Origin of the sequence: Ralstonia sp. Ralssp135 (assembly GCF_047304345.1) — a bacterium.
GTDB classification, from domain to species: Bacteria; Pseudomonadota; Gammaproteobacteria; order Burkholderiales; family Burkholderiaceae; genus Ralstonia; species Ralstonia chuxiongensis.
This window is the reverse complement of record NZ_JBGLYZ010000034.1, coordinates 1-56,520: the sequence shown is the minus strand read 5'-3', so window position 1 is coordinate 56,520 and position 56,520 is coordinate 1. Positions and strand designations below refer to the sequence as shown.

Genomic DNA, 56,520 nt, shown 5'->3' with positions numbered 1-56,520 from the left:
TCGGGCGCGCCTTTCTTTTGCCTACTTTTCTTTGGCAAGACAAAGAAAAGTAGGTCGGTCCCGGCAGGGAACGAAAGGGGGATGGACCACCAAGACAAAAACAAAACAACAATCACCCACCCAACAATTCCCCCACAGCACACCCCACCACCACAGTCGCGCCCCGCAGATCATTCAACCGCAGGTTTTCATCCGTGTTGTGCCCACGCGCTTCCATCAACGTACGCGGTCCTGCGCCATACAGAACCGTCGGCACGCCATGCGCCGTGTAATGCCGCGCGTCGGTATACAACGGCACGCCATGCACCGGCACATCCCCGCCAAACACGGCCAAGGCATTCCGCCGCAGCGCGCCAATCAGCGCTTCCACACCTGGCAGTTCAGCAAGCGGCTCCGCCAGCAGAATGCGTTCGACTGAAACCTCGATCCCCGGCCGTTCTGCCGCCGCGCGCTCGATCACCGCGCGCAGTTCGCCTTCTGCATCGCGGCCGGCTTCTTCGGGAATCATCCGGCGGTCAACGCGGAACGTCACCAGATCGGGCACCACGTTGGTGTTGATGCCACCCTGGATTAACCCGACGTTGAGCGTTGCGTGGTCAATGCCCGGCACGGCGGATTTACGCGTTGCGAGTTCTGCGCGATATGCATACACGGCCTGCAGGATATGCGTGGCCGCCTCGATGGCGTCGATGCCCGTGTGCGGCATGGCGGCGTGCGCCTGCTTGCCGCGCACCGTCACCTGCACGTGCAGGCAGCCGTTGTGCGCCGAGGTGATGCCATAAGCAAAACCCGCCGAGATCGCGTAATCGGGCTTGCTCAGGCCTTGATCCAGCAGCCACTTCGGGCCGATGTCGCCGCCGGTCTCTTCGTCGTATGTGAAGTGCAGTTCGACCGTGCCGTTGAGCTTCGCGCCACGCTTTTCCGCCTCGATCAGCGCGAGGAGCGCCCACGTGTAGGTGGCAAAGTCTGACTTGGACACCGCCACGCCGCGGCCGAACATGGTCGGGCCGTGTTCGGTCTCAACGATCTCGCCCCGGTACGGGTCGTGCGTCCAGCCCAGGCCCGGCGGGACGACATCGCCGTGTGCGTTCATGGCGACCGTGGGGCCGCCGCTGCCGAACGTGTGACGCACGATCAGGTTGGTGGCGCTTACCATGCCGGCGGCACGTACCTGCGCCTGCGGCACGGCATGTGCCTCGACCGTGAGGCCCAGCGCCTCCAGCAGCGCCTTGGCGCGCGCGGCATGCGGCGCGCAATCGCCGGACGGGTTGTCCGACGGCACCTTCACCAGCTCGCGCAGGAAATCAATCTGCTGCGCGTGCGCTGCCGCGACAAACGCGCGGATGTCCGCATCGATGCCGGGGGTGGCGAGTTGAGCCTGGGTCATGTCGATGTCTCCCTGCTTGTAGTGGGACGGAGATTGAAAGTGACTGAGCCCCCGTTGTGCGGGGGCTCAGGATTGACGCGGATGACGCGATGCTTACTGCGCGGCCTGCATGGCCTCGGCGGTCAACCACACCGATTCGGCCAGGTCTTGCTCGTCGCAGTTGTGGCCTTCGCCACCACGGTCGACGACGAGGAAATCGCTCACCTCGCCCAGGGCCAGCAGCGGGTGATGCCACACGCCGCGCGCGTAGTTCACGCCTTGCCAGCCGCGCGAGACGAACGCGCGCAACTTGGACGGGTCCAGCTCGCCGGCCGGTGCCACGACAATCAGATACGGCTTGTCGTTCTGCGGGATGAACGCCTGGCTGCCACGCGGATGGCGCTCCAGCATCTTGACCTCGAACGGCAGCGTGCGCGGCTGACCACGGAACAGGCTGATCAGCGCGCGGCCGCCCTCGCCCACATCCACGTTGGCGAGGTCATGAAAGCGGATGGTCGTGCCTTGGTTGATGGGGAATTGCTTGGCCCCTTCCAGTTCGATCACGTCGCCGAACGGCGCAAAGGCTTCGCGCGTAAGTGGCTCGATGGTCAGCGCAACGCGTGCGACGGTCTCTTGGCTCATTCGAGCACCCCCCACAGGCGCAGACGCGAGACACCGCCATCGGGGAACATGTTGAAGCGCACGTGCGTCACGATGCCGAGGTCGGCGATTTCCGCTTCGTAGTAGTGCTGAAGATCCATCTGCAGCTTCTGCTCAGGCAGCAGCATTTGCCAGAACATCGCTTGCGTCTTCAGCGAGCTGTCAGTGCCGCCCACCACGCGAGCGGCCTGGATGGAAACGCGGTCAGCGAAGTTGCCCTTGAAGTGCGCGGTGTCGACTTCGATCTTGCGGATGCGGCCCGGGTTGGCCAGGGCGATCACGCACCAGTCGTTGCCCGGTTCGCGGCGGCGGCGCGTTTCCCAGCCGTCGCCCATGTTCACGCCACGGCCCGGCATCAACATGCGCGAGGCCGGCCCGAAGTGTTCGTTGTTGGCTTCGACCACGTAGGCGCCGTTTTCCATGGCGGCCAGGTCGAACAGCTTGGTACGGTCTGCGCCCTTCCAGTCGACTTGCGGCTGGCCGTACACGCGCAGCCGCGCGATACCGCCGTCCGGGAAGATGTTCACGCGCAGGTGCGTGAAGGCTTGCGTGCTCGTCACGGCCACGTAGGCGTGGCTGTTGCCTTGCAGCGTGGTCGACGGAACGATTTCAGTCCACTGCGTGGCTTCGGTCGGCTCGCCATCCGGCAGATAAGCGGCTTCAATGGAAGCGGCCGGCGGGAAGTTGCCGGTGAAGTGGCTGGTGTCGATATCCACACCTTTCACGACGCCCGGGCGGGCCAGGCGGACGATGCAATGGTCATAGCCACCGTTGCGGCGACGGCGCGTTTCCCAACCATCCATCCACTTGCCGTGGTCGTCGTACTTGCCCGGAATGAAGACCGCCGGCTCGGGGTTGAGCATGCGGTCTTTCGGCGCGAAGAATTCGTCGGTCGCGAACGTGGCCTCGGCGCCAAGGCGGGGGTCCGCCAGGTTCGGATATCGGCGCGTGAAATCCGGCGCGTTCGGATCGAGCGTGGGCATCGCCATGTGGAACTCCTTGGTATTTGTCTCTGGATGTTATACGGCCGCCCCATCGAACAAAAACGGCGAGTAAGAACACTCGAAACTGTAGCGATGGGAACGCCGGAAGTGCAGCTTAGATGGCGGAAACACAAGGCTTCGCGGGACTGCATGAGTCGATCCTAGCATGTGAATTCAAAAATTGCATACAAAAATTGGATGGCCTATGATGCCGTCAACGCTCAACAATTCATCGCGACAATTTGTTGCGACGCAGCGAGCGAAACAAGGCCGTGACGACAATCGCAACCAACTGAATTAGACGATTGGGCAAGGCTTGAGACACCAGTAATCCAAAGGAGGATTCACCATGCAACGCTTTACGCGCCCGTTGTTCGGGCAGGTTTTGATTGCTCTTGCGCTGGGCATCGCGCTGGGCGTCTGGGCACCGGACTTCGCGCAGCACCTCAAGCCGCTAGGCGACGGCTTTCTGAAACTGATCCAGATGCTGATTACGCCGATCGTCTTCTCGGTGGTGGTCGTTGGCATTTGCGGCGCCGGTGAGTTGAAGAAGGTCGGGCGCGTGGGCGGCAAGGCCGTCCTCTACTTCGAGGTGGTTACCACCATTGCGCTGGCGCTGGGTATTGCGCTGGCCTATCTGTTCGGACCGGGCCACGGCATGAATGTGGACCCGAAGACGCTGGACCCGGCAGCGCTGTCCACCTACATGGCCAACGCCGAGAAGATGCATTCAGGCGGGTTCGCGACCTTCTTTCTGGGCTTGATTCCGGACACCTTCGTGAGTGCCTTTGCCAAGGGCGACGTGTTGCAGGTATTGGTGCTGTCGATCTTGTTTGGTTGCGCGCTGTCGATGCTGGGTGAGCGCACCAAGCCTGTCGTGGCGTTCATCGATCAGTTCTCGCAAGTGCTGTTCCGCATGATGGCGGTGATCATCCGCTTGGCGCCGCTGGGCGTGTTGGGCGCGGTGGCCTTTACCGTGGGCAAGTACGGTGCGGGCTCGCTCAAGCAACTGGGCTTCCTGGTGCTGCTGTTCTATGCGGCGGTGACAATCTTCGTGGTGGTGGTGTTGGGCACCATCCTGCGCCTGGCCGGCTTCAACATCTTCAAGCTGATCCGTTTCCTGCGCGCCGAACTGGTGGTGGTGGCGGGCACGGCATCGTCCGATGCGGTGCTGCCGTCGATCATGAACAAGCTGGAGAAGATGGGCATCAAGCGCTCGGTGGTGGGTCTGGTCATCCCGACCGGCTACTCGTTCAACCTCGATGCGTTCTCGATCTACCTGACGCTGGCGGCGGTGTTCATCGCGCAGGCGACTAACACGTCGCTGTCGCTGCATGATCTGCTGCTGATCCTGGCTGTGGCACTCATCACCTCCAAGGGCGCGCATGGTATTCCGGGCTCGGCCATCGTGATTCTGGCGGCCACGCTGTCGGTCATTCCGGCCATTCCGGCGATCGGCCTGGTGCTGGTGCTCTCCGTCGACTGGTTCATCGGCATTGCCCGTGCGCTGGGCAACCTGATCGGCAACTGCGTCGCCACGGTCGTCATCGCGGCGTGGGAAAAGGACATCGACCGGGTGCGCGCCAATGCGGTGCTCGACGGCAAGATCGACATCACCGAAGAAGGCGAAGCGATTGCGCACAGCCACGGTGTGGCCGCACAGGCCGCCCACACGCTGCCGCATGCCTGAAGCGGCGCTACTGTCGGACGGCGGTAAAATCGGCGCCATGACCGAAACCACCGCCGCCGACATCTCCTCCGAAGGCATTGCCGATGACATCGCCCAGGCGATCGTCGCGCATCGGCTGCCGCCGGGCACCAAGCTGCGCGAAGAGGCGCTGGCGCGGGTCTACCACGTCAGCCGCACGAAGATTCGCGCGGCGCTCCTGATGCTGGCCAAGGACAAGCTGATCCGCATGGAGCCGGATCGCGGTGCGTTCGTGGCCAAGCCGGATGAGACCGAAGCGCGCGAAGTGTTTGCCGTGCGCCGCGTGCTGGAAGTGGCGCTGGTACGCGAGTTCATCGCCAAAGCGACGCCCGCCGATTACAAGCGGCTGGAGAAGCACCTAGCCGAAGAACACAAGGTGGCGGCAAGCGGCGACTTGTCTGACGTCCCGCGCCGCAACCGCCTGATGGCCGACTTTCACCTTCTGATGGCCGACGTGGTCGGGAACAGCGTGCTCAAGGAAATGCTCTACGAGCTTTCCGCGCGCAGCTCGGTGATTACGATGATGTACCAGTCGACGTACGACGCCGTGCGTTCGTCCGACGAACACACTGCTTTCCTGGACGCCGCCAAGCGCGGTGACGTGGAAGGCGCCATCGCGCTGATGGAAGAGCACATGGCACACACCGAGGCGTCGCTCAAGTTCGAATCGCCGGGCGGCCGGGCGACGGATCTCGTAGCCGCCCTCCTCGCCTGACCGCGCGTGCCGACGTACACGCTGCGCGCGCCGGTTTCTGCCGAGCTGGAAATCAAGAAGAGCCGCTTTATCGGATTGGCAATGCCGGTTGAAGACCGGGCCGCCGCCATGGACGTCATTGCACGCCTGCGCGCCGAACACCCCTCTGCCACACACGTCTGCTGGGCGCTCCTGGCGGGCGGCCAGTCCGGCATGTCCGATGACGGCGAGCCCTCCGGCACGGCAGGCCGCCCCATCCTGGAAGTGCTGCGCCATCATGATCTGGACGGCACGCTGGGCGCCGTGGTGCGTTACTTTGGCGGCGTCAAGCTCGGCGCAGGCGGTCTTGTACGCGCGTACACAGATGCCATCGCTACCGCGCTCATGCAGGCTGAACGCGTGGAGCGCATCGCCAGCACGACGCTCACCCTCGCTACCGATTACGCCGATGAAGCGCGCATCCGCCGCTGGATCGATGATGGCGGGTATGCGCTGCTGGATGCCGCCTACGATGCGGGCGTCACACTCACTGTGCGATTGCCGGTGACGGACGAGGCGGCCGCGCGGGTCACGTTGCGGGATTTGACGCAGGGGCGTGTGGCGATTACCTAGCGCTTATCGCTCGGGAGCGAGCGGAGCGGCGGGCGCGGAGCCCGCGCAACAGGGGTTCTGACAGTCCGGTTGGAAAACTACGTAGGCGGCTGTCGGCATTTTTGGGGCGACACCCTCGCGTTCCACGGCACGTAGATGCGTATCGGCTTCAGACGACTCGACTTTGTCGCCTTCGATTCCGACAGCGTCCAGCACGGCCTGAATGCTTCTGAGGCGCAGCACCGCCAGCTCTGGGTCGGAAGCAGGCTCGGACGCCTCCCGCAAGCGCACCCGGTACTTGCCGCCGCTGTGAAAATCTTCTTTGAGCTGCGAATCCCATTCCGCCAGTTTCAGGATTTCGGTGGTCGGCAGCGCAGACTCGCCGGGCGAGAACACCAGCGGGTGCTCAAGCCCGGTCAGATCGCACGCCAGGGCGGAGGTGCTGAGCATGAGAGCGCCGACAACTGCGGTTCTGTGTAGCATCTTCAGTCTCCGGCATTGAGCGCGCCACCCGCGGCGCATCTGATGACAAGTTTAGGAACCGTCATCCATTTCCGCACGCTCAACTCGTTCGCGACCAATACCCCGCCTGCCCATACACCGTCTTCAGGTGTTCGATAAAGAAGCGGATCTTCGCCGGCACCGGCCGCTGCTGCGGGTACACGGCGAGGATGTCGTAGTCGGGCAGCGCGTAGTCGTCCAGCACGGTCATCAGCGCGCCGGATTCCAGTTCGGGCTGGATCTCCCACGTTGAGCGCCACCCCAGGCCGAGGCCTTCGCCCATCCAGCGGTGCAGCAGTTCACCATCGTTGCAATCGAGGTTGCCGTTCACCTTCACGGTGACGGCCTTGCCGTTCTGCTGGAAATACCAGCCGCGTTGTTGGCCGCCCTGCAGGTTGAAGGCGAGGCAGTTGTGGCGTTCGAGATCATCCAGCGTGCGGGGCACGCCGTGCTTGGCGAAGTACGCGGGCGTGCCGCACACCACGCGCTTGTTCGACGCCAGGCGGATCGCCACGAAGTTCGGATCGATCGCACCGCCAATGCGGATGCCCACGTCGTAGCCTTCACGCACGAGGTCGACCACGCGGTCAGTCAGGTTGAAGGAGATGCGTACGTCGGGGTTGGCGCGCAGGAAGTCCGGCGCATGCGGCGCGACGTGCTTGCGGCCGAAGGCAGCCGGCGCCGAAACGATCAGGTGCCCGGTCGCCTTGTGGCGGCCTTCGGCAACCAGCAGTTCTGCGCGGTCCAGCTCGCCCAGCGCCTTTTTGCACTGTTCCATGAACACCGCGCCCTGCTCCGTCACCGCAATGCGGCGAGTTGACCGGTGCAGCAGCTTCACGCCCAGGCGGGCTTCCAGCGCGTTGATGCGGCGTCCGATCATGACGGGCGTCACGTCTTGCGTGAGCGCGGCGGCGGCCATGCTGCCGTGTTCCACCACGGCGATGAACGCTTCGATCTGCTTGAGCTTGTCCATTCCATCATTCCAGTTCGCAATGTCTGACCATTTTAGTGAGCATTCCGTACCTGGATTGCGACTTTCTGGCGCATATCACTTATGACGAATGGCAAAAATGGTGGACGACGATGTGATCGATGCGAGCGTGTCGCGTCGAATTATTGCGTCGCACAAACGTGCCTAAAAATGGCTTGAATACAAGGCTTTCCGGCATGTTGATTGCCTTGGTATTGGTGCGGCACGCAAATCTATTCGGTATTCTGAGTTAGCAATCAACTGACGAAATCTGCGTTTATCCATATCGGCATGCGGGAATAGGATCAGCTCCAACTGATTCCCACCTTCCCCTTCCTGGAGACACCCCATGCCGAAGATGAGAGCGATTGATGCCGCAGTTGCGGTGATGGAAAAAGAAGGCATCACCACCGCCTTCGGCGTGCCTGGTGCCGCCATCAACCCGTTGTACTCGGCGCTGCGCCGCGCCGGCAACATTGACCACGTGCTGGCCCGCCACGTTGAAGGCGCCTCGCACATGGCCGAGGGCTACACCCGTGCCGAACCCGGCAACATCGGCGTGTGCATCGGCACGTCGGGCCCGGCAGGCACCGACATGATTACCGGCCTGTACTCGGCCTGGGCAGACTCGATTCCCATCCTGTGCATCACCGGCCAGGCGCCCCGCGCCCGTCTGTACAAGGAAGATTTCCAGGCCGTCGACATCGAGTCGATCGCCAAGCCGGTCACGAAGTGGGCCGTCACCGTGCGCGAGCCGGCGCTGGTGCCGCGCGTGTTCCAGCAAGCCTTCCACCTGATGCGCTCGGGCCGCCCCGGTCCGGTGCTGATCGACCTGCCGTTCGACGTGCAAGTCGCCGAGATTGAATTCGACCCCGACACCTACAGCCCGCTGCCGGTCTACAAGCCCGCCGCCACGCGTGCCCAAGCCGAGCGCGCCATCGAGATGCTGTGCCAGGCCGAGCGCCCGCTGCTGGTGTGCGGCGGCGGCGTGATCAACGCCGATGCGGCCAAGCTGATGGTCGAGTTTGCGGAGCTGGTGAACGTGCCTGTGGTGCCCACGCTGATGGGCTGGGGTGTGCTGGCTGACGACCACCCGCTCAACGCCGGCATGGTCGGCCTGCAAACGTCGCACCGCTACGGCAACGCCACGCTGCTGGCTTCGGACTTCGTGTTCGGCATCGGCAACCGCTGGGCCAACCGCCACACGGGCAGCGTCGACGTCTACACCAAGGGCCGCAAGTTCATTCACGTCGATATCGAACCGACCCAGATCGGCCGCGTGTTCGGCCCGGACCTTGGCATCGTGTCGGACGCCAAGGCTGCACTGGAGAAGTTCATTGAAGTGGCCCGCGAGCTGAAGGCCGCCGGCAAGCTGCCGTGCCGCAAGAGCTGGAACGCCGACGTGCAGAAGCGCAAGCGCACGATGCTGCGTCGCTCGGACTTCGACAACGTGCCCATCAAGCCGCAGCGCGTGTACCGCGAGATGAACCAGTACTTCCCGCGCGACGTGCGTTACGTGAGCACGATCGGCCTGTCGCAGATCGCTGCTGCGCAGTTCCTGTCGGTCAACCAGCCGCGCCACTGGATCAACTGCGGCCAGGCAGGCCCGCTGGGCTGGACGATTCCCGCCGCCATCGGCGTGAAGGTGGCCTCGCCCAACAGCGACGTGGTGGCTATCTCTGGTGACTACGACTTCCAGTTCATGATCGAAGAGATGGCGGTGGCCGCGCAGTTCAAGGTGCCGTACATCCACGTGGTGGTGAACAACTCGTACCTGGGCCTGATCCGCCAGGCGCAGCGCAACTTCGACATGGACTACTGCGTCCAGCTCGCTTTCGACAACGTCAACGCCCCTGAGCTGAACGGCTACGGCGTCGACCACGTGAAGGTGGTGGAAGGCCTGGGTTGCAAGGCGATCCGCGTGTTCAACCCGGAAGACATCGAACCCGCCTTCGCGCAGGCTCGCCTGCTGATGGCCGAGTTCTCGGTGCCGGTGATGGTGGAAGTGATTCTCGAGCGCGTGACGAACATCGCCATGGGCACGGAGATCGACAACGTGGTCGAGTTTGAAGACGTGCTCGACCTGGAAGACACCCTCACGGAAGCCGAAGGCGTCACCGCATAAAGACGGCGCGCTGTTCCCTCACCGTCCGATAAAAGGAGAAACCATGACAAAGCTGGCAGCCAACCTGACCATGCTCTTCAACGAGCAAGCCTTCCTTGACCGCTTCGAGGCCGCCGCACGTGCGGGCTTCCGCGGCGTGGAATTCTTGTTCCCCTACGCGTTTCACGCTGACCAGATTGCCGATCGCCTGAACCGCTTCCAGCTCGACCTCGTCCTGCACAACCTGCCGGCCGGCAACTGGGACGGCGGCGAGCGCGGTATCGCCATCCTCCCGGACCGCGTGAGCGAGTTTCAGGACGGCGTGGGCGAAGCCATCAAGTACGCCAAGGTGCTCGGCGTGAAACAGCTCAACTGCCTGGTGGGCATTCGCCCCGAAGGCGTGAGCGAAGACGCCGCACGCAAGACGCTGGTCGAGAACCTGAAGTTTGCGGCGAAGGCACTGAAGGCCGAGAAGATCGATCTGCTCATCGAGCCGATCAACACGTTTGATATTCCCGGCTTCTACCTGAACCGCACGCAGCAGGCGTTGGATCTGATCAACGACGTGGACGCGTCCAACCTGTACGTGCAGTACGACATCTATCACATGCAACGGATGGAGGGCGAAGTGGCAAGCACGCTGAAGCGCCATCTGGACAAGATCAAGCATGTGCAGTTGGCGGACAACCCTGGTCGTAACGAACCTGGTACGGGTGAAATCAACTACCAGTTCTTGTTCAACTGGCTGGATGAGATTGGTTACACCGGGTGGGTTGGGTGTGAGTACAAGCCGAAGGCTGGGACTGTGGAAGGCTTGGGCTGGCGAGCTGCGCACAACGTTGCTTGAGATTTTTCGGTTTGGTTTTGCTCCGGTGGTGCATCCCTTGTTTCATCCCCTGCCGGGGCTGACTCACTTTTCTTTGTCTTGCCAAAGAAAAGTAAGCAAAAGAAAGGCGCGCCCGAGATGGCGAAAGATTCCTTGAATTTATGTCGCAGAGAGGGGAAGGGAAAAACTCGCTTCGCTCAGACAGTTTCCCTTCCTCTTTCCTCTCTGCAACAGAAATTCAAGGCGCCATCTAGGGCTCCAACGGCCAAACCATCGACCACAAGTGCTGTAGGCACCAGCAGCACTACGCGAAGCAAAGCGAGCAACACAGCAACAAACAAGAGCCAGCTGGGACAGCACACAGATTGTGTGGCCGTACCCCTGCCCTAGATGGCGCCTTGAATTTGTGTAAGCGGGCGGAACAAAGACGGGGAACTGTCTGAGCGCAGCGAGTTTTCCCCGTCTCCGCCCGGTTACACAAATTCAAGGAAGGGGTCGCCATCTTGGGCGCGCCTTTCTTTGCTTACTTTCTTTGGCAAGACAAAGAAAGTGAGTCGCCCCCGGCAGGGGGTGAAAGGGAGTGGACCGTCAAGGTCCAAACCACAAACCATCAACACATTCAAACCAAGGAGATCCCTCACCATGGCAACCAACCTCAACCTCGGTTTCATCGGTCTCGGCATCATGGGCGCCCCCATGGCGGGCCACCTGCGCGCCGCCGGCCACACGCTGTTCGTGCACGACGTCAACCCGGCACCGGCCGCGCTGGTGGAAGCCGGCGTGACGGTCTGCACGAGCGCCGAGGAAGTCGCCAAGCGCGCCGACATCATCTTCATCATGGTGCCGGACACCCCGCACGTTGAAGCCGTGCTGTTCAGCGAGAAGGGCGTGGCCAAGGCGCTGAAGGACGCAGGCAAGGACGCTGCTGCCGGCAAGATCGTGGTCGACATGAGCTCGATCTCGCCGATCGCGACGAAGGACTTTGCATCGCGCATCAACAAGACCGGCGCGCAATACCTGGACGCTCCGGTGTCGGGTGGCGAAGTGGGCGCGAAGGCTGCATCGCTGACGATCATGGTGGGCGGTGAGCAGGCTGCGTTCGACCGCGTTGCTCCGCTGTTCAACCTGATGGGCAAGAACATCACGCTGGTCGGCGGCAACGGTGACGGCCAGACCACCAAGGTGGCCAATCAGATCATCGTGGCGCTGAACATCCAGGCGGTGTCGGAAGCGCTGCTGTTCGCATCGAAGGCGGGGGCGGACCCGGCGAAGGTGCGCCAGGCACTGATGGGCGGTTTCGCAGCGTCGCGCATTCTCGAAGTGCACGGTGAGCGCATGGTCAAGCGTACGTTCGACCCGGGCTTCCGCATCGAGCTGCACCAGAAGGACTTGAACCTGGCCCTGCAGGGCGCCAAGACGCTGGGCGTGGCCCTGCCGAACACGGCCACCGCGCAAGAGCTGTTCAACACCTGCGCTGCCAACGGCATGGGCAAGCAAGACCACTCGGCACTGTGCCGTGCGATCGAGATTATGTCGAACCACGATATTGCGTAAGTTGTGTGCACTGTCGCAGCCTTCGGGCGGCGGCAGTTTTTTTTGCTGTCTTCCCGCTTTCTGCCATGCACCACGACCAGTCTGCCCAAGCCGCCCTGCGCGCTGCCTTGCCCAATCCGTCGCCGCGCGCGTTGCTGCACGGCCTGTTTGACACCGCGGTGGCTGCGGTCAGCGCTGCGCAATGTTTGCCGGCATTCCTGCCCGAACCGCCGCGTGGCCGCACCATCGTCATCGGTGCTGGCAAGGGCGCTGCCGCGATGGCCGAGGCGGTGGAGCAGCACTGGAAGGGCGAACTGTCCGGCCTGGTCGTCACGCGTTACGAGCACGGCCGCGCGCCCGGCACGCAAGGGCGCATTGAAGTGGTTGAAGCCTCGCACCCCGTGCCCGATGCGGCTGGCCAACGCGCCGCGCAACGCATGGTCGGCCTGCTCGAAGGTTTGACGAAAGACGATCTCGTCCTGTGCCTGATCTCGGGCGGTGGCTCGGCCCTGCTGGCCGCACCGGCCGAAGGCCTGACGCTGGCCGACAAGCAGTCCGTCAACCGCGCGCTGCTCAAAAGCGGCGCCAGCATCGGCGAGATGAACTGCGTGCGCAAGCACCTCTCGTCGATCAAGGGCGGGCGCCTGGCGCTGGCATGCGCACCGGCACGCGTGGAGACGCTGCTGATCTCCGATATTCCCGGCGACGACCCGACGCTCATCGCCAGCGGCCCGACGCTGCCCGACGCCACCACCTGCGCGGATGCCCTGGCCGTGATCGACAAATACGGCATCGACGTGCCGGAAGCGGTGCGCCGTCATCTGGAAACCGGCGCAGGCGAGACGCCCAAGCCCGGCGATGCACGTTTCGAAGGCCATCGCAGCCACGTCATCGCGACGGCCCAGCACGCGCTGGAAGCGGCTGCCGCGCAGGCGCGCGCGCTCGGTTACGAGGCGCACATCCTGTCGGACAGCATTGAAGGCGAGGCGCGCGATGTGGCCGAAGTGCATGCCGGCATCGTGCGGCAGATCGTGGCGCGCAATCAGCCGTTCACCAAGCCGTGCGTGATTCTGTCGGGTGGTGAAACCACGGTGACCGTGCGCGGTAATGGGCGCGGTGGGCGCAATGCCGAGTTCCTGCTGGCGCTGGGCGTGGCGTTGGATGGCCTGCCGGGTGTGCATGCGATTGCTTGCGATACCGATGGCATTGATGGGTCTGAAGACAACGCTGGTGCGATCTTGACGCCGGATAGTCTGGCGCGTGCTGAAGCGCTTGGGTTGCGGGCTAAGCAACTGCTCGATAACAACGATGGGTATGGTTTTTTTGATGCGCTTGGCGATTTGATCGTGACTGGGCCTACGCGGACTAATGTGAATGATTTTCGGGCGATTTTGATTACTGGCTGACGTTGGATGCTGGATGGATTGATGTTTGTGGTTCATCCCTTGTTTCATCCCCTGCCGGGGCTGACTCACTTTTCTTTGTCTTGCCAAAGAAAAGTAAGCAAAAGAAAGGCGCGCCCGAGATGGCGACTCCCCCTTGAATTTCTGTCGCAGAGAGGGGAAGGGAAAAACTCGCTTCGCTCAGACAGTTTCCCTTCCTTTTTCCTCTCTGCAACAGAAATTCAAGGCGCCATCTAGGGCTCCAACGGCCAAACCATCGACCACAAGTGCATTAAGAATCAGCGGCACAACGCGAAGCAAAGCGAGCAACAGCAGCAACAAACAAGAGCCACTCGGGCACGCAGACCAACGGTTCGGTCGTTGACGTTCCTGCCCTAGATGGCGCCTTGAATTTGTGTAAGCGGGCGGAACAAAGACGGGGAACTGTCTGAGCGAAGCGAGTTTTCCCCGTCTCCGCCCGGTTACACAAATTCAAGGAAGGGGTCGCCATCTTGGGCGCGCCTTTCTTTGCTTACTTTTCTTTGGCAAGACAAAGAAAGTGAGTCGCCCCCGGCAGGGGGTGAAAGGGAGTGGACCGCCAAGGTCCAAACAAACAACCCCACCGGAAACACCAACATGCGCCGCTTCCGCAACACCAAAATCCTAGCCACCCTCGGCCCCGCCAGCAGCGACAAAGACACCATCCGCGCCCTCTTCGACGCCGGCGCGGACGTCTTCCGCTTGAACTTCAGCCACGGCTCGCACGAAGACCACCGCAAGCGCTACGACACCGTGCGCGCGGTGGAGGCCGAGACCGGCCGCCCGATCGGCATCCTCGCTGACATGCAAGGCCCGAAGCTGCGCATTGGCACATTTGCCGACGGCCGCGTCGTGCTCAAGAACGGCGATCGCTTTGTGCTCGACCGCGACCCGACGCCGGGTGATGTCACCCGCGTGCACCTGCCGCACCCCGAGCTGTACGCGGCTGCCGCGCCGGGGCAATCGCTGTTGCTCGATGACGGCAAGATCCGCCTGGCGGTGGAAGCCGCCGATCCGACGGCGATCGTCACGCGCGTAGTCGATGGCGGCCCGCTGTCTGACCGCAAGGGCGTGAACGTGCCGGATGCGGTGATCCCCATTCCGGCGCTCACCGAGAAAGATCTGCGCGATCTGGACTTCGCGCTGTCGCTGGGCGTCGATTGGATCGCCCTGTCATTCGTGCAGCGCGCCGAAGACGTGATCGCCGCGCGCGAGATCATTGGCGACCGCGCCGGCCTGCTCTCCAAGATCGAGAAGCCCGCAGCGCTACTGCATCTGGAAGACATCGTGCAGGCGTCCGATGCGCTGATGGTGGCGCGCGGCGACTTGGGCGTGGAGCTGCCGCCCGAGCGCGTGCCTGGCGTGCAGAAGCGCATCCTGCGCATGGCGCGCCACCACGGCAAGCCGGTGGTCGTGGCCACGCAGATGCTGGAATCGATGATCGAGGCGCCGGTGCCAACACGTGCCGAAGCCTCCGATGTGGCCAGCGCCGTGTATGACGGCACCGATGCCGTGATGCTGTCGGCCGAGTCGGCCAGCGGCAAACATCCGGTGGCCGCAGTCAGCATCATGAACCGCATCATTGCTGAGACCGAGCGCGACCCGCTGTACCGCAACCTGATCGACGCGCAGCATCAACCGCCGCTGCCCACGCGCCAGGACGCCATCTGCGCGGCCCTGCGCGACGTGACGCACATCCTGGGCGCGGTGGCCACCGTCACTTACACGTCCAGCGGCAAGACCAGCCTGCGCGCCGCGCGCGAGCGGCCGCTGGCGCCCATCGTGAGCATCACGCCGCGCCTGGATACGGCGCGCCGTCTGGCGATCACGTGGGGCGTGCACAGCACGGTCAGCCCCGATGTGAGCAACGTCGACGAGATGGTGGATGCGGCGTGCCGTGCCGCTGCGCGTGAAGGCTTTGCCGTGTCGGGCGATCAGATTGCCATCACGGCGGGCATGCCGTTCGGCCAGGCCGGTTCGACCAACCTGCTGCGCCTGGCGGAAATCTGGCCGCAGACGCTGGTCAGTGCGCAGACGCAAACCACTGCACTGCAGCCCGAACCGGCAACGGTCTGACGTGACCTCGGGTCAGTAGGCGGATCAGACCACTTTGGAGTAGCGCGGGACGAAGGTGACGGGCTTGCCCTCGGCTTCCACCGCGCGCTCCGTGCCTGCCTCACGCAGGTGCGAATCGAACACCATGGCGATGCGGCGCACGAGCAGCCGCCCTTGCGGCGTGATGACAATACGCTCGTCCCCTACCTTCACCAGCCCGGCTTCCTCCAGGGGTGCCAGCGCCTGCAGCTCGTCCGCAAAGCTGCGTTTGAAATCCAACCCGTGGCGCGCGCCGAATGCGCGCATGTTCAATTCGAACCCGCACATCAACTCGCCAATCAGCGCGCGGCGCACGTGGTCATCGGGCGTGAGTGACATGCCGCGCAGCACGGCAAGTTCGCCGGCGTCGATACGTGCGTAATAGGCGTCGAGATCCTTCTCGTTCTGCGCATACACATCACCCACGCGGCTGATGGCGGACACGCCAAAGGCCAGCATGTCGCAATCGGCGTGCGTCGAATAGCCCTGGAAATTGCGCTGCAGCCGCCCTTCGCGCTGCGCGATGGCGAGTGCATCGTCAGGCCGCGCGAAGTGGTCCATGCCAATGTAGACATAGCCTTCGGCAACGAGGCGCTCCACCGTCATGGCGAGCAAATCGAGTTTTTGATCGGCGGTCGGCAGGGTCAGCATGTCGATGCGGCGCTGCGCCTTGAACAGATGCGGCAGGTGCGCATAGCTGTAGACGGACAGCCGATCAGGCGCCATCTCCAGCACGCGATCCAGCGTAGCGTTGAACGTTTCCGTACGCTGATACGGCAAGCCGTAGATCAGGTCGAAGCTGATCGACTCGAAGCCCAGCCGGCGCGCCGTGTCGACCACGCGGCGTGTCTCTTCCACGCTCTGGATGCGGTGGACCGCGCGCTGGACGTCGGGGTCAAAGTCTTGAATGCCGAGGCTTGCGCGGTTGAAGCCGATTTCGGCCAGTACCTCAAGCGTGGCGTCGTCGGCGTGGCGTGGGTCAAGTTCGACGGAGATCTCGCCATCGTTGGCCAGATCGAAATGCTCACGCGTGGCGGCCATCACGGCGCGCATTTCGTCGTGCGCGAGGAAAGTCGGCGTGCCGCCACCCCAATGCAACTGCGTCACGCGGCGCAGCGGGCCAATCTGGTTGGCCACCATCGCCATCTCGCGGGCGAGGGTTTCAACGTAGCGTGCGCTGCGCGAGTGATCCTTTGTGATGACCTTGTTGCAGCCGCAGTAGTAGCAAAGGTTCGCGCAGAACGGCAGGTGCATGTACAGCGACAGCGGCGCATGCAGCGCGGGTGCAATCGTAGCGCGGCGGTGTAAGGCGTCGAGGTAATCGGCGTTACTGAATTTGTTGTGAAAGCGGTCTGCCGTCGGGTACGAGGTGTAGCGCGGGCCGTGCGTGTCAAAACGCTGCGCGAGCTCGCGCACCTGCGGCGCCGACCAGCGGAAGGCGGTGTCATTTGCGGCGGACGGATCGTCGGCCGGCTTGGCGAACGGAAACATGGGGCGGTTCTAGTGGGGGCGATGGCTCATCCTAAAACCGGGATGTGGGCGCCGCGTTGATGTGTGTCAACGTCGGTCAACGCCTGTTCCAAAGCGTTGCGAGCTGCACGCGGGCCGTCACAACGGCACAACAGCGCAGTTCGGCGACGGGTCTTTTCGGGGTTTTGTGTTTTTGGTCCATCCCTTGTTTCATCCCCTGCCGGGGCTGAAACAAAGAATGCAAAAAAACCAATCAAGAAGCCACAGGCTTCTTCGCCGCCAACAACCCCTTCAACGCCCCCAACCGATCCTTCGGCGACATCGCCGGCATGGTGTCCTCGGGCGTCGGCCCCGCATCTTCGCCAAGCTTCATCTCGGCGATATAGCGCGACGGCTCACACACCACCGTCTCCCGCGCACGCTTGCGCTTCTTGCACCAGCTGATATGCAGGCTACGCTGCGCCCGCGTGATACCCACATACATCAACCGCCGCTCTTCTTCGATCTTCTCGTCGGTCAGATCATCGTCTTCGCGGCAGTGCGGCAGGATGCCCTCTTCCACGCCCACCAAAAACACGTGCGGATACTCCAGCCCCTTGCTCGCATGCAACGTTGAAAGACGCACCGCATCCGGGTCTTCTTCCTTGCCTTCGAGCATGCTGATCAGCGCGATGGTCTGCGTGAGCTCCAGCAGGTTTTTGCCGGCGTCCATCAGGCCATCGGCATTGTCGAAACCGGTGGCCTCTTCGTCGTCTTCTTTCTCGGGCTTGGTGCCCTTGCGCTTGAGCCAGTCGAGAAACTCCAGCACGTTGGTCCACTTGTTCTGGGCCTGGCGCTCGTCGTAGGTGTCATACAGGTAGGCCTCGTAGTGGATGCCTTCCATCATCTCGTCGAGCAGCGTGGCGGCGGGTTCCTTGGCGGCCCGGTCCGACAGCCGCACGATGAACTCGCAAAACACCCGCAGCGGTTCGAGCTGGCGCGGCGCCAGTTGGGCCTCGATGCCGCCCATCATTGCCGCCTCAAACAACGACACCTTGGCTTGCCCCGCGAACGAGCCCAGCACTTCGAGCGTCGCATTGCCAACGCCGCGCTTGGGCGTAGTGATGGCGCGGATGAACGCAGGATCGTCATCCGCGTTGGCAATCAGCCGCAGGTAGGCGCATAGGTCCTTGATCTCGGCCTTGTCGAAAAAGCTCTGGCCGCCCGAGAGCACATACGGAATGCGCTCGCGGCGCAGGATCTGCTCGAACAGGCGCGCCTGGAAGTTGCCGCGATACAGGATCGCGTAATCCCGAAACTGCGCGCGACGCTCGAACTTGTGGGCAGAGAGCTTGAAGACGACGCTCTCGGCTTCGTGCTCTTCGTCATTGGCGCTTGTCACGTTGATCGCGTCGCCCATGCCATGCTCGCTCCACAACGTCTTCTCGAACAGCTTCGGGTTCTGCGCAATCACGGCGTTGGCCGCGTTCAGGATGCGCACCGTGGAGCGGTAGTTCTGCTCCAGCTTGATGACCTTGAGGTTCGGGAAATCCGTCTGCAGCAGCTTGAGGTTGTCGAGCGTGGCGCCGCGCCAGCCGTAGATGGCCTGATCGTCGTCGCCCACCGCCGTGAAGGCCGGCGCACGCAAGTGCGAGCCGCCCGCCAGCAGCTTCAGCAGCTGATACTGGCAGGCGTTGGTGTCCTGGTATTCGTCGACGAGGAAGTAGCGCAGGCGGTTCTGCCACTTCAGGCGCACCTCTTCATTGCGGGCGAACAGCTCGGCAGGAATACGGATCAGATCGTCAAAATCCACCGCCTGATACGCGTGCAGCGTCGCAACGTAATTGCGGTAGACGAGCGCCGCCTGGTGGTCATCGACGTTGTTGTTGGCGAGCGCTTCGGCAATCGCGGTGTCCGGGTCGACGAGACCGTTCTTCCACAGCGAGATCGTGCTCTGCACGCGGCGGATCAGTTGCTTGTCGGTGGTGGCCAGCTGCTCCTGGATCATCCCGAAGCAATCGTCCGAATCCATGATCGAGAAGCGCGGCTTCAGGCCCACATGCTCGGCCTCGGCGCGCAGAATCTGCACACCGAGCGAGTGGAAGGTACACACCGTCAACTGCTTGATGGGAATGCGCTTGCCGTCTTCGCGTGTCTTGCCGTCCATCAGCTTGGCCACGCGCTCCTGCATTTCCTTGGCGGCCTTGTTGGTGAACGTAACGGCAGCGATGTGACGCGGCTCAAACCCCTTGTTCAGGATCAGGTGCGCGATCTTCTGCGTGATCACGCGCGTCTTGCCTGAGCCCGCCCCGGCCAGCACCAGGCACGGGCCATCGAGGTAATGCACACCTTCGGATTGGGCAGCATTGAGCCCGTGGGCGAGACCGGAAGACATGGGAAGAGGCAGAAGAAAAAGCAGGCGGGAACATACAGCGGAGGGCGATGGTAGCACGGCGCCTTTGCATCGATTGAGCCTGCGCAAGGCCACCTGCGTCGGGCCTGACGGAGGTGCGCGAAGCTGCACCGCATGCGTTTGCGCCCCCCGCTTTTCGCACGGGCGTTACACCGCTTACGCGTGGTTACACGAACCACGTAAGCGGTCATGCGCGGCACCCCGTTATGGACGGGACAGCGGCTGAATCGGTCGGCCGCCCACCGGAGAACCCACCATGCACCGCATCGTCAAAGCCCTGGCCGTTACCGCCGTCGCCCTGTCCGCCACCACCGGCGCCTTCGCCCAAACGCAGTGGCAAAAAGACCACCCGCGCCGTGCCGAGGTCAACCACCGCCTGGCCAACCAGAACAAGCGCATCCACAACGAAGTGAAGGAAGGCGAGATCACCAAGGGCCAGGCGCGCCAGATGCACCGGGAAGACCACCAGATTCGCCAGGAAGAGCGCGACATGGCGGCTCAAAATGGCGGCGCCATCACCAAGCAGGAGCAGCGCACGCTGAACCAGCAGGAAAACCAGGTCAGCCGCCAGATCGGCAAGTAAGTCAAAGCCAAAGCAAGACCAACCAACACCCGCACTCCGGCCACACGCTTGGAGCTTGGCGACCTCGCCAGCTCCCGAGGGTGTGGCCGTTGTCTTTGGCCTTTGACGTACCTGCCCTAGATGGCGCCTTGAATTTCTGTTGCAGGGAGGAAAAAGAGGGGAGGCTGTTTGAGCGAAGCGAGTTTGCCTCTCCTCCCTCCCTGCGACATAAATTCAAGGAATCTTTCGCCATCTCGGGCGCGCCTTTCTTTGCTTACTTTCTTTGGCAAGACAAAGAAAGTGAGTCAGCCCCGGCAGGGGATGAAACCAGGGATGCACCGAAAGCATAAAAACCAGCCCTCCTTTCAAAAGCCGCCAAGTCCACCCCAATTGACAATCCCATCCCCCTTCCGTAAATTCCGCCCATCCATCCGGGAGAGCGTGCCCGCCGTACACGGCAAGGCGCCGCCGAAGGGGTAGCACCCGAAAACTCTCAGGCATCCAGGACCGGGCGGATCGGCGGACATGCGTCCGACCGCACTCTGGAGAGCTGGCGCCGCACGATCACTGCGGGCGCCCACCGAAGGGGCTCACGAACGGCGCGCACCGCTATGCGCCCCGCTTCGCAATCTCTCAGGTACCAAGGACAGAGGGGCCATCTGCGCAGCTTGTTGATCTTCATGGCGTCACCATGAGGGATCAGGCTGTGCAGGTGGCCTTTTTGCTTTTCTGGTTCCCGATCCATGCGCCGCGCCCAAGCCACGGCGGCGCGCTCAGCCGAGAGATTCCATGACGCTCCAACACACGCCGCTCAATGCCATCCACCGCTCGCTGGGGGCCCGCATGGTCGACTTTGGCGGCTGGGACATGCCCGTCAACTACGGCTCCCAGATCGAAGAGCACCACGCCGTGCGCCAAGACGCCGGTATTTTTGATGTCTCGCACATGTGCGTGGTCGACCTCACGGGCGCACGCGTGCGCGACTTCCTGCGTGGGCTGCTCGCCAACAACGTCGACAAGCTGCAAACGCCCGGCAAGGCGCTCTACAGTTGCATGCTCAACCCCAAGGGCGGCGTGATCGACGACCTGATCGTCTACTTCTTCCGCGAAGACTGGTTCCGCCTGGTGGTCAACGCCGGTACCGCACCGACGGATCTGGAGTGGATCGTCGCGCAGAACGCCGCCGCCGGCACCGACGTGACGATCACGCCGCGCCGCTCCGACAACAACGCTGGCGCCGAGCCGCTGGGCATCCTGGCCGTGCAAGGCCCGAATGCGCGCGCCAAGACGTACGCCGCGCTGCCCGGCACGCAGGCGGTAGGCGAGGCGCTCAAGCCGTTCAACGCCGGCTTCGTCACCGTGGAAAACGTGGGCGAGATCATGGTGGCCCGCACCGGCTACACCGGCGAGGACGGTTTCGAACTGGTCGTGCCGGCCGCGCAGATCGCCGGTGTGTGGGAGCGCCTGCTGCAAGCAGGCGTACGCCCGGCCGGCCTCGGCGCGCGCGATACGCTGCGCCTGGAAGCAGGCATGAACCTCTACGGCCAGGACATGGACGAGCACGTCTCGCCGCTCGACGCCGGCCTCGCCTGGACGGTCGATCTGCAAAGCGAACGCGACTTCACCGGCAAGGCCGCGTTGCAGGCTGGTGGCCAGCGCGAACAGTTCGTCGGGCTGATCCTGCGCGACAAGGGCGGCGTGCTGCGCGCCCACCAGAAGGTCATCACCGCTGCCGGTGACGGTGAGATCACCAGCGGCACATTCAGCCCGAGCTTGTCGCTCTCCGTTGCGCTGGCGCGCCTGCCCAAGGACGTGGCCGTCGGCACCGACGTACAGGTCGAAATTCGCGACCGCAAGTTGACCGCGACTGTGGTTAAACTGCCGTTCGTGCGCAATGGCAAGGCGCTGGTCAGCTGAACACCAAATCTGCATCCCCCAATACCAATCTTCCGGAGAAACCTTTCATGAGCAACGTCCCCGCCGATCTGAAGTACACCGAACACGACGAGTGGATCCGCGTTGAAGCCGACGGCACGCTGACCATCGGCATCACCGATTACGCGCAGGACGCGCTGGGCGACATCGTCTTCCTGGAGCTGCCGGACGCTGGTCGCGCAGTCGCCAAGGATGAAGCGATTGCCGTGGTCGAATCGGTCAAGGCCGCTTCCGACATCTACGCCCCCGTCTCGGGCGAGATCATCGCCAACAACGCAGACGCTGCGGGCGCGCCCGAGTCGGTCAACGCCGGCGCCTACGACGCATGGCTGTTCAAGATCAAGCCCACCAACGCCGACGACGTGAACGCGCTGATGTCGGCCGAGCAGTACGCAGCCAAGATCGGCTAAGCCGGTCACCGAAGCCGATGTGCCTGACCCGCACATCGGCGCTTTGCCTGAATTTCGAGCCCTTGCCATGAACGCTCCGCACCCCGCTTCCTCGGCGCTTTCTGCCGAACGCCCCACCCTCGCCGCCCTGGAGGCGCGCGACGCCTTCGCGCACCGCCACATCGGCCCGTCGCCGGAAGAGCAAGCGCAGATGCTTGCTGTGCTCGGTTTTGATAGCCGCGCCAAGCTGATCGACGCCGTGATCCCGCCCGCCATCCGCCGCCAGGACGGCATGCCGCTGGGTGAATTCACGCAGCCGCTGACCGAAGAAGCGGCGCTTGCCAAGCTGCGCGGCATCGCGGGGCAGAACCGCGTGGCCAAGAGCCTGATCGGCCAGGGCTATTACGGCACGCACACGCCGGGCGTCATCCTGCGCAACATCCTCGAGAACCCCGCCTGGTACACCGCGTACACGCCGTATCAGCCCGAAATCTCGCAGGGCCGCCTGGAGGCGATGTTGAACTTCCAGCAGATGGTGATCGACCTGACCGCCATGGACATCGCCAACGCGTCGATGCTCGATGAAGCGACCGCCGCTGCCGAGGCGATGACGCTGCTGCAGCGCATTGGTAAATCGAAGTCGACCGTGTTCTTTGTGGCGGACGACGTACTTCCGCAAACGCTGGAAGTCGTGCGCACCCGTGCCGAGCCAATCGGCGTGCAGGTGGTGACCGGCCCGGCGGCCGACGCTGCCAAGCACGACGCGTTCGGCGTGCTGCTGCAATACCCGGGCGCCGACGGTGCGCTGCTGGGCGATCTGGCGACGTACCAGGCGCTGACCGATGCCGTGCATGCTGCCGGCGGCTTGGTCGTTGCGGCTGCCGACCTGCTGGCGCTCACGCTGCTGGCCGCGCCGGGCGAATGGGGTGCCGACGTCGTGATCGGCAACACGCAGCGCTTTGGCGTGCCGTTCGGCTTCGGTGGCCCGCATGCCGGCTACATGGCCGTGCGCGATGCGTTCAAGCGCTCGATGCCCGGTCGCCTGGTCGGCGTGACGATCGATGCGCAAGGCAATTCGGCCTACCGCCTCGCACTGCAGACGCGCGAGCAGCACATCCGCCGCGAGAAGGCCACCTCGAACATCTGTACCGCACAGGTACTGCTGGGCGTGATGGCCTCGATGTATGCCGTCTACCACGGCCCGCAAGGCCTGAAGCGCATCGCCCAGCGCGTGCACCGCCTGACCGCCACGCTGGCCGCCGGCCTGCGCGCGATCGGTTACACGCTGGAAGCTGACGCCTTTTTCGACACGCTGACCGTCGCCACCGGCGCGCGCACCGCCAACCTGCACATCGCGGCACAAGCGCACGGTATCAACCTGCGCCAGATCGACGATGCACGCCTGGGTATCTCGCTGGACGAGACGGTCACGCGCACGGATATCGTTGCGCTGTGGGAAGTCTTCGCGCACGCCGCACACGCTGCCGCGCCGGACTTCGACCAGACCGAAGCGGGCGTTGCCGATGCGTATCCCGCCTCGCTCGTGCGCCAGAGCGCGTACCTGACGCACCCGGTGTTCAACGCGCACCACTCCGAGCACGAAATGCTGCGCTACCTGCGGAGCCTAGCCGACAAGGATCTCGCGCTCGACCGCACGATGATCCCGCTGGGATCGTGCACGATGAAGCTCAACGCCACCGCAGAAATGCTGCCGGTGACGTGGCCCGAGTTCTCGAACATCCACCCGTTCGCGCCGGCCGACCAGACCGTTGGCTACCGCGAGATGATCGATCAGCTCGAACAGATGCTGTGCGCCGCCACCGGCTACGCGGCCGTCAGCCTGCAGCCGAATGCCGGCTCGCAGGGCGAATACGCTGGCCTGCTGATCATCCACGCCTACCACGCCAGCCGCGGCGAAGCGCACCGCAATGTGTGCCTGATCCCGTCGTCGGCGCACGGTACGAACCCTGCATCCGCACAGATGGCCGGCATGCAGGTTGTTGTCGTGGCGTGCGATGAGCGCGGCAACGTGGATCTGGCCGACCTGGAAAAGAAGGCCGCCGAGCACAGCAAGAACCTCGCGGCAATCATGATCACCTACCCGTCCACGCACGGCGTGTTCGAGGAAGGCGTCAAACGCGTCTGCGAGATCGTGCACAGCCACGGCGGTCAGGTCTACGTGGACGGCGCCAACATGAACGCCATGGTGGGCACTGCCGCACCGGGCCACTTCGGCGGCGACGTCTCGCACCTGAACCTGCACAAGACGTTCTGCATTCCGCACGGCGGCGGCGGCCCGGGCGTCGGTCCGGTGGCGGTGGGCGCGCACCTTGCACCGTTCCTGCCCGGCCGCGCAGCCTCGGGTGAAGACGCCAGCCAGAACATCGGCAACGTGTCGGCTGCAGCGTTCGGCTCGGCGTCGATCCTACCAATCTCGTGGATGTACATCGCGATGATGGGCGCAGCGGGCCTGACCGCCGCCACCGAGACGGCCATCCTGTCGGCCAACTACGTGGCCAAGCGGCTCGCCCCGTATTACCCGGTGCTGTACACGGGCGCGCACGACCTGGTGGCGCACGAGTGCATTCTCGACATCCGTCCGCTGCAGAAGGAATCGGGCATCAGCAACGAAGACATCGCCAAGCGCCTGATGGACTTCGGCTTCCACGCACCGACGATGAGCTTCCCGGTGCCCGGCACGCTGATGATCGAGCCGACCGAAAGCGAGCCGAAGGTGGAACTCGACCGCTTCATCGACGCGATGATCGCCATCCGTGGCGAAGTCGACAAGGTGATCTCGGGCGAATTCGACCGCGAAGACAACCCGCTCAAGCACGCACCGCACACCGCAGCCGTGGTGATGGCCGATGACTGGTCGCACAAGTACACGCGTGAGCAGGCCGCCTACCCGGTGGCATCGCTGCGCAAGCAAAAGTACTGGCCGCCGGTCGGCCGCGCCGACAACGTCTACGGCGACCGCAACCTGTTCTGCGCCTGCGTGCCGATGAGCGAGTACGCGCAGGATTGAGGCATTCGACGTGACATGACGCGGCGGCGGTGCATTGTGTTCCGCCGCCGCGTCACATGTAACCGGACGCAACCCCTGTAACCCGCGCTCACAACGGACGCTTTCAGTGCCCTTCGCCGTTATGGTGACGCCAGTTCACCTGATCCGACGGGACCCTGCTATGCCAACGCGCCACCCTGCCCCATTTTTCCGTCTGCTTGCCTGTGCTGCCGCGGTGGTTGTGTGCGGAGCCTGCTCGCCGACACAGGCAGGTGCGGCTGCATCTTTGTACGCAGCCGCGCACAACCCCGCCAGGCCGGGGCAAGACTGGTGCAGCGTTTCACCAGCGCAGTCCGGCGAGCCTGCCGCGGTAAAGCTGGTCGCCCGCGCCACGCAGCACCTCACGCAGACGCCGCACCCGTTGCCTCGCCTGCATACCGAAGGCACGTTGCCACACCAGGGCATCTACGACGAATCCGTTGTGGCCGCGCGGGACTTTCCGGTCATGCGCGACGCAGCAATGGCCTGGCGCCTCACGGGCGACATGCGGTTCGCCGAGCAGGTCGACACCTTTCTGCACGCGTGGGTCGGAACGTATGTACCGAGCTTCAACCCGATCGACGAGACGAAGTTCGATGCGCTGATCCAGGCCTACATGCTCGCGCGCGACGGCCTGACGCCGGGCACGCGCGCAGAGACGCAACGCTTCCTGCGCACGCTGGCCGAGGGCTATATCGCCCGCACCGAGGCTGCGCGCCAGCCGCTGTCACACACGTGGGTGAACAACTGGCAAAGCCACCGCATCAAGCTGATGGCAATGTCGGCTGCCGCGCTGGGTGACCACGCGTTGCTCGCGCAGGTACATCGCCTGTTCCTGCAACAGGTCGCCAATAATGTGCGCCCGGACGGGTCGGTGGAAGATTTTGAAGACCGCGATGCACTTCACTACGTCGTCTACGACCTCGAGCCGCTGACGATGGCCGCGATTGCCGTGCAGCCTTTTGGCCAGCACTGGCTGCATGAGCGCGCAGCCAACGGCGCCACGCTCGCCGCCGCCGTTGATTGGCTCGTGCCGTATGCCGACGGCAGCCGCACGCACGAGGAATACGTCCACTCGCACGTTGCCTTCGACAAGAAGCGAGCCGACGCGGGCTTGCCCGGCTTCTCCGGCATGTGGGAGCCGAAAAGCTCCGGCACGCTGTATTGGCAGGCTGCGCGACTGGACCCGAAATACCGCACGCTGGCCGAGCGGCTCGCCGCGACCGCGCCTGACTGGCTGGCGCTGTGCGCAGCCCGCTAACCGGCGAAGCGCTGTACTGACAGCGCGCACAACTACCTGGCGCAAGTGGCCACAAGCCGCTTGCACCCTTTAACGCCCCCGGAGCCTCACCCCATGGCTGTTTCCGTTTTCGACCTCTTCAAGATCGGCATTGGCCCGTCCAGCTCGCACACCGTCGGGCCGATGCGCGCCGCGCTCATGTTTGCTTCCGGCCTGGAAGCCGATGGGCTGATGCCGCAAGTCGCCAGCGTGCGCGTCGAGCTGTACGGCTCGCTCGGCGCCACCGGCAAAGGCCACGGCACGGACCGCGGCGTCATCCTCGGCCTGATGGGCGAGGCACCTGACACCATCGACCCCGACACCATCGATGCCAAGCTGGCAGCGTTGCGCGCATCGCAATCGCTGTCGCTGCTGGGGCGTCACGCGATGCGCTTTACCGAGAAGGAACACATCGCCTTCTACCGCCGCGAAGCGATGGCCGAGCATCCGAACGGTATGAAGTTCCATGCCTTCGACGCTGCCGGCGAACGGTTGCGCGAGGCGCGCTATCTGTCAGTCGGCGGCGGCTTTGTCGTCACGGCCGGCGCGCCGAACACGCAGGTGCTCGCAGCGCATGACCAGTTGCCGCACCCGTTCCGCAGCGGCAAGGAACTGCTGGCGATGTGCGAATCGACGGGCAAGTCCATTGCCCGACTGATGCTCGAAAACGAACTGACGACGCGCACGGAAGCTGAAGTGCGCGCTGGTCTGCTCAACATCTGGCACGTGATGCAGGCGTGCGTGGCGCGCGGCTGCCGCACGGAGGGCGAACTGCCGGGCCCGTTCCACGTGCGTCGCCGTGCGGCTGAGCTGTATTCACGGCTCACGGTGCAGGCCGAGCGCACGCTGTCCGACCCGCTGTCAGTCATCGACTGGGTGAACCTGTATGCGATTGCCGTGAACGAAGAGAACGCTGCAGGTGGGCGCGTCGTCACGGCACCGACCAACGGCGCAGCGGGCATCATCCCGGCGGTGATGCATTACTACGACCGCTTCGTGCCCGGCGCGAACGACAACGGCGTGGTGGATTTCCTGCTCACCGCCGGTGCGATTGGCATGCTCTACAAGATGAATGCGTCGATCTCCGGTGCAGAAGTCGGGTGCCAGGGCGAAGTCGGCGTGGCGTGTTCGATGGCAGCGGGCGCGCTCGCTGCGGTGCAGGGCGGAACGCCTGCGCAGGTCGAAAACGCTGCTGAGATTGGCATGGAGCACAACCTGGGGCTGACATGCGATCCTGTTGGCGGGCTGGTGCAGATTCCGTGCATCGAGCGTAATGCGATGGCGTCTGTGAAGGCAGTGAATGCGGCGCGCATGGCGTTGCGCGGGGATGGCACGCATTATGTTTCGCTCGACTCCGTGATCAAGACGATGCGGGAGACGGGGGCGGATATGAAGACGAAGTACAAGGAAACGGCGCGGGGTGGGTTGGCGGTGAATATTGTGGAGTGCTGATTTTTTGGTTTGGGTTTTGGTCTTGGTGGTGCATCCCTTGTTTCATCCCCTGCCGGGGCTGACTCACTTTCTTTGGTCTTGCCCAAAGAAAAGTAAGCAAAAGAAAGGCGCGCCCGAGATGGCGACTTCCCCTTGAATTTATGTCGCAGGGAGGGAGGGGAGGCAAACTCGCTGCGCTCAAACAGGCCTCCCCTCTTTTTCCTCCCTGCAACAGAAATTCAAGGCGCCATCTAGGGCAGGAAAGTCAAAGGACAAAGCCGAACCATCTGGGCGCCGACCCAAACGATAAGGCCAACCTCACGACGGGTTGGCCTTTTTCTTTTGACGTTAGGCCCTTGATGGCGCCTTGAATTTTTGTGAGCGGGCGGATCAAGGAAGGAGGCTTGTCTGAGCGCAGCGAGTTTTTCCCGTCTCCGCTCGGTTACGCAAATTCAAGGAGTCTTTCGCCATCTCGGGCGCGCCTTTCTTTTGCTTACTTTTCTTTGGGCAAGACCAAAGAAAGTGAGTCAGCCCCGGCAGGGGATGAAACAAGGGATGCACCACCAAGACCAAAACCCAAACCAAAAAATCAGCACTCCACAATATTCACCGCCAACCCACCCCGCGCCGTTTCCTTGTACTTCGTCTTCATATCCGCCCCCGTCTCCCGCATCGTCTTGATCACGGAGTCGAGCGAAACATAATGCGTGCCATCCCCGCGCAACGCCATGCGCGCCGCATTCACTGCCTTCACAGACGCCATCGCATTACGCTCGATGCACGGAATCTGCACCAGCCCGCCAACAGGATCGCATGTCAGCCCCAGGTTGTGCTCCATGCCAATCTCAGCAGCGTTTTCGACCTGCGCAGGCGTTCCGCCCTGCACCGCAGCGAGCGCGCCCGCTGCCATCGAACACGCCACGCCGACTTCGCCCTGGCACCCGACTTCTGCACCGGAGATCGACGCATTCATCTTGTAGAGCATGCCAATCGCACCGGCGGTGAGCAGGAAATCCACCACGCCGTTGTCGTTCGCGCCGGGCACGAAGCGGTCGTAGTAATGCATCACCGCCGGGATGATGCCCGCTGCGCCGTTGGTCGGTGCCGTGACGACGCGCCCACCTGCAGCGTTCTCTTCGTTCACGGCAATCGCATACAGGTTCACCCAGTCGATGACTGACAGCGGGTCGGACAGCGTGCGCTCGGCCTGCACCGTGAGCCGTGAATACAGCTCAGCCGCACGGCGACGCACGTGGAACGGGCCCGGCAGTTCGCCCTCCGTGCGGCAGCCGCGCGCCACGCACGCCTGCATCACGTGCCAGATGTTGAGCAGACCAGCGCGCACTTCAGCTTCCGTGCGCGTCGTCAGTTCGTTTTCGAGCATCAGTCGGGCAATGGACTTGCCCGTCGATTCGCACATCGCCAGCAGTTCCTTGCCGCTGCGGAACGGGTGCGGCAACTGGTCATGCGCTGCGAGCACCTGCGTGTTCGGCGCGCCGGCCGTGACGACAAAGCCGCCGCCGACTGACAGATAGCGCGCCTCGCGCAACCGTTCGCCGGCAGCGTCGAAGGCATGGAACTTCATACCGTTCGGATGCTCGGCCATCGCTTCGCGGCGGTAGAAGGCGATGTGTTCCTTCTCGGTAAAGCGCATCGCGTGACGCCCCAGCAGCGACAGCGATTGCGATGCGCGCAACGCTGCCAGCTTGGCATCGATGGTGTCGGGGTCGATGGTGTCAGGTGCCTCGCCCATCAGGCCGAGGATGACGCCGCGGTCCGTGCCGTGGCCTTTGCCGGTGGCGCCGAGCGAGCCGTACAGCTCGACGCGCACGCTGGCGACTTGCGGCATCAGCCCATCGGCTTCCAGGCCGGAAGCAAACATGAGCGCGGCGCGCATCGGCCCGACGGTGTGCGAGCTGGACGGGCCAATGCCGATCTTGAAGAGGTCGAAAACGGAAACAGCCATGGGGTGAGGCTCCGGGGGCGTTAAAGGGTGCAAGCGGCTTGTGGCCACTTGCGCCAGGTAGTTGTGCGCGCTGTCAGTACAGCGCTTCGCCGGTTAGCGGGCTGCGCACAGCGCCAGCCAGTCAGGCGCGGTCGCGGCGAGCCGCTCGGCCAGCGTGCGGTATTTCGGGTCCAGTCGCGCAGCCTGCCAATACAGCGTGCCGGAGCTTTTCGGCTCCCACATGCCGGAGAAGCCGGGCAAGCCCGCGTCGGCTCGCTTCTTGTCGAAGGCAACGTGCGAGTGGACGTATTCCTCGTGCGTGCGGCTGCCGTCGGCATACGGCACGAGCCAATCAACGGCGGCGGCGAGCGTGGCGCCGTTGGCTGCGCGCTCATGCAGCCAGTGCTGGCCAAAAGGCTGCACGGCAATCGCGGCCATCGTCAGCGGCTCGAGGTCGTAGACGACGTAGTGAAGTGCATCGCGGTCTTCAAAATCTTCCACCGACCCGTCCGGGCGCACATTATTGGCGACCTGTTGCAGGAACAGGCGATGTACCTGCGCGAGCAACGCGTGGTCACCCAGCGCGGCAGCCGACATTGCCATCAGCTTGATGCGGTGGCTTTGCCAGTTGTTCACCCACGTGTGTGACAGCGGCTGGCGCGCAGCCTCGGTGCGGGCGATATAGCCCTCGGCCAGCGTGCGCAGGAAGCGTTGCGTCTCTGCGCGCGTGCCCGGCGTCAGGCCGTCGCGCGCGAGCATGTAGGCCTGGATCAGCGCATCGAACTTCGTCTCGTCGATCGGGTTGAAGCTCGGTACATACGTTCCGACCCACGCGTGCAGAAAGGTGTCGACCTGCTCGGCGAACCGCATGTCGCCCGTGAGGCGCCAGGCCATTGCTGCGTCGCGCATGACCGGAAAGTCCCGCGCGGCCACAACGGATTCGTCGTAGATGCCCTGGTGTGGCAACGTGCCTTCGGTATGCAGGCGAGGCAACGGGTGCGGCGTCTGCGTGAGGTGCTGCGTGGCGCGGGCGACCAGCTTTACCGCGGCAGGCTCGCCGGACTGCGCTGGTGAAACGCTGCACCAGTCTTGCCCCGGCCTGGCGGGGTTGTGCGCGGCTGCGTACAAAGATGCAGCCGCACCTGCCTGTGTCGGCGAGCAGGCTCCGCACACAACCACCGCGGCAGCACAGGCAAGCAGACGGAAAAATGGGGCAGGGTGGCGCGTTGGCATAGCAGGGTCCCGTCGGATCAGGTGAACTGGCGTCACCATAACGGCGAAGGGCACTGAAAGCGTCCGTTGTGAGCGCGGGTTACAGGGGTTGCGTCCGGTTACATGTGACGCGGCGGCGGAACACAATGCACCGCCGCCGCGTCATGTCACGTCGAATGCCTCAATCCTGCGCGTACTCGCTCATCGGCACGCAGGCGCAGAACAGGTTGCGGTCGCCGTAGACGTTGTCGGCGCGGCCGACCGGCGGCCAGTACTTTTGCTTGCGCAGCGATGCCACCGGGTAGGCGGCCTGCTCACGCGTGTACTTGTGCGACCAGTCATCGGCCATCACCACGGCTGCGGTGTGCGGTGCGTGCTTGAGCGGGTTGTCTTCGCGGTCGAATTCGCCCGAGATCACCTTGTCGACTTCGCCACGGATGGCGATCATCGCGTCGATGAAGCGGTCGAGTTCCACCTTCGGCTCGCTTTCGGTCGGCTCGATCATCAGCGTGCCGGGCACCGGGAAGCTCATCGTCGGTGCGTGGAAGCCGAAGTCCATCAGGCGCTTGGCGATGTCTTCGTTGCTGATGCCCGATTCCTTCTGCAGCGGACGGATGTCGAGAATGCACTCGTGCGCCACCAGGTCGTGCGCGCCCGTGTACAGCACCGGGTAATACGGGGCGAGCCGCTTGGCCACGTAGTTGGCCGACAGGATGGCCGTCTCGGTGGCGGCGGTCAGGCCCGCTGCGCCCATCATCGCGATGTACATCCACGAGATTGGTAGGATCGACGCCGAGCCGAACGCTGCAGCCGACACGTTGCCGATGTTCTGGCTGGCGTCTTCACCCGAGGCTGCGCGGCCGGGCAGGAACGGTGCAAGGTGCGCGCCCACCGCCACCGGACCGACGCCCGGGCCGCCGCCGCCGTGCGGAATGCAGAACGTCTTGTGCAGGTTCAGGTGCGAGACGTCGCCGCCGAAGTGGCCCGGTGCGGCAGTGCCCACCATGGCGTTCATGTTGGCGCCGTCCACGTAGACCTGACCGCCGTGGCTGTGCACGATCTCGCAGACGCGTTTGACGCCTTCCTCGAACACGCCGTGCGTGGACGGGTAGGTGATCATGATTGCCGCGAGGTTCTTGCTGTGCTCGGCGGCCTTCTTTTCCAGGTCGGCCAGATCCACGTTGCCGCGCTCATCGCACGCCACGACAACAACCTGCATGCCGGCCATCTGTGCGGATGCAGGGTTCGTACCGTGCGCCGACGACGGGATCAGGCACACATTGCGGTGCGCTTCGCCGCGGCTGGCGTGGTAGGCGTGGATGATCAGCAGGCCAGCGTATTCGCCCTGCGAGCCGGCATTCGGCTGCAGGCTGACGGCCGCGTAGCCGGTGGCGGCGCACAGCATCTGTTCGAGCTGATCGATCATCTCGCGGTAGCCAACGGTCTGGTCGGCCGGCGCGAACGGGTGGATGTTCGAGAACTCGGGCCACGTCACCGGCAGCATTTCTGCGGTGGCGTTGAGCTTCATCGTGCACGATCCCAGCGGGATCATCGTGCGGTCGAGCGCGAGATCCTTGTCGGCTAGGCTCCGCAGGTAGCGCAGCATTTCGTGCTCGGAGTGGTGCGCGTTGAACACCGGGTGCGTCAGGTACGCGCTCTGGCGCACGAGCGAGGCGGGATACGCATCGGCAACGCCCGCTTCGGTCTGGTCGAAGTCCGGCGCGGCAGCGTGTGCGGCGTGCGCGAAGACTTCCCACAGCGCAACGATATCCGTGCGCGTGACCGTCTCGTCCAGCGAGATACCCAGGCGTGCATCGTCGATCTGGCGCAGGTTGATACCGTGCGCTTGTGCCGCGATGTGCAGGTTGGCGGTGCGCGCGCCGGTGGCGACGGTCAGCGTGTCGAAAAAGGCGTCAGCTTCCAGCGTGTAACCGATCGCGCGCAGGCCGGCGGCCAGCGTGGCGGTCAGGCGGTGCACGCGCTGGGCGATGCGCTTCAGGCCTTGCGGGCCGTGGTAGACGGCATACATCGAGGCCATCACGCCCAGCAGTACCTGTGCGGTACAGATGTTCGAGGTGGCCTTCTCGCGGCGGATGTGCTGCTCGCGCGTCTGCAGTGCGAGGCGGTAGGCCGAATTGCCTTGCGCATCGATCGTCACGCCGACCAGGCGACCGGGCATCGAGCGCTTGAACGCATCGCGCACGGCCATGTAGCCGGCATGCGGGCCACCGAAGCCGAACGGCACGCCAAAGCGCTGCGTGTTGCCGATCACGACGTCGGCACCCCATTCGCCCGGCGCGGCCAGCAGCGTGAGCGCCAGCAGGTCGGCAGCCGCAACGACCAAGCCGCCGGCAGCATGCACGGCATCGGTCAGCGCCTGGTACGTCGCCAGATCGCCCAGCAGCGCACCGTCGGCGCCCGGGTATTGCAGCAGCACGCCGAACGCGTCGTGCTTGGCAGCGTCGGCCGCCGGGCCGGTCACCACCTGCACGCCGATTGGCTCGGCACGGGTGCGCACGACTTCCAGCGTTTGCGGAAGTACGTCGTCCGCCACAAAGAACACGGTCGACTTCGATTTACCAATGCGCTGCAGCAGCGTCATCGCCTCGGCAGCGGCGGTCGCTTCATCGAGCATCGACGCGTTGGCGATGTCCATGGCGGTCAGGTCGATCACCATCTGCTGGAAGTTCAACATCGCCTCCAGGCGGCCCTGCGAGATTTCGGGCTGATACGGCGTGTACGCGGTGTACCAGGCGGGGTTCTCGAGGATGTTGCGCAGGATGACGCCCGGCGTGTGCGTGCCGTAATAGCCCTGGCCGATCAGGCTCTTGGCCACGCGGTTCTGCCCCGCGATGCCGCGCAGCTTGGCAAGCGCCGCTTCTTCGGTCAGCGGCTGCGTGAATTCACCCAGCGGCATGCCGTCCTGGCGGCGGATGGCGGGCGGGATCACGGCGTCGATCAGCTTGGCGCGGCTATCAAAACCGAGCACAGCAAGCATCTGCGCTTGCTCTTCCGGCGACGGGCCGATGTGGCGGTGCGCGAAGGCGTCGCGCGCCTCCAGGGCGGCGAGGGTGGGGCGTTCGGCAGAAAGCGCCGAGGAAGCGGGGTGCGGAGCGTTCATGGCAAGGGCTCGAAATTCAGGCAAAGCGCCGATGTGCGGGTCAGGCACATCGGCTTCGGTGACCGGCTTAGCCGATCTTGGCTGCGTACTGCTCGGCCGACATCAGCGCGTTCACGTCGTCGGCGTTGGTGGGCTTGATCTTGAACAGCCATGCGTCGTAGGCGCCGGCGTTGACCGACTCGGGCGCGCCCGCAGCGTCTGCGTTGTTGGCGATGATCTCGCCCGAGACGGGGGCGTAGATGTCGGAAGCGGCCTTGACCGATTCGACCACGGCAATCGCTTCATCCTTGGCGACTGCGCGACCAGCGTCCGGCAGCTCCAGGAAGACGATGTCGCCCAGCGCGTCCTGCGCGTAATCGGTGATGCCGATGGTCAGCGTGCCGTCGGCTTCAACGCGGATCCACTCGTCGTGTTCGGTGTACTTCAGATCGGCGGGGACGTTGCTCATGAAAGGTTTCTCCGGAAGATTGGTATTGGGGGATGCAGATTTGGTGTTCAGCTGACCAGCGCCTTGCCATTGCGCACGAACGGCAGTTTAACCACAGTCGCGGTCAACTTGCGGTCGCGAATTTCGACCTGTACGTCGGTGCCGACGGCCACGTCCTTGGGCAGGCGCGCCAGCGCAACGGAGAGCGACAAGCTCGGGCTGAATGTGCCGCTGGTGATCTCACCGTCACCGGCAGCGGTGATGACCTTCTGGTGGGCGCGCAGCACGCCGCCCTTGTCGCGCAGGATCAGCCCGACGAACTGTTCGCGCTGGCCACCAGCCTGCAACGCGGCCTTGCCGGTGAAGTCGCGTTCGCTTTGCAGATCGACCGTCCAGGCGAGGCCGGCGTCGAGCGGCGAGACGTGCTCGTCCATGTCCTGGCCGTAGAGGTTCATGCCTGCTTCCAGGCGCAGCGTATCGCGCGCGCCGAGGCCGGCCGGGCGTACGCCTGCTTGCAGCAGGCGCTCCCACACACCGGCGATCTGCGCGGCCGGCACGACCAGTTCGAAACCGTCCTCGCCGGTGTAGCCGGTGCGGGCCACCATGATCTCGCCCACGTTTTCCACGGTGACGAAGCCGGCGTTGAACGGCTTGAGCGCCTCGCCTACCGCCTGCGTGCCGGGCAGCGCGGCGTACGTCTTGGCGCGCGCATTCGGGCCTTGCACGGCCAGGATGCCCAGCGGCTCGGCGCCAGCGTTGTTGTCGGAGCGGCGCGGCGTGATCGTCACGTCGGTGCCGGCGGCGGCGTTCTGCGCGACGATCCACTCCAGATCCGTCGGTGCGGTACCGGCGTTGACCACCAGGCGGAACCAGTCTTCGCGGAAGAAGTAGACGATCAGGTCGTCGATCACGCCGCCCTTGGGGTTGAGCATGCAACTGTAGAGCGCCTTGCCGGGCGTTTGCAGCTTGTCGACGTTGTTGGCGAGCAGCCCACGCAGGAAGTCGCGCACGCGTGCGCCCGTGAGGTCGACCACGCACATGTGCGAGACATCAAAAATACCGGCGTCTTGGCGCACGGCGTGGTGCTCTTCGATCTGGGAGCCGTAGTTGACGGGCATGTCCCAGCCGCCAAAGTCGACCATGCGGGCCCCCAGCGAGCGGTGGATGGCATTGAGCGGCGTGTGTTGGAGCGTCATGGAATCTCTCGGCTGAGCGCGCCGCCGTGGCTTGGGCGCGGCGCATGGATCGGGAACCAGAAAAGCAAAAAGGCCACCTGCACAGCCTGATCCCTCATGGTGACGCCATGAAGATCAACAAGCTGCGCAGATGGCCCCTCTGTCCTTGGTACCTGAGAGATTGCGAAGCGGGGCGCATAGCGGTGCGCGCCGTTCGTGAGCCCCTTCGGTGGGCGCCCGCAGTGATCGTGCGGCGCCAGCTCTCCAGAGTGCGGTCGGACGCATGTCCGCCGATCCGCCCGGTCCTGGATGCCTGAGAGTTTTCGGGTGCTACCCCTTCGGCGGCGCCTTGCCGTGTACGGCGGGCACGCTCTCCCGGATGGATGGGCGGAATTTACGGAAGGGGGATGGGATTGTCAATTGGGGTGGACTTGGCGGCTTTTGAAAGGAGGGCTGGTTTTTATGCTTTCGGTGCATCCCTGGTTTCATCCCCTGCCGGGGCTGACTCACTTTCTTTGTCTTGCCAAAGAAAGTAAGCAAAGAAAGGCGCGCCCGAGATGGCGAAAGATTCCTTGAATTTATGTCGCAGGGAGGGAGGAGAGGCAAACTCGCTTCGCTCAAACAGCCTCCCCTCTTTTTCCTCCCTGCAACAGAAATTCAAGGCGCCATCTAGGGCAGGTACGTCAAAGGCCAAAGACAACGGCCACACCCTCGGGAGCTGGCGAGGTCGCCAAGCTCCAAGCGTGTGGCCGGAGTGCGGGTGTTGGTTGGTCTTGCTTTGGCTTTGACTTACTTGCCGATCTGGCGGCTGACCTGGTTTTCCTGCTGGTTCAGCGTGCGCTGCTCCTGCTTGGTGATGGCGCCGCCATTTTGAGCCGCCATGTCGCGCTCTTCCTGGCGAATCTGGTGGTCTTCCCGGTGCATCTGGCGCGCCTGGCCCTTGGTGATCTCGCCTTCCTTCACTTCGTTGTGGATGCGCTTGTTCTGGTTGGCCAGGCGGTGGTTGACCTCGGCACGGCGCGGGTGGTCTTTTTGCCACTGCGTTTGGGCGAAGGCGCCGGTGGTGGCGGACAGGGCGACGGCGGTAACGGCCAGGGCTTTGACGATGCGGTGCATGGTGGGTTCTCCGGTGGGCGGCCGACCGATTCAGCCGCTGTCCCGTCCATAACGGGGTGCCGCGCATGACCGCTTACGTGGTTCGTGTAACCACGCGTAAGCGGTGTAACGCCCGTGCGAAAAGCGGGGGGCGCAAACGCATGCGGTGCAGCTTCGCGCACCTCCGTCAGGCCCGACGCAGGTGGCCTTGCGCAGGCTCAATCGATGCAAAGGCGCCGTGCTACCATCGCCCTCCGCTGTATGTTCCCGCCTGCTTTTTCTTCTGCCTCTTCCCATGTCTTCCGGTCTCGCCCACGGGCTCAATGCTGCCCAATCCGAAGGTGTGCATTACCTCGATGGCCCGTGCCTGGTGCTGGCCGGGGCGGGCTCAGGCAAGACGCGCGTGATCACGCAGAAGATCGCGCACCTGATCCTGAACAAGGGGTTTGAGCCGCGTCACATCGCTGCCGTTACGTTCACCAACAAGGCCGCCAAGGAAATGCAGGAGCGCGTGGCCAAGCTGATGGACGGCAAGACACGCGAAGACGGCAAGCGCATTCCCATCAAGCAGTTGACGGTGTGTACCTTCCACTCGCTCGGTGTGCAGATTCTGCGCGCCGAGGCCGAGCATGTGGGCCTGAAGCCGCGCTTCTCGATCATGGATTCGGACGATTGCTTCGGGATGATCCAGGAGCAGCTGGCCACCACCGACAAGCAACTGATCCGCCGCGTGCAGAGCACGATCTCGCTGTGGAAGAACGGTCTCGTCGACCCGGACACCGCGATTGCCGAAGCGCTCGCCAACAACAACGTCGATGACCACCAGGCGGCGCTCGTCTACCGCAATTACGTTGCGACGCTGCACGCGTATCAGGCGGTGGATTTTGACGATCTGATCCGTATTCCTGCCGAGCTGTTCGCCCGCAATGAAGAGGTGCGCCTGAAGTGGCAGAACCGCCTGCGCTACTTCCTCGTCGACGAATACCAGGACACCAACGCCTGCCAGTATCAGCTGCTGAAGCTGCTGGCGGGCGGCTCGCACTTGCGTGCGCCGGCCTTCACGGCGGTGGGCGACGACGATCAGGCCATCTACGGCTGGCGCGGCGCCACGCTCGACAACCTCAAGCTGCTGCAGACGGATTTCCCGAACCTCAAGGTCATCAAGCTGGAGCAGAACTACCGCTCCACGGTGCGCATCCTGAACGCGGCCAACGCCGTGATTGCGCAGAACCCGAAGCTGTTCGAGAAGACGTTGTGGAGCGAGCATGGCATGGGCGACGCGATCAACGTGACAAGCGCCAATGACGAAGAGCACGAAGCCGAGAGCGTCGTCTTCAAGCTCTCTGCCCACAAGTTCGAGCGTCGCGCGCAGTTTCGGGATTACGCGATCCTGTATCGCGGCAACTTCCAGGCGCGCCTGTTCGAGCAGATCCTGCGCCGCGAGCGCATTCCGTATGTGCTCTCGGGCGGCCAGAGCTTTTTCGACAAGGCCGAGATCAAGGACCTATGCGCCTACCTGCGGCTGATTGCCAACGCGGATGACGATCCTGCGTTCATCCGCGCCATCACTACGCCCAAGCGCGGCGTTGGCAATGCGACGCTCGAAGTGCTGGGCTCGTTCGCGGGGCAAGCCAAGGTGTCGTTGTTTGAGGCGGCAATGATGGGCGGCATCGAGGCCCAACTGGCGCCGCGCCAGCTCGAACCGCTGCGGGTGTTTTGCGAGTTCATCGTGCGGCTGTCGGACCGGGCCGCCAAGGAACCCGCCGCCACGCTGCTCGACGAGATGATGGAAGGCATCCACTACGAGGCCTACCTGTATGACACCTACGACGAGCGCCAGGCCCAGAACAAGTGGACCAACGTGCTGGAGTTTCTCGACTGGCTCAAGCGCAAGGGCACCAAGCCCGAGAAAGAAGACGACGAAGAGGCCACCGGTTTCGACAATGCCGATGGCCTGATGGACGCCGGCAAAAACCTGCTGGAGCTCACGCAGACCATCGCGCTGATCAGCATGCTCGAAGGCAAGGAAGAAGACCCGGATGCGGTGCGTCTTTCAACGTTGCATGCGAGCAAGGGGCTGGAGTATCCGCACGTGTTTTTGGTGGGCGTGGAAGAGGGCATCCTGCCGCACTGCCGCGAAGACGATGATCTGACCGACGAGAAGATCGAAGAAGAGCGGCGGTTGATGTATGTGGGTATCACGCGGGCGCAGCGTAGCCTGCATATCAGCTGGTGCAAGAAGCGCAAGCGTGCGCGGGAGACGGTGGTGTGTGAGCCGTCGCGCTATATCGCCGAGATGAAGCTTGGCGAAGATGCGGGGCCGACGCCCGAGGACACCATGCCGGCGATGTCGCCGAAGGATCGGTTGGGGGCGTTGAAGGGGTTGTTGGCGGCGAAGAAGCCTGTGGCTTCTTGATTGGTTTTTTTGCATTCTTTGTTTCAGCCCCGGCAGGGGATGAAACAAGGGATGGACCAAAAACACAAAACCCCGAAAAGACCCGTCGCCGAACTGCGCTGTTGTGCCGTTGTGACGGCCCGCGTGCAGCTCGCAACGCTTTGGAACAGGCGTTGACCGACGTTGACACACATCAACGCGGCGCCCACATCCCGGTTTTAGGATGAGCCATCGCCCCCACTAGAACCGCCCCATGTTTCCGTTCGCCAAGCCGGCCGACGATCCGTCCGCCGCAAATGACACCGCCTTCCGCTGGTCGGCGCCGCAGGTGCGCGAGCTCGCGCAGCGTTTTGACACGCACGGCCCGCGCTACACCTCGTACCCGACGGCAGACCGCTTTCACAACAAATTCAGTAACGCCGATTACCTCGACGCCTTACACCGCCGCGCTACGATTGCACCCGCGCTGCATGCGCCGCTGTCGCTGTACATGCACCTGCCGTTCTGCGCGAACCTTTGCTACTACTGCGGCTGCAACAAGGTCATCACAAAGGATCACTCGCGCAGCGCACGCTACGTTGAAACCCTCGCCCGCGAGATGGCGATGGTGGCCAACCAGATTGGCCCGCTGCGCCGCGTGACGCAGTTGCATTGGGGTGGCGGCACGCCGACTTTCCTCGCGCACGACGAAATGCGCGCCGTGATGGCCGCCACGCGTGAGCATTTCGATCTGGCCAACGATGGCGAGATCTCCGTCGAACTTGACCCACGCCACGCCGACGACGCCACGCTTGAGGTACTGGCCGAAATCGGCTTCAACCGCGCAAGCCTCGGCATTCAAGACTTTGACCCCGACGTCCAGCGCGCGGTCCACCGCATCCAGAGCGTGGAAGAGACACGCCGCGTGGTCGACACGGCGCGCCGGCTGGGCTTCGAGTCGATCAGCTTCGACCTGATCTACGGCTTGCCGTATCAGCGTACGGAAACGTTCAACGCTACGCTGGATCGCGTGCTGGAGATGGCGCCTGATCGGCTGTCCGTCTACAGCTATGCGCACCTGCCGCATCTGTTCAAGGCGCAGCGCCGCATCGACATGCTGACCCTGCCGACCGCCGATCAAAAACTCGATTTGCTCGCCATGACGGTGGAGCGCCTCGTTGCCGAAGGCTATGTCTACATTGGCATGGACCACTTCGCGCGGCCTGACGATGCACTCGCCATCGCGCAGCGCGAAGGGCGGCTGCAGCGCAATTTCCAGGGCTATTCGACGCACGCCGATTGCGACATGCTGGCCTTTGGCGTGTCCGCCATCAGCCGCGTGGGTGATGTGTATGCGCAGAACGAGAAGGATCTCGACGCCTATTACGCACGTATCGACGCCGGCGAACTTGCCGTGCTGCGCGGCATGTCACTCACGCCCGATGACCACGTGCGCCGCGCGCTGATTGGCGAGTTGATGTGCGGGTTCGAATTGAACATGCGCGCATTCGGCGCGCGCCACGGGTTGGATTTCAAACGCAGCTTTGCGGACGAGCTGCAGGCGCTGGCACCCCTGGAGGAAGCCGGGCTGGTGAAGGTAGGGGACGAGCGTATTGTCATCACGCCGCAAGGGCGGCTGCTCGTGCGCCGCATCGCCATGGTGTTCGATTCGCACCTGCGTGAGGCAGGCACGGAGCGCGCGGTGGAAGCCGAGGGCAAGCCCGTCACCTTCGTCCCGCGCTACTCCAAAGTGGTCTGATCCGCCTACTGACCCGAGGTCACGTCAGACCGTTGCCGGTTCGGGCTGCAGTGCAGTGGTTTGCGTCTGCGCACTGACCAGCGTCTGCGGCCAGATTTCCGCCAGGCGCAGCAGGTTGGTCGAACCGGCCTGGCCGAACGGCATGCCCGCCGTGATGGCAATCTGATCGCCCGACACGGCAAAGCCTTCACGCGCAGCGGCACGGCACGCCGCATCCACCATCTCGTCGACGTTGCTCACATCGGGGCTGACCGTGCTGTGCACGCCCCACGTGATCGCCAGACGGCGCGCCGTATCCAGGCGCGGCGTGATGCTCACGATGGGCGCCAGCGGCCGCTCGCGCGCGGCGCGCAGGCTGGTCTTGCCGCTGGACGTGTAAGTGACGGTGGCCACCGCGCCCAGGATGTGCGTCACGTCGCGCAGGGCCGCGCAGATGGCGTCCTGGCGCGTGGGCAGCGGCGGTTGATGCTGCGCGTCGATCAGGTTGCGGTACAGCGGGTCGCGCTCGGTCTCAGCAATGATGCGGTTCATGATGCTGACTGCGGCCACCGGATGTTTGCCGCTGGCCGACTCGGCCGACAGCATCACGGCATCGGTGCCGTCATACACGGCGCTGGCCACATCGGAGGCTTCGGCACGTGTTGGCACCGGCGCCTCGATCATCGATTCCAGCATCTGCGTGGCCACGACCACCGGCTTGCCGTGGTGGCGCGCCATGCGCAGGATGCGCTTCTGCACGCCAGGCACGCGCTCGGGCGGCAGCTCCACGCCCAAGTCGCCGCGCGCCACCATCAGCGCATCGGACGCCTGCACGATGTCTTCCAGATGCAGTAGCGCTGCGGGCTTCTCGATCTTGGAGAGCAGGCCGGCGCGGTCGCCAATGATCTCGCGCGCGGCGATCACGTCTTCGGCGCGCTGCACGAATGACAGGGCGATCCAATCGACGCCCAGCGACAGCGCGAAGTCCAGATCGCGCAGATCTTTCTCGGTGAGCGCCGGAATGGGGATCACCGCATCCGGCACGTTCACGCCCTTGCGGTCAGACAGCGGGCCGCCATCGACTACGCGCGTGACGATCGCCGTCGGATCGGCGGCTTCCACCGCCAGGCGGATCTTGCCGTCATCGAGCAACAGCGATTGCCCCGGCGCGGCAGCCGCGTACAGCTCGGGGTGCGGCAGGTGCACGCGGGTGACATCACCCGGCGTCGGGTCGCGGTCGAGCACAAAGCGATCGCCGTTCTTGAGCACGACGCGGCCGTCGGCAAATGTGCCAATGCGCAGCTTCGGGCCTTGCATGTCAGCGAGGATGCCGATCGGGCGGCCGGTCTCGGCCTCCACCGCGCGCACGGTGTCGTAGCGCTTGCGGTGGTCTTCGTGCGAGCCGTGGCTGAAGTTCAAGCGGAAGACGTCCGCGCCGGCGTCGAAGAGGGCGCGGATGGTGTCTTTGTCGCTGCTGGCGGGGCCGAGGGTGGCTAGGATTTTGGTGTTGCGGAAGCGGCGCATGTTGGTGTTTCCGGTGGGGTTGTTTGTTTGGACCTTGGCGGTCCACTCCCTTTCACCCCCTGCCGGGGGCGACTCACTTTCTTTGTCTTGCCAAAGAAAAGTAAGCAAAGAAAGGCGCGCCCAAGATGGCGACCCCTTCCTTGAATTTGTGTAACCGGGCGGAGACGGGGAAAACTCGCTTCGCTCAGACAGTTCCCCGTCTTTGTTCCGCCCGCTTACACAAATTCAAGGCGCCATCTAGGGCAGGAACGTCAACGACCGAACCGTTGGTCTGCGTGCCCGAGTGGCTCTTGTTTGTTGCTGCTGTTGCTCGCTTTGCTTCGCGTTGTGCCGCTGATTCTTAATGCACTTGTGGTCGATGGTTTGGCCGTTGGAGCCCTAGATGGCGCCTTGAATTTCTGTTGCAGAGAGGAAAAAGGAAGGGAAACTGTCTGAGCGAAGCGAGTTTTTCCCTTCCCCTCTCTGCGACAGAAATTCAAGGGGGAGTCGCCATCTCGGGCGCGCCTTTCTTTTGCTTACTTTTCTTTGGCAAGACAAAGAAAAGTGAGTCAGCCCCGGCAGGGGATGAAACAAGGGATGAACCACAAACATCAATCCATCCAGCATCCAACGTCAGCCAGTAATCAAAATCGCCCGAAAATCATTCACATTAGTCCGCGTAGGCCCAGTCACGATCAAATCGCCAAGCGCATCAAAAAAACCATACCCATCGTTGTTATCGAGCAGTTGCTTAGCCCGCAACCCAAGCGCTTCAGCACGCGCCAGACTATCCGGCGTCAAGATCGCACCAGCGTTGTCTTCAGACCCATCAATGCCATCGGTATCGCAAGCAATCGCATGCACACCCGGCAGGCCATCCAACGCCACGCCCAGCGCCAGCAGGAACTCGGCATTGCGCCCACCGCGCCCATTACCGCGCACGGTCACCGTGGTTTCACCACCCGACAGAATCACGCACGGCTTGGTGAACGGCTGATTGCGCGCCACGATCTGCCGCACGATGCCGGCATGCACTTCGGCCACATCGCGCGCCTCGCCTTCAATGCTGTCCGACAGGATGTGCGCCTCGTAACCGAGCGCGCGCGCCTGCGCGGCAGCCGCTTCCAGCGCGTGCTGGGCCGTCGCGATGACGTGGCTGCGATGGCCTTCGAAACGTGCATCGCCGGGCTTGGGCGTCTCGCCTGCGCCGGTTTCCAGATGACGGCGCACCGCTTCCGGCACGTCGATGCCGTATTTGTCGATCACGGCCAGGGCATCCGCGCAGGTGGTGGCGTCGGGCAGCGTCGGGCCGCTGGCGATGAGCGTCGGGTCGTCGCCGGGAATATCGGAGATCAGCAGCGTCTCCACGCGTGCCGGTGCGCATGCCAGCGCCAGGCGCCCGCCCTTGATCGACGAGAGGTGCTTGCGCACGCAGTTCATCTCGCCGATGCTGGCGCCGCTTTTGAGCAGCGCGCGGTTGACGGACTGCTTGTCGGCCAGCGTCAGGCCTTCGGCCGGTGCGGCCAGCAGGGCCGAGCCACCGCCCGAGATCAGGCACAGGACGAGATCGTCTTTCGTCAAACCTTCGAGCAGGCCGACCATGCGTTGCGCGGCGCGTTGGCCAGCCGCATCGGGCACGGGGTGCGAGGCTTCAACCACTTCAATGCGCCCTTGCGTGCCGGGCGCGCGGCCGTGCTCGTAACGCGTGACGACCAGGCCGGACAGTTCGCCCTTCCAGTGCTGCTCCACCGCCTCGGCCATCGCGGCAGCGCCCTTGCCAGCACCGATGACGATGGTGCGGCCACGCGGCGGTTCGGGCAGGAATGCCGGCAAACATTGCGCAGCGCTGACCGCAGCCACCGCGGTGTCAAACAGGCCGTGCAGCAACGCGCGCGGCGACGGATTGGGCAAGGCAGCGCGCAGGGCGGCTTGGGCAGACTGGTCGTGGTGCATGGCAGAAAGCGGGAAGACAGCAAAAAAAACTGCCGCCGCCCGAAGGCTGCGACAGTGCACACAACTTACGCAATATCGTGGTTCGACATAATCTCGATCGCACGGCACAGTGCCGAGTGGTCTTGCTTGCCCATGCCGTTGGCAGCGCAGGTGTTGAACAGCTCTTGCGCGGTGGCCGTGTTCGGCAGGGCCACGCCCAGCGTCTTGGCGCCCTGCAGGGCCAGGTTCAAGTCCTTCTGGTGCAGCTCGATGCGGAAGCCCGGGTCGAACGTACGCTTGACCATGCGCTCACCGTGCACTTCGAGAATGCGCGACGCTGCGAAACCGCCCATCAGTGCCTGGCGCACCTTCGCCGGGTCCGCCCCCGCCTTCGATGCGAACAGCAGCGCTTCCGACACCGCCTGGATGTTCAGCGCCACGATGATCTGATTGGCCACCTTGGTGGTCTGGCCGTCACCGTTGCCGCCGACCAGCGTGATGTTCTTGCCCATCAGGTTGAACAGCGGAGCAACGCGGTCGAACGCAGCCTGCTCACCGCCCACCATGATCGTCAGCGATGCAGCCTTCGCGCCCACTTCGCCACCCGACACCGGAGCGTCCAGGTATTGCGCGCCGGTCTTGTTGATGCGCGATGCAAAGTCCTTCGTCGCGATCGGCGAGATCGAGCTCATGTCGACCACGATCTTGCCGGCAGCAGCGTCCTTGCCTGCGTCCTTCAGCGCCTTGGCCACGCCCTTCTCGCTGAACAGCACGGCTTCAACGTGCGGGGTGTCCGGCACCATGATGAAGATGATGTCGGCGCGCTTGGCGACTTCCTCGGCGCTCGTGCAGACCGTCACGCCGGCTTCCACCAGCGCGGCCGGTGCCGGGTTGACGTCGTGCACGAACAGCGTGTGGCCGGCGGCGCGCAGGTGGCCCGCCATGGGGGCGCCCATGATGCCGAGACCGATGAAACCGAGGTTGAGGTTGGTTGCCATGGTGAGGGATCTCCTTGGTTTGAATGTGTTGATGGTTTGTGGTTTGGACCTTGACGGTCCACTCCCTTTCACCCCCTGCCGGGGGCGACTCACTTTCTTTGTCTTGCCAAAGAAAGTAAGCAAAGAAAGGCGCGCCCAAGATGGCGACCCCTTCCTTGAATTTGTGTAACCGGGCGGAGACGGGGAAAACTCGCTGCGCTCAGACAGTTCCCCGTCTTTGTTCCGCCCGCTTACACAAATTCAAGGCGCCATCTAGGGCAGGGGTACGGCCACACAATCTGTGTGCTGTCCCAGCTGGCTCTTGTTTGTTGCTGTGTTGCTCGCTTTGCTTCGCGTAGTGCTGCTGGTGCCTACAGCACTTGTGGTCGATGGTTTGGCCGTTGGAGCCCTAGATGGCGCCTTGAATTTCTGTTGCAGAGAGGAAAGAGGAAGGGAAACTGTCTGAGCGAAGCGAGTTTTTCCCTTCCCCTCTCTGCGACATAAATTCAAGGAATCTTTCGCCATCTCGGGCGCGCCTTTCTTTTGCTTACTTTTCTTTGGCAAGACAAAGAAAAGTGAGTCAGCCCCGGCAGGGGATGAAACAAGGGATGCACCACCGGAGCAAAACCAAACCGAAAAATCTCAAGCAACGTTGTGCGCAGCTCGCCAGCCCAAGCCTTCCACAGTCCCAGCCTTCGGCTTGTACTCACACCCAACCCACCCGGTGTAACCAATCTCATCCAGCCAGTTGAACAAGAACTGGTAGTTGATTTCACCCGTACCAGGTTCGTTACGACCAGGGTTGTCCGCCAACTGCACATGCTTGATCTTGTCCAGATGGCGCTTCAGCGTGCTTGCCACTTCGCCCTCCATCCGTTGCATGTGATAGATGTCGTACTGCACGTACAGGTTGGACGCGTCCACGTCGTTGATCAGATCCAACGCCTGCTGCGTGCGGTTCAGGTAGAAGCCGGGAATATCAAACGTGTTGATCGGCTCGATGAGCAGATCGATCTTCTCGGCCTTCAGTGCCTTCGCCGCAAACTTCAGGTTCTCGACCAGCGTCTTGCGTGCGGCGTCTTCGCTCACGCCTTCGGGGCGAATGCCCACCAGGCAGTTGAGCTGTTTCACGCCGAGCACCTTGGCGTACTTGATGGCTTCGCCCACGCCGTCCTGAAACTCGCTCACGCGGTCCGGGAGGATGGCGATACCGCGCTCGCCGCCGTCCCAGTTGCCGGCCGGCAGGTTGTGCAGGACGAGGTCGAGCTGGAAGCGGTTCAGGCGATCGGCAATCTGGTCAGCGTGAAACGCGTAGGGGAACAAGAATTCCACGCCGCGGAAGCCCGCACGTGCGGCGGCCTCGAAGCGGTCAAGGAAGGCTTGCTCGTTGAAGAGCATGGTCAGGTTGGCTGCCAGCTTTGTCATGGTTTCTCCTTTTATCGGACGGTGAGGGAACAGCGCGCCGTCTTTATGCGGTGACGCCTTCGGCTTCCGTGAGGGTGTCTTCCAGGTCGAGCACGTCTTCAAACTCGACCACGTTGTCGATCTCCGTGCCCATGGCGATGTTCGTCACGCGCTCGAGAATCACTTCCACCATCACCGGCACCGAGAACTCGGCCATCAGCAGGCGAGCCTGCGCGAAGGCGGGTTCGATGTCTTCCGGGTTGAACACGCGGATCGCCTTGCAACCCAGGCCTTCCACCACCTTCACGTGGTCGACGCCGTAGCCGTTCAGCTCAGGGGCGTTGACGTTGTCGAAAGCGAGCTGGACGCAGTAGTCCATGTCGAAGTTGCGCTGCGCCTGGCGGATCAGGCCCAGGTACGAGTTGTTCACCACCACGTGGATGTACGGCACCTTGAACTGCGCGGCCACCGCCATCTCTTCGATCATGAACTGGAAGTCGTAGTCACCAGAGATAGCCACCACGTCGCTGTTGGGCGAGGCCACCTTCACGCCGATGGCGGCGGGAATCGTCCAGCCCAGCGGGCCTGCCTGGCCGCAGTTGATCCAGTGGCGCGGCTGGTTGACCGACAGGAACTGCGCAGCAGCGATCTGCGACAGGCCGATCGTGCTCACGTAACGCACGTCGCGCGGGAAGTACTGGTTCATCTCGCGGTACACGCGCTGCGGCTTGATGGGCACGTTGTCGAAGTCCGAGCGACGCAGCATCGTGCGCTTGCGCTTCTGCACGTCGGCGTTCCAGCTCTTGCGGCACGGCAGCTTGCCGGCGGCCTTCAGCTCGCGGGCCACTTCAATGAACTTCTCCAGTGCAGCCTTGGCGTCCGACACGATGCCAAGGTCCGGGCCGAACACGCGGCCGATCTGGGTCGGTTCGATATCGACGTGAATGAACTTGCGGCCCTTGGTGTAGACGTCGACGCTGCCCGTGTGGCGGTTGGCCCAGCGGTTGCCGATGCCGAACACGAAGTCCGAAGCCAGCAGCGTGGCGTTGCCGTAGCGGTGCGACGTTTGCAGGCCGACCATGCCGGCGTTGAGCGGGTGGTCGTCAGCCAGCACACCCCAGCCCATCAGCGTGGGCACCACAGGCACGTTCACCAGCTCCGCAAACTCGACCATCAGCTTGGCCGCATCGGCGTTGATCACGCCGCCGCCGCACACCAGCAGCGGGCGCTCGGCCTGGCACAGCATCTCGATGGCGCGCTCGGCTTGGGCACGCGTGGCGGCGGGCTTGTAGACCGGCAGCGGGCTGTAGGTGTCGGGGTCGAATTCAATCTCGGCGACTTGCACGTCGAACGGCAGGTCGATCAGCACCGGACCGGGGCGGCCCGAGCGCATCAGGTGGAAGGCTTGCTGGAACACGCGCGGCACCAGCGCCGGCTCGCGCACGGTGACGGCCCACTTCGTGACCGGCTTGGCGATCGACTCGATGTCGACGGCCTGGAAATCTTCCTTGTACAGACGGGCGCGGGGCGCCTGGCCGGTGATGCACAGGATGGGAATCGAGTCTGCCCAGGCCGAGTACAGGCCGGTAATCATGTCGGTGCCTGCCGGGCCCGACGTGCCGATGCACACGCCGATGTTGCCGGGTTCGGCACGGGTGTAGCCCTCGGCCATGTGCGAGGCGCCTTCAACGTGGCGGGCCAGCACGTGGTCAATGTTGCCGGCGCGGCGCAGCGCCGAGTACAACGGGTTGATGGCGGCACCAGGCACGCCGAAGGCGGTGGTGATGCCTTCTTTTTCCATCACCGCAACTGCGGCATCAATCGCTCTCATCTTCGGCATGGGGTGTCTCCAGGAAGGGGAAGGTGGGAATCAGTTGGAGCTGATCCTATTCCCGCATGCCGATATGGATAAACGCAGATTTCGTCAGTTGATTGCTAACTCAGAATACCGAATAGATTTGCGTGCCGCACCAATACCAAGGCAATCAACATGCCGGAAAGCCTTGTATTCAAGCCATTTTTAGGCACGTTTGTGCGACGCAATAATTCGACGCGACACGCTCGCATCGATCACATCGTCGTCCACCATTTTTGCCATTCGTCATAAGTGATATGCGCCAGAAAGTCGCAATCCAGGTACGGAATGCTCACTAAAATGGTCAGACATTGCGAACTGGAATGATGGAATGGACAAGCTCAAGCAGATCGAAGCGTTCATCGCCGTGGTGGAACACGGCAGCATGGCCGCCGCCGCGCTCACGCAAGACGTGACGCCCGTCATGATCGGACGCCGCATCAACGCGCTGGAAGCCCGCCTGGGCGTGAAGCTGCTGCACCGGTCAACTCGCCGCATTGCGGTGACGGAGCAGGGCGCGGTGTTCATGGAACAGTGCAAAAAGGCGCTGGGCGAGCTGGACCGCGCAGAACTGCTGGTTGCCGAAGGCCGCCACAAGGCGACCGGGCACCTGATCGTTTCGGCGCCGGCTGCCTTCGGCCGCAAGCACGTCGCGCCGCATGCGCCGGACTTCCTGCGCGCCAACCCCGACGTACGCATCTCCTTCAACCTGACTGACCGCGTGGTCGACCTCGTGCGTGAAGGCTACGACGTGGGCATCCGCATTGGCGGTGCGATCGATCCGAACTTCGTGGCGATCCGCCTGGCGTCGAACAAGCGCGTGGTGTGCGGCACGCCCGCGTACTTCGCCAAGCACGGCGTGCCCCGCACGCTGGATGATCTCGAACGCCACAACTGCCTCGCCTTCAACCTGCAGGGCGGCCAACAACGCGGCTGGTATTTCCAGCAGAACGGCAAGGCCGTCACCGTGAAGGTGAACGGCAACCTCGATTGCAACGATGGTGAACTGCTGCACCGCTGGATGGGCGAAGGCCTCGGCCTGGGGTGGCGCTCAACGTGGGAGATCCAGCCCGAACTGGAATCCGGCGCGCTGATGACCGTGCTGGACGACTACGCGCTGCCCGACTACGACATCCTCGCCGTGTACCCGCAGCAGCGGCCGGTGCCGGCGAAGATCCGCTTCTTTATCGAACACCTGAAGACGGTGTATGGGCAGGCGGGGTATTGGTCGCGAACGAGTTGAGCGTGCGGAAATGGATGACGGTTCCTAAACTTGTCATCAGATGCGCCGCGGGTGGCGCGCTCAATGCCGGAGACTGAAGATGCTACACAGAACCGCAGTTGTCGGCGCTCTCATGCTCAGCACCTCCGCCCTGGCGTGCGATCTGACCGGGCTTGAGCACCCGCTGGTGTTCTCGCCCGGCGAGTCTGCGCTGCCGACCACCGAAATCCTGAAACTGGCGGAATGGGATTCGCAGCTCAAAGAAGATTTTCACAGCGGCGGCAAGTACCGGGTGCGCTTGCGGGAGGCGTCCGAGCCTGCTTCCGACCCAGAGCTGGCGGTGCTGCGCCTCAGAAGCATTCAGGCCGTGCTGGACGCTGTCGGAATCGAAGGCGACAAAGTCGAGTCGTCTGAAGCCGATACGCATCTACGTGCCGTGGAACGCGAGGGTGTCGCCCCAAAAATGCCGACAGCCGCCTACGTAGTTTTCCAACCGGACTGTCAGAACCCCTGTTGCGCGGGCTCCGCGCCCGCCGCTCCGCTCGCTCCCGAGCGATAAGCGCTAGGTAATCGCCACACGCCCCTGCGTCAAATCCCGCAACGTGACCCGCGCGGCCGCCTCGTCCGTCACCGGCAATCGCACAGTGAGTGTGACGCCCGCATCGTAGGCGGCATCCAGCAGCGCATACCCGCCATCATCGATCCAGCGGCGGATGCGCGCTTCATCGGCGTAATCGGTAGCGAGGGTGAGCGTCGTGCTGGCGATGCGCTCCACGCGTTCAGCCTGCATGAGCGCGGTAGCGATGGCATCTGTGTACGCGCGTACAAGACCGCCTGCGCCGAGCTTGACGCCGCCAAAGTAACGCACCACGGCGCCCAGCGTGCCGTCCAGATCATGATGGCGCAGCACTTCCAGGATGGGGCGGCCTGCCGTGCCGGAGGGCTCGCCGTCATCGGACATGCCGGACTGGCCGCCCGCCAGGAGCGCCCAGCAGACGTGTGTGGCAGAGGGGTGTTCGGCGCGCAGGCGTGCAATGACGTCCATGGCGGCGGCCCGGTCTTCAACCGGCATTGCCAATCCGATAAAGCGGCTCTTCTTGATTTCCAGCTCGGCAGAAACCGGCGCGCGCAGCGTGTACGTCGGCACGCGCGGTCAGGCGAGGAGGGCGGCTACGAGATCCGTCGCCCGGCCGCCCGGCGATTCGAACTTGAGCGACGCCTCGGTGTGTGCCATGTGCTCTTCCATCAGCGCGATGGCGCCTTCCACGTCACCGCGCTTGGCGGCGTCCAGGAAAGCAGTGTGTTCGTCGGACGAACGCACGGCGTCGTACGTCGACTGGTACATCATCGTAATCACCGAGCTGCGCGCGGAAAGCTCGTAGAGCATTTCCTTGAGCACGCTGTTCCCGACCACGTCGGCCATCAGAAGGTGAAAGTCGGCCATCAGGCGGTTGCGGCGCGGGACGTCAGACAAGTCGCCGCTTGCCGCCACCTTGTGTTCTTCGGCTAGGTGCTTCTCCAGCCGCTTGTAATCGGCGGGCGTCGCTTTGGCGATGAACTCGCGTACCAGCGCCACTTCCAGCACGCGGCGCACGGCAAACACTTCGCGCGCTTCGGTCTCATCCGGCTTGGCCACGAACGCACCGCGATCCGGCTCCATGCGGATCAGCTTGTCCTTGGCCAGCATCAGGAGCGCCGCGCGAATCTTCGTGCGGCTGACGTGGTAGACCCGCGCCAGCGCCTCTTCGCGCAGCTTGGTGCCCGGCGGCAGCCGATGCGCGACGATCGCCTGGGCGATGTCATCGGCAATGCCTTCGGAGGAGATGTCGGCGGCGGTGGTTTCGGTCATGGCGCCGATTTTACCGCCGTCCGACAGTAGCGCCGCTTCAGGCATGCGGCAGCGTGTGGGCGGCCTGTGCGGCCACACCGTGGCTGTGCGCAATCGCTTCGCCTTCTTCGGTGATGTCGATCTTGCCGTCGAGCACCGCATTGGCGCGCACCCGGTCGATGTCCTTTTCCCACGCCGCGATGACGACCGTGGCGACGCAGTTGCCGATCAGGTTGCCCAGCGCACGGGCAATGCCGATGAACCAGTCGACGGAGAGCACCAGCACCAGGCCGATCGCCGGAATGGCCGGAATGACCGACAGCGTGGCCGCCAGAATCACGATGGCCGAGCCCGGAATACCATGCGCGCCCTTGGAGGTGATGAGTGCCACAGCCAGGATCAGCAGCAGATCATGCAGCGACAGCGACGTGTTAGTCGCCTGCGCGATGAACACCGCCGCCAGCGTCAGGTAGATCGAGAACGCATCGAGGTTGAACGAGTAGCCGGTCGGGATGACCAGACCCACCACCGAGCGCTTGATGCCCATCTTCTCCAGCTTGTTCATGATCGACGGCAGCACCGCATCGGACGATGCCGTGCCCGCCACCACCACCAGTTCGGCGCGCAGGAAACGGATCAGCTTGAAGATGTTGAAGCCGGCCAGGCGCAGGATGGTGCCCAACACCACCACCACGAAGATTGTCACCGCCGCATAGAACAGCAGCACCAGGAAGCCCAGTTGCTTGAGCGAGCCCGCACCGTACTTGCCCACGGTAAAGGCCACCGCGCCCAACACGCCCAGCGGCGCCAAGCGGATGATCACCGCCATCATGCGGAACAGCACTTGCGAGAACTGATCGATGAACGCCACGACAGGCTTGGTGCGCTCACCCAGCATCGACAGCGCGCAACCAAACAAGATCGACAGCACCAATACCTGCAACACGTCGCCCTTGGCAAAGGCACTCACGAAGGTGTCCGGAATCAAGCCCAGAAAGAAGGTCGCGAACCCGCCTGAATGCATCTTCTCGGCGTTGGCCATGTAGGTGGACAGCGCTGCCGGGTCCAGCGTCTTCGGGTCCACATTCATGCCGTGGCCCGGTCCGAACAGATAGGCCAGCGCAATACCCAGCGCCAGCGCAATGGTGGTAACCACCTCGAAGTAGAGGACGGCCTTGCCGCCCACGCGCCCGACCTTCTTCAACTCACCGGCGCCGCAAATGCCAACGACCACCACCGAGAAGACGATCGGCGTAATCAGCATCTGGATCAGTTTCAGAAAGCCGTCGCCTAGCGGCTTGAGGTGCTGCGCGAAGTCCGGTGCCCAGACGCCCAGCGCGATGCCCAGCGCAAGAGCAATCAAAACCTGCCCGAACAACGGGCGCGTAAAGCGTTGCATGGTGAATCCTCCTTTGGATTACTGGTGTCTCAAGCCTTGCCCAATCGTCTAATTCAGTTGGTTGCGATTGTCGTCACGGCCTTGTTTCGCTCGCTGCGTCGCAACAAATTGTCGCGATGAATTGTTGAGCGTTGACGGCATCATAGGCCATCCAATTTTTGTATGCAATTTTTGAATTCACATGCTAGGATCGACTCATGCAGTCCCGCGAAGCCTTGTGTTTCCGCCATCTAAGCTGCACTTCCGGCGTTCCCATCGCTACAGTTTCGAGTGTTCTTACTCGCCGTTTTTGTTCGATGGGGCGGCCGTATAACATCCAGAGACAAATACCAAGGAGTTCCACATGGCGATGCCCACGCTCGATCCGAACGCGCCGGATTTCACGCGCCGATATCCGAACCTGGCGGACCCCCGCCTTGGCGCCGAGGCCACGTTCGCGACCGACGAATTCTTCGCGCCGAAAGACCGCATGCTCAACCCCGAGCCGGCGGTCTTCATTCCGGGCAAGTACGACGACCACGGCAAGTGGATGGATGGTTGGGAAACGCGCCGTCGCCGCAACGGTGGCTATGACCATTGCATCGTCCGCCTGGCCCGCCCGGGCGTCGTGAAAGGTGTGGATATCGACACCAGCCACTTCACCGGCAACTTCCCGCCGGCCGCTTCCATTGAAGCCGCTTATCTGCCGGATGGCGAGCCGACCGAAGCCACGCAGTGGACTGAAATCGTTCCGTCGACCACGCTGCAAGGCAACAGCCACGCCTACGTGGCCGTGACGAGCACGCAAGCCTTCACGCACCTGCGCGTGAACATCTTCCCGGACGGCGGTATCGCGCGGCTGCGCGTGTACGGCCAGCCGCAAGTCGACTGGAAGGGCGCAGACCGTACCAAGCTGTTCGACCTGGCCGCCATGGAAAACGGCGCCTACGTGGTCGAAGCCAACAACGAACACTTCGGGCCGGCCTCGCGCATGTTGATGCCGGGCCGTGGCGTGAACATGGGCGACGGCTGGGAAACGCGCCGCCGCCGCGAACCGGGCAACGACTGGTGCGTGATCGCCCTGGCCAACCCGGGCCGCATCCGCAAGATCGAAGTCGACACCGCGCACTTCAAGGGCAACTTCGCTGACCGCGTTTCCATCCAGGCCGCTCGCGTGGTGGGCGGCACTGACAGCTCGCTGAAGACGCAAGCGATGTTCTGGCAAATGCTGCTGCCTGAGCAGAAGCTGCAGATGGATCTTCAGCACTACTACGAAGCGGAAATCGCCGACCTCGGCATCGTGACGCACGTGCGCTTCAACATGTTCCCCGATGGCGGTGTCTCGCGTCTGCGCCTGTGGGGGGTGCTCGAATGAGCCAAGAGACCGTCGCACGCGTTGCGCTGACCATCGAGCCACTTACGCGCGAAGCCTTTGCGCCGTTCGGCGACGTGATCGAACTGGAAGGGGCCAAGCAATTCCCCATCAACCAAGGCACGACCATCCGCTTTCATGACCTCGCCAACGTGGATGTGGGCGAGGGCGGCCGCGCGCTGATCAGCCTGTTCCGTGGTCAGCCGCGCACGCTGCCGTTCGAGGTCAAGATGCTGGAGCGCCATCCGCGTGGCAGCCAGGCGTTCATCCCGCAGAACGACAAGCCGTATCTGATTGTCGTGGCACCGGCCGGCGAGCTGGACCCGTCCAAGTTGCGCGCGTTCGTCTCGCGCGGCTGGCAAGGCGTGAACTACGCGCGCGGCGTGTGGCATCACCCGCTGCTGGCCCTGGGCGAGGTGAGCGATTTCCTCGTCGTCGACCGTGGTGGCGAAGGCCACAACTGCGACGAGCAAGACCTGGCCGAATCGGTGTGGTTGACCGCCGAGGCCATGCAGGCCGCGCAGTAAGCATCGCGTCATCCGCGTCAATCCTGAGCCCCCGCACAACGGGGGCTCAGTCACTTTCAATCTCCGTCCCACTACAAGCAGGGAGACATCGACATGACCCAGGCTCAACTCGCCACCCCCGGCATCGATGCGGACATCCGCGCGTTTGTCGCGGCAGCGCACGCGCAGCAGATTGATTTCCTGCGCGAGCTGGTGAAGGTGCCGTCGGACAACCCGTCCGGCGATTGCGCGCCGCATGCCGCGCGCGCCAAGGCGCTGCTGGAGGCGCTGGGCCTCACGGTCGAGGCACATGCCGTGCCGCAGGCGCAGGTACGTGCCGCCGGCATGGTAAGCGCCACCAACCTGATCGTGCGTCACACGTTCGGCAGCGGCGGCCCCACGGTCGCCATGAACGCACACGGCGATGTCGTCCCGCCGGGCCTGGGCTGGACGCACGACCCGTACCGGGGCGAGATCGTTGAGACCGAACACGGCCCGACCATGTTCGGCCGCGGCGTGGCGGTGTCCAAGTCAGACTTTGCCACCTACACGTGGGCGCTCCTCGCGCTGATCGAGGCGGAAAAGCGTGGCGCGAAGCTCAACGGCACGGTCGAACTGCACTTCACATACGACGAAGAGACCGGCGGCGACATCGGCCCGAAGTGGCTGCTGGATCAAGGCCTGAGCAAGCCCGATTACGCGATCTCGGCGGGTTTTGCTTATGGCATCACCTCGGCGCACAACGGCTGCCTGCACGTGCAGGTGACGGTGCGCGGCAAGCAGGCGCACGCCGCCATGCCGCACACGGGCATCGACGCCATCGAGGCGGCCACGCATATCCTGCAGGCCGTGTATGCATATCGCGCAGAACTCGCAACGCGTAAATCCGCCGTGCCGGGCATTGACCACGCAACGCTCAACGTCGGGTTAATCCAGGGTGGCATCAACACCAACGTGGTGCCCGATCTGGTGACGTTCCGCGTTGACCGCCGGATGATTCCCGAAGAAGCCGGCCGCGATGCAGAAGGCGAACTGCGCGCGGTGATCGAGCGCGCGGCGGCAGAACGGCCGGGGATCGAGGTTTCAGTCGAACGCATTCTGCTGGCGGAGCCGCTTGCTGAACTGCCAGGTGTGGAAGCGCTGATTGGCGCGCTGCGGCGGAATGCCTTGGCCGTGTTTGGCGGGGATGTGCCGGTGCATGGCGTGCCGTTGTATACCGACGCGCGGCATTACACGGCGCATGGCGTGCCGACGGTTCTGTATGGCGCAGGACCGCGTACGTTGATGGAAGCGCGTGGGCACAACACGGATGAAAACCTGCGGTTGAATGATCTGCGGGGCGCGACTGTGGTGGTGGGGTGTGCTGTGGGGGAATTGTTGGGTGGGTGATTGTTGTTTTGTTTTTGTCTTGGTGGTCCATCCCCCTTTCGTTCCCTGCCGGGACCGACCTACTTTTCTTTGTCTTGCCAAAGAAAAGTAGGCAAAAGAAAGGCGCGCCCGA

General features: G+C 63.6%; 42 protein-coding genes and 4 riboswitches. Of the genes, 21 read left to right on the top strand and 21 right to left on the bottom strand.

Annotated elements, in window-relative coordinates; genetic code table 11:
* Positions 1–112: 112 nt before the first annotated feature.
* The 3 genes from ACCD03_RS20100 to alc (ACCD03_RS20090) all read right to left on the bottom strand — a co-directional run bounded on the left by ACCD03_RS20100 (position 113) and on the right by alc (ACCD03_RS20090) (position 3,015).
* Entirely contained in the window at positions 113–1,387 is a 1,275-nt protein-coding gene (locus ACCD03_RS20100) for a M20/M25/M40 family metallo-hydrolase (RefSeq protein ID WP_413412664.1), read from the bottom strand.
* Between the two features lie 93 nt (positions 1,388–1,480).
* The gene (locus ACCD03_RS20095) at positions 1,481–2,008 is read right to left on the bottom strand and encodes an ureidoglycolate lyase (RefSeq protein ID WP_253535711.1); all 528 of its coding nucleotides are present in this window, start codon (positions 2,006–2,008) and stop codon (positions 1,481–1,483) included.
* A complete protein-coding gene (gene alc / locus ACCD03_RS20090; RefSeq protein WP_413412665.1) occupies positions 2,005–3,015 on the bottom strand; it encodes an allantoicase in 1,011 nt (336 codons plus the stop codon). The genes ACCD03_RS20095 and alc (ACCD03_RS20090) overlap by 4 nt, the downstream gene beginning before the upstream one ends.
* Positions 3,016–3,358: 343 nt before the next feature.
* Here alc (ACCD03_RS20090) and ACCD03_RS20085 point away from each other — a divergent pair, with 343 nt between their 5' ends.
* Genes ACCD03_RS20085 through ACCD03_RS20075 form a run of 3 tightly spaced genes read left to right on the top strand, consistent with a single transcriptional unit; the run spans position 3,359 to position 6,023 of the window.
* Positions 3,359–4,699, top strand: coding sequence for a C4-dicarboxylate transporter DctA (locus ACCD03_RS20085; RefSeq protein WP_253535712.1), 1,341 nt, complete (start codon positions 3,359–3,361; stop codon positions 4,697–4,699).
* A gap of 37 nt (positions 4,700–4,736) precedes the next feature.
* Positions 4,737–5,432, top strand: coding sequence for a GntR family transcriptional regulator (locus ACCD03_RS20080; protein ID WP_024977277.1), 696 nt, complete (start codon positions 4,737–4,739; stop codon positions 5,430–5,432).
* A gap of 6 nt (positions 5,433–5,438) precedes the next feature.
* Positions 5,439–6,023: a YigZ family protein gene (locus ACCD03_RS20075; RefSeq protein WP_316675815.1), complete on the top strand. Its 585-nt coding sequence runs from the start codon at positions 5,439–5,441 to the stop codon at positions 6,021–6,023.
* A gap of 3 nt (positions 6,024–6,026) precedes the next feature.
* On the opposite strand, the gene ACCD03_RS20070 is transcribed toward ACCD03_RS20075, so the two are convergent.
* Complete coding sequence (locus ACCD03_RS20070; RefSeq protein WP_413412666.1) at positions 6,027–6,452, bottom strand: hypothetical protein; 426 nt, start codon at positions 6,450–6,452, stop codon at positions 6,027–6,029.
* Between the two features lie 112 nt (positions 6,453–6,564).
* The gene (locus ACCD03_RS20065; protein ID WP_024977274.1) at positions 6,565–7,476 is read right to left on the bottom strand and encodes a LysR family transcriptional regulator; all 912 of its coding nucleotides are present in this window, start codon (positions 7,474–7,476) and stop codon (positions 6,565–6,567) included.
* A gap of 346 nt (positions 7,477–7,822) precedes the next feature.
* Here ACCD03_RS20065 and gcl (ACCD03_RS20060) point away from each other — a divergent pair, with 346 nt between their 5' ends.
* From gcl (ACCD03_RS20060) to pyk (ACCD03_RS20040), 5 genes are all read left to right on the top strand, one after another.
* A complete protein-coding gene (gene gcl, locus ACCD03_RS20060; protein ID WP_253535715.1) occupies positions 7,823–9,598 on the top strand; it encodes a glyoxylate carboligase in 1,776 nt (591 codons plus the stop codon).
* Between the two features lie 43 nt (positions 9,599–9,641).
* A complete protein-coding gene (gene hyi / locus ACCD03_RS20055; protein ID WP_413412667.1) occupies positions 9,642–10,424 on the top strand; it encodes a hydroxypyruvate isomerase in 783 nt (260 codons plus the stop codon).
* A gap of 621 nt (positions 10,425–11,045) precedes the next feature.
* Positions 11,046–11,957 carry a 2-hydroxy-3-oxopropionate reductase gene (gene glxR / locus ACCD03_RS20050; protein ID WP_413412668.1) on the top strand — a complete coding sequence of 304 codons (912 nt, stop codon included), beginning with the start codon at positions 11,046–11,048 and terminating at the stop codon, positions 11,955–11,957.
* A gap of 65 nt (positions 11,958–12,022) precedes the next feature.
* Entirely contained in the window at positions 12,023–13,342 is a 1,320-nt protein-coding gene (locus ACCD03_RS20045) for a glycerate kinase (RefSeq protein WP_260772107.1), read from the top strand.
* Positions 13,343–13,954: 612 nt separating this feature from the next.
* Positions 13,955–15,433 carry a pyruvate kinase gene (gene pyk / locus ACCD03_RS20040; RefSeq protein ID WP_253535719.1) on the top strand — a complete coding sequence of 493 codons (1,479 nt, stop codon included), beginning with the start codon at positions 13,955–13,957 and terminating at the stop codon, positions 15,431–15,433.
* Between the two features lie 24 nt (positions 15,434–15,457).
* Here pyk (ACCD03_RS20040) and hemN (ACCD03_RS20035) read toward each other — a convergent pair whose 3' ends face one another.
* Positions 15,458–16,942 carry an oxygen-independent coproporphyrinogen III oxidase gene (hemN, locus tag ACCD03_RS20035; RefSeq protein ID WP_316675800.1) on the bottom strand — a complete coding sequence of 495 codons (1,485 nt, stop codon included), beginning with the start codon at positions 16,940–16,942 and terminating at the stop codon, positions 15,458–15,460.
* 232 nt (positions 16,943–17,174) lie between these two features.
* Positions 17,175–19,295: a UvrD-helicase domain-containing protein gene (locus ACCD03_RS20030; RefSeq protein WP_325651474.1), complete on the bottom strand. Its 2,121-nt coding sequence runs from the start codon at positions 19,293–19,295 to the stop codon at positions 17,175–17,177.
* A gap of 274 nt (positions 19,296–19,569) precedes the next feature.
* On the opposite strand from ACCD03_RS20030, the gene ACCD03_RS20025 reads away from it, so the two are divergent.
* The 6 genes from ACCD03_RS20025 (at position 19,570) to ACCD03_RS20000 (ending at position 27,976) form a co-directional block, all read left to right on the top strand.
* Positions 19,570–19,896, top strand: a complete 327-nt coding sequence (locus ACCD03_RS20025) for a hypothetical protein (protein WP_045206802.1) — start codon at positions 19,570–19,572, stop codon at positions 19,894–19,896.
* A 401-nt stretch (positions 19,897–20,297) separates the two neighbouring features.
* Positions 20,298–20,395: riboswitch (glycine riboswitch) on the top strand.
* A 12-nt stretch (positions 20,396–20,407) separates the two neighbouring features.
* Positions 20,408–20,535, top strand: a riboswitch (glycine riboswitch).
* A 129-nt stretch (positions 20,536–20,664) separates the two neighbouring features.
* Complete coding sequence (gene gcvT / locus ACCD03_RS20020) at positions 20,665–21,792, top strand: glycine cleavage system aminomethyltransferase GcvT (protein WP_325651476.1); 1,128 nt, start codon at positions 20,665–20,667, stop codon at positions 21,790–21,792.
* A 47-nt stretch (positions 21,793–21,839) separates the two neighbouring features.
* On the top strand, positions 21,840–22,220 hold the full coding sequence (gene gcvH / locus ACCD03_RS20015) for a glycine cleavage system protein GcvH (RefSeq protein WP_024977262.1): 381 nt from the start codon (positions 21,840–21,842) through the stop codon (positions 22,218–22,220).
* A gap of 67 nt (positions 22,221–22,287) precedes the next feature.
* The gene (gene gcvP, locus ACCD03_RS20010) at positions 22,288–25,227 is read left to right on the top strand and encodes an aminomethyl-transferring glycine dehydrogenase (protein WP_413412669.1); all 2,940 of its coding nucleotides are present in this window, start codon (positions 22,288–22,290) and stop codon (positions 25,225–25,227) included.
* A 139-nt stretch (positions 25,228–25,366) separates the two neighbouring features.
* On the top strand, positions 25,367–26,506 hold the full coding sequence (locus tag ACCD03_RS20005; protein ID WP_413412670.1) for an alginate lyase family protein: 1,140 nt from the start codon (positions 25,367–25,369) through the stop codon (positions 26,504–26,506).
* Positions 26,507–26,599: 93 nt separating this feature from the next.
* On the top strand, positions 26,600–27,976 hold the full coding sequence (locus tag ACCD03_RS20000) for an L-serine ammonia-lyase (protein WP_045206808.1): 1,377 nt from the start codon (positions 26,600–26,602) through the stop codon (positions 27,974–27,976).
* 568 nt (positions 27,977–28,544) lie between these two features.
* Here ACCD03_RS20000 and ACCD03_RS19995 read toward each other — a convergent pair.
* From ACCD03_RS19995 to ACCD03_RS19970, 6 genes are all read right to left on the bottom strand, one after another.
* Complete coding sequence (locus ACCD03_RS19995; protein WP_045206808.1) at positions 28,545–29,921, bottom strand: L-serine ammonia-lyase; 1,377 nt, start codon at positions 29,919–29,921, stop codon at positions 28,545–28,547.
* Positions 29,922–30,014: 93 nt separating this feature from the next.
* Positions 30,015–31,154 (bottom strand): alginate lyase family protein, encoded by a 1,140-nt coding sequence (locus ACCD03_RS19990; protein ID WP_413412670.1) that lies wholly within the window; start codon positions 31,152–31,154, stop codon positions 30,015–30,017.
* A 139-nt stretch (positions 31,155–31,293) separates the two neighbouring features.
* The gene (gene gcvP / locus ACCD03_RS19985; RefSeq protein WP_413412669.1) at positions 31,294–34,233 is read right to left on the bottom strand and encodes an aminomethyl-transferring glycine dehydrogenase; all 2,940 of its coding nucleotides are present in this window, start codon (positions 34,231–34,233) and stop codon (positions 31,294–31,296) included.
* Positions 34,234–34,300: 67 nt separating this feature from the next.
* Positions 34,301–34,681: a glycine cleavage system protein GcvH gene (gcvH, locus tag ACCD03_RS19980; RefSeq protein WP_024977262.1), complete on the bottom strand. Its 381-nt coding sequence runs from the start codon at positions 34,679–34,681 to the stop codon at positions 34,301–34,303.
* Between the two features lie 47 nt (positions 34,682–34,728).
* Complete coding sequence (gcvT, locus tag ACCD03_RS19975) at positions 34,729–35,856, bottom strand: glycine cleavage system aminomethyltransferase GcvT (RefSeq protein WP_325651476.1); 1,128 nt, start codon at positions 35,854–35,856, stop codon at positions 34,729–34,731.
* 129 nt (positions 35,857–35,985) lie between these two features.
* A riboswitch (glycine riboswitch) is annotated at positions 35,986–36,113 on the bottom strand.
* Positions 36,114–36,125: 12 nt separating this feature from the next.
* Positions 36,126–36,223: riboswitch (glycine riboswitch) on the bottom strand.
* Positions 36,224–36,624: 401 nt separating this feature from the next.
* Positions 36,625–36,951 carry a hypothetical protein gene (locus ACCD03_RS19970; protein WP_045206802.1) on the bottom strand — a complete coding sequence of 109 codons (327 nt, stop codon included), beginning with the start codon at positions 36,949–36,951 and terminating at the stop codon, positions 36,625–36,627.
* A 274-nt stretch (positions 36,952–37,225) separates the two neighbouring features.
* On the opposite strand from ACCD03_RS19970, the gene ACCD03_RS19965 reads away from it, so the two are divergent.
* Together ACCD03_RS19965 and hemN (ACCD03_RS19960) are read left to right on the top strand one after the other, a co-directional pair.
* Positions 37,226–39,346, top strand: coding sequence for a UvrD-helicase domain-containing protein (locus ACCD03_RS19965; protein WP_325651474.1), 2,121 nt, complete (start codon positions 37,226–37,228; stop codon positions 39,344–39,346).
* Positions 39,347–39,578: 232 nt separating this feature from the next.
* Positions 39,579–41,063 carry an oxygen-independent coproporphyrinogen III oxidase gene (gene hemN / locus ACCD03_RS19960; RefSeq protein WP_316675800.1) on the top strand — a complete coding sequence of 495 codons (1,485 nt, stop codon included), beginning with the start codon at positions 39,579–39,581 and terminating at the stop codon, positions 41,061–41,063.
* Positions 41,064–41,087: 24 nt separating this feature from the next.
* On the opposite strand, the gene pyk (ACCD03_RS19955) is transcribed toward hemN (ACCD03_RS19960), so the two are convergent.
* The 5 genes from pyk (ACCD03_RS19955) to gcl (ACCD03_RS19935) all read right to left on the bottom strand — a co-directional run bounded on the left by pyk (ACCD03_RS19955) (position 41,088) and on the right by gcl (ACCD03_RS19935) (position 48,698).
* Positions 41,088–42,566, bottom strand: coding sequence for a pyruvate kinase (pyk, locus tag ACCD03_RS19955; protein ID WP_253535719.1), 1,479 nt, complete (start codon positions 42,564–42,566; stop codon positions 41,088–41,090).
* A 612-nt stretch (positions 42,567–43,178) separates the two neighbouring features.
* Positions 43,179–44,498, bottom strand: a complete 1,320-nt coding sequence (locus ACCD03_RS19950) for a glycerate kinase (protein WP_260772107.1) — start codon at positions 44,496–44,498, stop codon at positions 43,179–43,181.
* A 65-nt stretch (positions 44,499–44,563) separates the two neighbouring features.
* Positions 44,564–45,475, bottom strand: coding sequence for a 2-hydroxy-3-oxopropionate reductase (gene glxR / locus ACCD03_RS19945; RefSeq protein WP_413412668.1), 912 nt, complete (start codon positions 45,473–45,475; stop codon positions 44,564–44,566).
* Between the two features lie 621 nt (positions 45,476–46,096).
* Complete coding sequence (gene hyi / locus ACCD03_RS19940) at positions 46,097–46,879, bottom strand: hydroxypyruvate isomerase (protein WP_413412667.1); 783 nt, start codon at positions 46,877–46,879, stop codon at positions 46,097–46,099.
* Positions 46,880–46,922: 43 nt separating this feature from the next.
* Complete coding sequence (gene gcl / locus ACCD03_RS19935) at positions 46,923–48,698, bottom strand: glyoxylate carboligase (protein WP_253535715.1); 1,776 nt, start codon at positions 48,696–48,698, stop codon at positions 46,923–46,925.
* 346 nt (positions 48,699–49,044) lie between these two features.
* On the opposite strand from gcl (ACCD03_RS19935), the gene ACCD03_RS19930 reads away from it, so the two are divergent.
* Both ACCD03_RS19930 and ACCD03_RS19925 read left to right on the top strand, forming a co-directional pair.
* Positions 49,045–49,956 (top strand): LysR family transcriptional regulator, encoded by a 912-nt coding sequence (locus ACCD03_RS19930; protein WP_024977274.1) that lies wholly within the window; start codon positions 49,045–49,047, stop codon positions 49,954–49,956.
* 112 nt (positions 49,957–50,068) lie between these two features.
* On the top strand, positions 50,069–50,494 hold the full coding sequence (locus ACCD03_RS19925) for a hypothetical protein (RefSeq protein ID WP_413412666.1): 426 nt from the start codon (positions 50,069–50,071) through the stop codon (positions 50,492–50,494).
* A gap of 3 nt (positions 50,495–50,497) precedes the next feature.
* On the opposite strand, the gene ACCD03_RS19920 is transcribed toward ACCD03_RS19925, so the two are convergent.
* From ACCD03_RS19920 to ACCD03_RS19910, 3 genes are read right to left on the bottom strand one after another with little or no spacing between them, the layout of a single operon-like run.
* Positions 50,498–51,082, bottom strand: a complete 585-nt coding sequence (locus ACCD03_RS19920) for a YigZ family protein (protein WP_316675815.1) — start codon at positions 51,080–51,082, stop codon at positions 50,498–50,500.
* Positions 51,083–51,088: 6 nt separating this feature from the next.
* Positions 51,089–51,784, bottom strand: a complete 696-nt coding sequence (locus ACCD03_RS19915; protein ID WP_024977277.1) for a GntR family transcriptional regulator — start codon at positions 51,782–51,784, stop codon at positions 51,089–51,091.
* Between the two features lie 37 nt (positions 51,785–51,821).
* Entirely contained in the window at positions 51,822–53,162 is a 1,341-nt protein-coding gene (locus tag ACCD03_RS19910) for a C4-dicarboxylate transporter DctA (protein WP_253535712.1), read from the bottom strand.
* Between the two features lie 343 nt (positions 53,163–53,505).
* Between ACCD03_RS19910 and alc (ACCD03_RS19905) the strand changes: the two genes are divergently transcribed.
* The 3 genes from alc (ACCD03_RS19905) to ACCD03_RS19895 all read left to right on the top strand — a co-directional run bounded on the left by alc (ACCD03_RS19905) (position 53,506) and on the right by ACCD03_RS19895 (position 56,408).
* A complete protein-coding gene (gene alc / locus ACCD03_RS19905) occupies positions 53,506–54,516 on the top strand; it encodes an allantoicase (protein ID WP_413412665.1) in 1,011 nt (336 codons plus the stop codon).
* Positions 54,513–55,040: an ureidoglycolate lyase gene (locus tag ACCD03_RS19900; protein WP_253535711.1), complete on the top strand. Its 528-nt coding sequence runs from the start codon at positions 54,513–54,515 to the stop codon at positions 55,038–55,040. The genes alc (ACCD03_RS19905) and ACCD03_RS19900 overlap by 4 nt, the downstream gene beginning before the upstream one ends.
* A 93-nt stretch (positions 55,041–55,133) precedes the next feature.
* Entirely contained in the window at positions 55,134–56,408 is a 1,275-nt protein-coding gene (locus tag ACCD03_RS19895) for a M20/M25/M40 family metallo-hydrolase (RefSeq protein WP_413412664.1), read from the top strand.
* The last annotated feature ends 112 nt before the right edge of the window (positions 56,409–56,520 follow it).

What these genes read in the sequence shown, in the direction of transcription:
- ACCD03_RS20100 (WP_413412664.1), bottom strand. Translation starts at nt 1,387, where the DNA reads ATGACCCAGGCTCAACTCGCCACCCCCGGCATCGATGCGGACATCCGC.
- ACCD03_RS20095 (WP_253535711.1), bottom strand. Translation starts at nt 2,008, where the DNA reads ATGAGCCAAGAGACCGTCGCACGCGTTGCGCTGACCATCGAGCCACTT.
- alc (WP_413412665.1), bottom strand. Translation starts at nt 3,015, where the DNA reads ATGGCGATGCCCACGCTCGATCCGAACGCGCCGGATTTCACGCGCCGA.
- ACCD03_RS20085 (WP_253535712.1), top strand. Translation starts at nt 3,359, where the DNA reads ATGCAACGCTTTACGCGCCCGTTGTTCGGGCAGGTTTTGATTGCTCTT.
- ACCD03_RS20080 (WP_024977277.1), top strand. Translation starts at nt 4,737, where the DNA reads ATGACCGAAACCACCGCCGCCGACATCTCCTCCGAAGGCATTGCCGAT.
- ACCD03_RS20070 (WP_413412666.1), bottom strand. Translation starts at nt 6,452, where the DNA reads ATGCTCAGCACCTCCGCCCTGGCGTGCGATCTGACCGGGCTTGAGCAC.
- ACCD03_RS20065 (WP_024977274.1), bottom strand. Translation starts at nt 7,476, where the DNA reads ATGGACAAGCTCAAGCAGATCGAAGCGTTCATCGCCGTGGTGGAACAC.
- gcl (WP_253535715.1), top strand. Translation starts at nt 7,823, where the DNA reads ATGCCGAAGATGAGAGCGATTGATGCCGCAGTTGCGGTGATGGAAAAA.
- hyi (WP_413412667.1), top strand. Translation starts at nt 9,642, where the DNA reads ATGACAAAGCTGGCAGCCAACCTGACCATGCTCTTCAACGAGCAAGCC.
- glxR (WP_413412668.1), top strand. Translation starts at nt 11,046, where the DNA reads ATGGCAACCAACCTCAACCTCGGTTTCATCGGTCTCGGCATCATGGGC.
- ACCD03_RS20045 (WP_260772107.1), top strand. Translation starts at nt 12,023, where the DNA reads ATGCACCACGACCAGTCTGCCCAAGCCGCCCTGCGCGCTGCCTTGCCC.
- pyk (WP_253535719.1), top strand. Translation starts at nt 13,955, where the DNA reads ATGCGCCGCTTCCGCAACACCAAAATCCTAGCCACCCTCGGCCCCGCC.
- hemN (WP_316675800.1), bottom strand. Translation starts at nt 16,942, where the DNA reads ATGTTTCCGTTCGCCAAGCCGGCCGACGATCCGTCCGCCGCAAATGAC.
- ACCD03_RS20030 (WP_325651474.1), bottom strand. Translation starts at nt 19,295, where the DNA reads ATGTCTTCCGGTCTCGCCCACGGGCTCAATGCTGCCCAATCCGAAGGT.
- ACCD03_RS20025 (WP_045206802.1), top strand. Translation starts at nt 19,570, where the DNA reads ATGCACCGCATCGTCAAAGCCCTGGCCGTTACCGCCGTCGCCCTGTCC.
- gcvT (WP_325651476.1), top strand. Translation starts at nt 20,665, where the DNA reads ATGACGCTCCAACACACGCCGCTCAATGCCATCCACCGCTCGCTGGGG.
- gcvH (WP_024977262.1), top strand. Translation starts at nt 21,840, where the DNA reads ATGAGCAACGTCCCCGCCGATCTGAAGTACACCGAACACGACGAGTGG.
- gcvP (WP_413412669.1), top strand. Translation starts at nt 22,288, where the DNA reads ATGAACGCTCCGCACCCCGCTTCCTCGGCGCTTTCTGCCGAACGCCCC.
- ACCD03_RS20000 (WP_045206808.1), top strand. Translation starts at nt 26,600, where the DNA reads ATGGCTGTTTCCGTTTTCGACCTCTTCAAGATCGGCATTGGCCCGTCC.
- ACCD03_RS19995 (WP_045206808.1), bottom strand. Translation starts at nt 29,921, where the DNA reads ATGGCTGTTTCCGTTTTCGACCTCTTCAAGATCGGCATTGGCCCGTCC.
- gcvP (WP_413412669.1), bottom strand. Translation starts at nt 34,233, where the DNA reads ATGAACGCTCCGCACCCCGCTTCCTCGGCGCTTTCTGCCGAACGCCCC.
- gcvH (WP_024977262.1), bottom strand. Translation starts at nt 34,681, where the DNA reads ATGAGCAACGTCCCCGCCGATCTGAAGTACACCGAACACGACGAGTGG.
- gcvT (WP_325651476.1), bottom strand. Translation starts at nt 35,856, where the DNA reads ATGACGCTCCAACACACGCCGCTCAATGCCATCCACCGCTCGCTGGGG.
- ACCD03_RS19970 (WP_045206802.1), bottom strand. Translation starts at nt 36,951, where the DNA reads ATGCACCGCATCGTCAAAGCCCTGGCCGTTACCGCCGTCGCCCTGTCC.
- ACCD03_RS19965 (WP_325651474.1), top strand. Translation starts at nt 37,226, where the DNA reads ATGTCTTCCGGTCTCGCCCACGGGCTCAATGCTGCCCAATCCGAAGGT.
- hemN (WP_316675800.1), top strand. Translation starts at nt 39,579, where the DNA reads ATGTTTCCGTTCGCCAAGCCGGCCGACGATCCGTCCGCCGCAAATGAC.
- pyk (WP_253535719.1), bottom strand. Translation starts at nt 42,566, where the DNA reads ATGCGCCGCTTCCGCAACACCAAAATCCTAGCCACCCTCGGCCCCGCC.
- ACCD03_RS19950 (WP_260772107.1), bottom strand. Translation starts at nt 44,498, where the DNA reads ATGCACCACGACCAGTCTGCCCAAGCCGCCCTGCGCGCTGCCTTGCCC.
- glxR (WP_413412668.1), bottom strand. Translation starts at nt 45,475, where the DNA reads ATGGCAACCAACCTCAACCTCGGTTTCATCGGTCTCGGCATCATGGGC.
- hyi (WP_413412667.1), bottom strand. Translation starts at nt 46,879, where the DNA reads ATGACAAAGCTGGCAGCCAACCTGACCATGCTCTTCAACGAGCAAGCC.
- gcl (WP_253535715.1), bottom strand. Translation starts at nt 48,698, where the DNA reads ATGCCGAAGATGAGAGCGATTGATGCCGCAGTTGCGGTGATGGAAAAA.
- ACCD03_RS19930 (WP_024977274.1), top strand. Translation starts at nt 49,045, where the DNA reads ATGGACAAGCTCAAGCAGATCGAAGCGTTCATCGCCGTGGTGGAACAC.
- ACCD03_RS19925 (WP_413412666.1), top strand. Translation starts at nt 50,069, where the DNA reads ATGCTCAGCACCTCCGCCCTGGCGTGCGATCTGACCGGGCTTGAGCAC.
- ACCD03_RS19915 (WP_024977277.1), bottom strand. Translation starts at nt 51,784, where the DNA reads ATGACCGAAACCACCGCCGCCGACATCTCCTCCGAAGGCATTGCCGAT.
- ACCD03_RS19910 (WP_253535712.1), bottom strand. Translation starts at nt 53,162, where the DNA reads ATGCAACGCTTTACGCGCCCGTTGTTCGGGCAGGTTTTGATTGCTCTT.
- alc (WP_413412665.1), top strand. Translation starts at nt 53,506, where the DNA reads ATGGCGATGCCCACGCTCGATCCGAACGCGCCGGATTTCACGCGCCGA.
- ACCD03_RS19900 (WP_253535711.1), top strand. Translation starts at nt 54,513, where the DNA reads ATGAGCCAAGAGACCGTCGCACGCGTTGCGCTGACCATCGAGCCACTT.
- ACCD03_RS19895 (WP_413412664.1), top strand. Translation starts at nt 55,134, where the DNA reads ATGACCCAGGCTCAACTCGCCACCCCCGGCATCGATGCGGACATCCGC.